Raw genomic sequence first — 55857 nt, forward strand, 5'->3', positions numbered from 1 at the left:
CTTCGTGCACTCAAACAGTGTGTACGAAGCGCGTCGCTTTTTTACTGCCCTTTTTATTTCCCAGGGAAGAGGGTTTTTGTTGCGAACTATACACATGTCCTTTAATTTATGGGTAAGCGGCCAGTAGACCGCTAATCCCTTCCCCTCTAAATTTCAGGAGAATTCAATCATGTCTCTCAAACGAACCGTCGCCAAAGTGGTGATCTCTGGTGTGCTTTTGTGCAATCTCCTTGTGCCCGCGGCCTCGGCTTCATCTGTCAAGGTAGAGGGTGATTCCTGTACTTTTAGCCTTACTCCTGAAGACCAGGAGACCGTCGGTATCGACACCAAGGTTATTGACCCGTGACGAAGCGAAGGAAGAACTTGCGTACGTCAATGGCGAGGTGAGAGCAAGGAAAGCTAAGACAGAGATTGAGTACAAAAAGTACAAAGAACAGCACGGGAAGTCCGATCCAGGCTACGCAAAAGCTGTAGCCGAGTTCGAGGACGATATCGAATGGATGGACAACTACATCGCCATTTGGCACCCGGTCTTAAGAGCGTGCATTGACGGGCGCAACCTCAGCGAGTCATCTTCTAAGGCCGAAGCAATGCTCAGCACTAGTGACGGCTCACTTTCGCCGGGTGGTATTGGCGTCGTCGTAGGCGTCCTCATTGCGGTCCTTGGCGGGATTGCTGTAGCACTGCCGATGTTGAAGCCGATGCTTCCGGCAAATATCGCGGCGATGGTTCCGTAAGCTATGGGGCTAACGCTCTCCGTTCACTTCATGATTGGTCGGCAACCACGGCTCCGTGCGGAATTCCCGTTGAGCACCCGAAAGGGGATCGGTAAAGGCGAGAAGGACCGACGTAAGCAGCATCGGGCGGGCAAAGTCCTCGGTGCCGAAGGGTTGGACGACGGGATAGATCGGGTCGCCAAGAATGGGCGCGCCCGCAGCGAGCATCTGGATACGCAGCTGATGGGTCTTGCCGGTGATTGGCTCCAGCAGATAGGACGCGAGCGGACTTTGCACGTCATAGATGTCAGAAAGCGTCTCGTTTACAGGCTTGTCAAGGGGAGTCACGCTTCTTAGATGCGTTACAGCGTTCGGGTCCCCAGGAATGAGCGTGGCCGCAACCTCCCCACTCACTTTTCTGATCCGGTGCGACCACGTCCGAAGCTCCACGTCACGCAGCTCTGCAACCGCCGTGTACTGCTTTCGCACCTCCCGGCGAGCGAAGAGCTCCTGGTAAGGGCCCCGCAGCTCCCGCCTCTTCGTAAACAGCAACAGCCCAGAAGTCATGAGATCCAACCTGTGCGCGGGGGTGAGCTCTTCGTTGCCTGTGGCTCGGCGTAGCCGGACGGTGGCCGTCTCCGTAATGTGGGCGGCTCGGGGCATCGTCGCCAAGAACGGCGGCTTGTTGATGACGAGGATGTCCTGGTCCTCAAAGACCGTGGTGAGCTCGTATGGCACAACGCGTTCAGGGGCGGGTCGGCGGTAGAAGAAGATATCGGTGCCGGGGGCGAGGATGGTGTCGGGGGTGAGTGGGGTGGCGTCGCGAAGCACTACTTGCCCTTCGGCGAAGCGCTGCGCGACCGCATCGGGGGTATCTTCGGGGTGGCGGTGCCTTTGTGCGGCAACCACTTCGCAGAGGAACTCCAAGGCCGTGACCGGGGCAAGCGTGTCCGGGACGCGCACGCGGGAAGCACCGAGTCCGCCGCGCGGGGGCAGCGGAGGGGCAGCTTTACTCTTCTTGCGGGCCATAGTGTGTAGTAGCGTATCCCGCATGGATATTGGTGCAATGCTTGACCCGCTCGTGCAGTTCTTCTCTCAAGGTATCGGGAAGATGATCGCTGATGCGATGACTGTCCTCTACGAGCTTCTCTACCCTGCGAATGCGGAGCCTGCCGCACCGGTCGAGATTCCGAAGTAAAGAGCGGCAGGCACGGGGTACACTAGAGGATATAACCAGTAAGAAGCTACTGAAAGGCTGGAGACTATGAGCCGCGAAGAACGAGAAAACTTGGAAGACCGCGAGGACATCGTTGTTGTCGCGGTGGATGGCAGCCCGGCGTCGCAAACCGCTGTGCGATGGGCAGCGAACACCGCGATGAAGCGCGGCATCCCGCTGCGCCTGGCCTCGAGCTACACCATGCCGCAGTTCCTCTACGCCGAGGGCATGGTTCCGCCGCAGGAGCTTTTTGATGACCTGCAGCGTGAAACCCTGCAGAAGATCGACGAGGCGCGCGAGATCGCGCTCGAGGTCGCGCCGGACATCAAGATCGGCCACGCGGTTGCTGAAGGCTCGCCGATCGACATGCTGCTCGAGATGTCCCGCAACTCCACGATGGTCGTCATGGGCTCCCGCGGCCTGGGTGGCCTGTCCGGCATGGTGCTGGGTTCTGTTTCCGGCGCGGTTGTTTCCCACGCGTCCTGCCCGGTCGTGGTGATCCGCGAAGACAGCAACGTCACGGAAGAGACCAAGTATGGGCCGGTCGTGGTCGGCGTAGACGGTTCCGAGGTCTCCCAGCGCGCCACCGAGTACGCCTTCGAGGAGGCGAACGCGCGAGGCGCAGAGCTCGTGGCCGTGCACACCTGGATCGATACCCAGGTGCAGGCGCCGGGTGCTGGCTTCTCCGTCTCTGACGACCACTGGGCAGCAGTGCAGAAGGAAAAGGAAGCGCTGCTGGAGGAGACCCTCGGCGAGCTTCGCGAGAAGTACCCGGATGTGCAGGTCCGCACCGTCATTACTCGCGACCGCCCGGTGCGCGCACTCACCGAGGCGGCCGAGGGCGCTCAGCTGCTGGTCACCGGTTCGCACGGCCGCGGCGGCTTCAAGGGCATGCTGCTTGGCTCCACCTCTCGCGCGCTCCTGCAGTCCGCACCGTGCCCGATGATGGTGGTGCGCCCGGAGGAGTAATGTCGCGGCCTCGCATCACCCGCCTATGCAATGGACGTAGAAGGCGTGCATAATGGGGCCCGTAACTTAAACGTTGTTGAAAGAAGGGACGGAACGCACTATGGCACCTTCGATGGGCTTTATTGCATGGATTATTATCGGCGGCCTCGCAGGCTGGATCGGCTCCAAGATTCAGGGCCGAGACGCCCAGATGGGGCTCGGCCTGAATATCGTCGTCGGCGTGATCGGCGGCTTCCTCGGCGGCTGGCTCCTCAGCCTCTTCGGCGTGGACGTTGCCGGTGGCGGTCTGATCTTCAGCTTCCTTACCTGCCTGCTCGGCGCGGTGGTGCTGCTGTGGATCCTTAACCTGGTCACGAATAAGCGCGGCTAACCACCAGCCGGCAAATGATGAACGCCCCTTCGGGGGCGTTTTTTCATGCGTTAGGTCAACATGTGTCCGAGAATGTATTTCACCAGTACGGCTGGTGCGTACGTACCGGTTTGTCTATATTGAGACGAGACAAGCGAGCAGTAACCAAGGAGTGAGCACCAAGTGAGCAGTGGGACGGCGAAGAAGAAGACGACTGCGCGGCGTCGCAACCGGCCGAGCCCCCGGCAGCGCCTTCTCGACGCAGCCACCAAGCTGTTTACCGAGGAAGGGATCCGCGTCATCGGCATCGACCGCATCCTTCGCGAGGCGGACGTGGCCAAGGCCTCCCTGTACAGCCTCCTTGGCTCCAAAGACAACCTGGTCATCGCCTACCTCGAGCGCATGGACGAGGAATACCGTCAGCGCTGGGAGGAGCGCGCCGTGAAGGCAGCAACCACGGACGAAAAAGTGCTTGCTTTCTTCGACCTGGCCATCGAAGCGGAACCGCAGCGCGAGTTTCGCGGCTCACCATTCCTCAACGCTGCCACCGAGTACCCGCGGCCAGACACGGAATCCGAGCACCGCATCGTAGAAACGTGCCGAAACCACCGCAAGTGGATGCACGGCACGATCACGGAGCTGCTTACCGCCAAGAACGGCTACGACTCTGCAAAGCAGGCCGACGAGCTGCTCATCTTCCTCGACGGCGGGATGACCGGTGCGCGCTTCATGCGCGACGTCTCCCCGCTGCAGACGGCTCGCGACCTCGCGGAATCCGAGCTCGGTGCGCCGCCGGCCGACTACTCCATCTAGGCGTCCTTCTCGGCCTTGCGCTGACGCGCCAGCTGCCTCGTCGCGGCATCGCGCGCCTTCTTGAGCTCCTTGCGTTCCTGCTTTTCGCGTATTTTCTCGTCTTTGCGCTCCTGCTTCTCCGCGCGCAGCTGTGCGAAGGCCTCACCTGCCTGACTCGGGTGGCGCAGCGCGCGGTGGCGCAGCGCACGACGTGAACGCTTACGCGCTGTTCTTTTCTCCTTCTCCCCGGCGACGCGCGCCTTCGCCTCGCGCCAGTGCTGTCGGTGTATCTCCTCGGACGGCATCGTGCGTACCGTCCACGCCCACAGCGCTGCGGTTTGCGTCATGGTCCACAGGTTGTTGCTCACCCAGTACAGCAAAATTGCCACCGGCACGATGCCGGCCAGCCCGGCGGTTGACAGACTCACCGCGATAAGCGGGATCATCCACCACAAAAAGCGGTAGCTTTTCCGCGTCATCGCGGTCTCCCAGTCCAGTGTGGAGCGGTTGCGCAACTGCGAAATAGCCAGGTTGGTGCACGTAAAGATGACCGCAGCGACGACCATTGGCAACGCCACGGCGCGCACCTGTGCTTCCGTCGTGCCAAGGGCCGCGAGGTGTTCGGGGCTCATGGCGACGTAGGCGGGCAAGGGGGCGTCGAAAAGCGTGGCGGCGCGGAAGGTCTCGAGATCGTGGTTGCTCAGGATGCCGATGCGGTGACTGTCGCCATCTGTGGGCACCGCCATCCAGCGGAGCAGGCGATACAAGCCGATGAAGACGGGGAACTGCACGAGCGCGGGGACGCAGCCGGCCGCGAGGCTGTAGTTGTGGTCCTCCTGGACCTGCTTGCGTTCGCGCTTCTCCGCCGCAATGGCTTCTGGCGTGGTGGCGCTGCCGTATTCCTGCTCAATGCGTGCCAGGTGTGGCCGCATGAGATAGGAAGTGCGGCCGACTCGGTACTGCGCCATGGCGAAGGGCAGGACGAGCGCGCGAACCGTGACGACGAGCAGGATCACCGAGACGACCCAGGCGGCCGAGGCATCCATGCGCAAAAGGTGCACGAGGATCCAGTGCCACAGCTTGATGACCGCGGCGACCGGGTAGACCAATACTTCCAGCATGCGCGCGGCATCTCCTTTCCGGTTTATGCGTTACAGGTGGCGGGCACGACTGGGTTAATGTTAGGCCATGTCCCAACCGCCACATCGGATACGCGCCTCGCAAGTCATCGGGGAGCTCCTGCTCACCGCCGGTGCCCTGTTGCTACTCTTCGCGTTCTACGAGTCCTTCTGGACCAATATCTCCGCCGGTAAGATGCAGAACGAAGCGCAGCACACGCTCAGCGAGCAGTGGGGTAAGGGCTGGGTCAACCCCCGAGAGGTGAAGGCCCCGCAGCTTGGCGACGCCTTCGCGCGCATGTATATCCCCGCCTTCGGTCCCGACTACGAATTCGCCATCATCGAGGGCGTGGAAGAAAAGGAGCTGCTTACTGGGCCCGGGCGCTATCCGGATACGCAGATGCCGGGCGAGAACGGCAATTTTGCCGTGGCCGGGCACCGCGTGGGCAAGGGCGCGCCCTTTAACGACCTCGGCGGGCTTCACGCGTGCGACGCGATCGTGGTGGAGACGCAGACCCAGTGGGTGACGTACCGGGTGCTGCCGATGTCGCAGCAGCCGGACGAGCGACGCGCCGAGACCGCCGGCTGCCTGCCCGCGGAGATGAACGAGCGCGTGGCCACCGGCGATTACGCGGCGGTGCAGGGCCGCCACATCACGCTGCCGGGCGATATTAACGTGGTCAACCCGATGCCGGAGACCCCCTCCATGGAAGTTGTTGATGGGATGGAGGGCATCATCACGCTGACCACGTGCCACCCGCAGTTTTCCAACGCGGAGCGCATGATCGTGCACGCGATGCGCACCGAGGTGCTGCCCAAGCACCCGGAGGAAGACACGCTCCCGGCCGCGATGCAGGAGGTGAAGTAAGTATGTACGCAGCGCTGTGGCGCAAACTGCCGGGCAACACGTGGGTGAAAACGCTGATTGCTCTCGTGCTCGCCGTGGCGGTGTTTTTCCTGCTCATGGAGGTCGTGTTTCCGTGGGTGTCGGAGATGATGCCGTATAACGATGTAGCCGTTTAATCTGTCCAGCGCGGCACCGGCGGGAGCCAGGCCTGCAGTTTGCGGATCATCTCTTCCGGCTCATCGGCCACGATGAGGTGGTCGCGGTCGGTCTGGCGGACGAATCTCTTGGCCACCATGTGGTCGACCATGTCTACCAGGGGCTGCCAAAACTCGCGGCCAAGCAGGCCGATCGGCTTCGTGTGCAGGCCGAGTTGTTGGTTGGTCCATTCCTCAAAGAATTCGTCTAACGTGCCGGTGCCCCCTGGCAGGGCCACGAATGCATCGCCGAGCTGGCTCATCATGGCTTTGCGCTCCGACATGGAGCCCACCAACTCGAGACGGTCGAGCCCTTCGTACTTCAGCTCGTAGTTGGCCAAATGCGTCGTAAGCACGCCGATCGATGCCTGCGCGCCTTTGGCTACTTCGCCCATGAGCCCAAGCTTGCTGCCGCCGTACACCAGCGTCATGTGGTGCGCGCCCAGCGCCTGGCCGAAGCGCCGCGCGAGCTGAAGGTGCGCCGGGTCGGTGCCCGGGTTGGCTCCTGCGAAGACGGTGACGGCCTGAATCCGGCGCTGGGTGAGTGCGGGGAAGATCCGGGTGGCCAGGAGTGGCGCGAGTGCGTGCCCGGCGGGTTCGCGCGGATCGATCCAGGCAGTCTCGGCGATTTCGGCGGCCGCCTCCGGTGCGCTGAAAGGCGTGGGGTGGACGTAGACGGTGGAGGTGACTGTGTGGCCGGGCTCGTTCGAGGCCTCCGCGCTGAACCTGCCGAGGTAGCTGAGGTTGCCTCGGTCGACCTCGAGCCCGACCTCTTCGCGGGTCTCGCGCAGCGCGGCGTCGACTGTGGTCTCACCGGCCTCGAGCTTGCCGCCGGGCAGCTGGAAGCGGGGGCTGGAATGCTTGCGGACGCACAGGACGCGACCTGCGTCATCGCGAAACACGATGGCGGCGACGGTGATCTCTGTATCTGTGGGCGGGGTCGTGCGGGGGTTCGGGTTGCGCTCAGTCACAGTCCCAGCGTAGCGATGACCTGTTCCGCCACGCGTTGCGCCTTGACCGACTCGTCCTGGTTGCTAAACACCGTCACCGCGTGCGTACCGCGCGCAACTGAGTACGCTGCGCCGATACGATCCGGCACCTCGCCGCCGCCGTGGCGGCCGCCGTTCCACCCCGGGGGCTGATCGGCCGGAGCGGTAAATTCCACCGGGGTGGCCCAGTCCACCACGGCCATCGACTCCTGGGCTGAGGCCATGTGGCGCACGATTACCGTCAGCTGCGGTTCCTCCGGGTAGGACCAGAACTGGCAGGCGGGCGTGTCGAAGCGGGAATCCACACCGACGCCGGTCACCCGCTGCCCGTTCGTCTGAGCGACCCACTCGGTGTCCAGGTAGGGGCACTCGTTCCAATCGGTGCGCTGTGTCTCCGGCAGCGCCTCCACCGGCAGCCCCTGGTCGGGCGCGGGGGCGGGCGGCTGGCTCGGCTCGGGCGGGGTGGCCTGCTCGGAGCAGGCGGCGAGCGCGAGGCCCGCGGCAACGAAAGCGGTGGGTAATCTCAGACGCATGAGCCTAAGACTAGCGAGCCTGGCCCGCACGTCCGCAGACGTGCCGGACAACAAAGCTTTGGACACCGGAATCACGGTGCTAGCGGTGTGCCTCGTGCTGGTGTCCCTGGGGGCGACTGCCCGCATGCCGCTGAACCTCGCGCTGCTGCAGATCGTGCTTGTAGCCACATTTTCCTTCGTCCTGTTCTACGGCATGGTGGAGATGCACCGTTGGGGCCGGCTCGTGCGCGCGGTCTGGTGCACTGCACTCATCGCCCTGTGGGTGGCAGACATCGTGTTCTCTCCGGTGGCCGTGTACTGGGTATTCATCCTCTTTTTCGTGGTGCTGCGCGCCTTCAACAACTGGCGGGGTTTGGTGCTCGTGGCGGTGGGGCTCGCCATCTCGATCGTGATTCAGATTCCCACCGGCCTCACGCTCGGCGGTGTGCTCGGTCCCGTGCTCTCGGCGGCGGTGGTCGTGGCGATCAACTACGCGTTTACCACCATCGGTCGGGTGAGTAAGGAGCGGGAGCAGCTTATCGACGAGCTGTTGTCCACCCAGGACAAACTGGTCGCCACCGAGCGCGCCGCCGGCGTGGCACAGGAGCGCGAGCGGCTCGCCCACGAAATCCACGACACGGTCGCGCAGAACCTTTCGTCCATCCAGATGTTGTTGCACGCCGCGGAGCGGGATCTCGTGGACGCGGGCATCCCTAGGGAGCAACTTGCGGCCCCGCTGAAGCGGATGGAGACTGCGCGCCGGGCCGCGTCGAATAACTTGGCGGAGACGCGGGCGATGATTGCGGCGTTGACACCGGCGCCGTTGACGGAGACGTCGTTAAGCGAGGCGCTCGGGCGCATCGCGAAAGACCTCGAGACGGCGAGCGACATGGACATCGAGGTGGAGACCGATGGCGAGGTCATACAGCTGCCGATGCGCACGGAGGCGGGGCTTCTGCGCATCGCACAGGGCGCGATGTCGAACGCGGTGAAGCACTCGAGCGGGACGAAAATGCGGGTGACGCTCACGTATGAGCCGGACGAGATACGGCTGGACGTGGTGGATAACGGCCGGGGCTTCGACCCGCAGGCGCAGGCGTCAAAACCGGCGGGGCTGGGGCACGTGGGGCTCGACGCGATGCGTTCGCGCGCCGCCGAGCTGGGCGGGCAGCTGGTGGTGGAGTCCGCCCCCGGCGGGCCGACGGCGCTGTCGGTGGCCATACCAGGTAATGTCAATCGAAAGAATGATGCCGAGGCCTCGGCGGGTGCCGAGGGGAGTGGAAAGGTGAACCATGATTCGGGTGCTGCTGGCCGATGACCACGAGATTGTGCGGCTGGGGCTGCGCTCCGTGCTGGAAGCCGCCAGCGATATCCGCGTCGTGGGCGAGGTGGCCACGGCGGAGGCGGCGATCGCGACGGCGCAGGCCGGCGGCATCGATGTGATCCTCATGGACTTGCGTTTCGGCGCGGGGGCAGAGGGGACGCGCGTGACTACTGGCGCGCAGGCCACCGCGCGGATCCGGAGCTCCATGGAGAACCCGCCGCACGTGTTGGTGGTGACGAACTACGACACGGACGCCGACATCCTCGGCGCGATCGAGGCGGGCGCGGTGGGCTACCTGCTCAAAGACGCGCCTCCGGAGGAACTGCTCGCCGCGGTGCGCTCCGCGTTTAAGGGCGATGCGACGCTCTCGCCGATCGTGCGCGAGAAGCTGGCCACGCGCGAGAAGGCACCGCGTTCCTCGCTGACCCCGCGCGAGCTGCAGGTGCTGCAGCTGGTGGCCGAGGGCTGCTCAAATAGAGAGATTGGCCAGCAGCTCATGCTGTCCGAGGCGACGGTGAAGTCGCACCTGGTGCATATTTACGACAAGCTGGGTGTGCGCTCGCGCACCTCCGCCGTGGCCTCGGCGCGCGAACAGGGCGTGCTCTAGTTCGCCTTCTTCGTGATCTCGGCGCCGAGCTCGGCCAGCTCGTCCTCTACGGAAGCGTAGGCCAGGCGGCGCTGCTCCGGGTTGAGGTGCTCCGCGTCGCGCACGTTGCGCGCTAGCGTGTTGAGGCGAACCTTCGCATCGCCCTTAAAGCCCGAGGGCAGGGACTCGGAGTGCTCGAGGGAGGTGCGCAGCGCGTCGATACGCGCCTTGAGCTCTGCCCCGCGCCCGGAGTGGCGGGCGAGATCCTGCGGATCAACGCCAATGCCTGCGGCGCGGGAGTTGAAGCGGTTCTGCTGGTAGGAGGTGTAGGCCTTGTAGGCCAGCGGCAGCAGGATGGGCAAGAGGATGCGGGAGGCGCCGACCCACTGCTTCGCCTTCTTCTGGGTCAGCCCCGTCTGCTCGATGCGCTTCAGGTGGGCCTTGGCCATCTGCTCCTCGTGCTTGCGCTTGCGCTTCAGCCCCTTCTTCTCTTCCTTCAGCAGGCGCTGTTCCGCCTTGTCTAAGAGCTTCGCGGTTTTCTGGTCCGCCTTTGCCTGCTCCTTGGCCAGCTTGCGGGCGCGGGCCTCAGCGGCCTTAATCTCTGCCTTGGTGCGGGCGCGGGCTTTACGGATCGCTTCAAAAAGACCCATGGGGTGGTACTCCTTTTTGGTGTTGTTTTTCGCTGCCGCCGATCTTACCTGCCAGCCAGGTATTGTGGTCAGTATTGTGAATGAGCCGTTTCAGGTCCGTCCCGCAGATATCGTGGGCTGCAGGTACCGGTTGCGCCAGCGTTTGGCCCACCCGGAGGTCGGCCCCACCCCGGCTGGGCAATCGCGACAGGCGCAGCTCGCGGCGGCTCGGGCACGCGTGTTTGCGGCCCTGCCGGTGAAGCGGGCGGTGGGCGACGGGAGGGGGAAAGCCTTCGTCCGCGTCGACCTCAAGCCCGCAGATACCCCAGAAGAGCTGAAAATTCGCGACCGTGAGACGCGGGCCGCCCTGCGCCGCGGCGCGCACCTCATTACGCGGCCAGTGCTGTGCGGCGAGATCGAAGGCACCCGTGTGGTGTGCGAGCTCGACGTGCTGGTGCGCACCGATGCGGGCTACCTGCCGGTGCTCGTGTCGAACCACCGCGTAGCGCGCAAGGACCCTACGTCTACCACACTGATGGTGCCCACCGGCCGGCTCGGCCTCGGGGCGCCACTCGAGGTACACGCGAAACCGCGCCACCACACCATCGACGGCTATGCGCTCGCCATGGCGCAGCTTTTGCTCGGCGAATTGGCCTCTGGCCGCGGTGCCGTGATCGGGCAAGACCGCGAGCGTGCCTACCTCGGCGAGCTCGCGCGCTTCATCCCGCCCCTGCTGCGCGCACTGGACGCTCCGATCCCGTCCGCGCCGCGCCGGCTGAAGCAGTGCGCGACCTGCCGCTTCTGGCCGCTGTGCGGCCCGCAGCTCGAGGAAATGGACGATGTCTCGCTCGTGTTTTCCGGCGGGCGCGGCGACCAGTGGCGTGAGCGCGGTATCCACACGGTGCAACAGCTTATCGACGCGCACGTGGGCGACGCCTCGCACATCGCGCGCGCCTGGCGCGAGGGCGTGCCGGTGCTGAAACGCCGCGGTCCGGTGCACGTGCCACGCGCGGATGTGGAAATCGACGTCGACATGGAGGCCTATCTGGACCAGGGTGCGTACCTGTGGGGCGCTTTCGACGGGGAGACCTACCGCCCCTTCGTCACCTGGGACGAGGTTGGCGGCGACGCCGAGGAGCGCAACTTCACCGAGTTCTGGCGCTGGCTGATGGCGCGGCGCGCCGTCGCGCACGCCGAGGGCAAGACGTTCGCGGCTTACTGCTACGCCGCGGGCGGGGAGAACCACTGGTTGAAGTCCTCGGCAAAGCGCTTTGCCTCCGTGGAGTTGGCCGAGGTCCAAGCGTTCATCGCCTCTGCCGAGTGGGTTGACGTGTTCGCGCACGTCCGTCAGTACCTGGTTGGCACCGACGGGTTGGGGTTGAAGGTGCTTGGGCCCGTCGTCGGGTTTACCTGGGAGGACGACGACGTGGACGGGGAGGCGTCGGTAGCGCTGCGCAGGCAGGCGCGGCAGGGCGGCGAAGCGGGGGCCGCCGCACGCGCGACGCTTTTGCGCTACAACGAGGACGACTGCCGGGCGACACGCGCGGTACGCGAGTTCCTCGACGCAGGCGCGCCGGGCCTGCCCCTGCTATAGGCGCTTCTCCGCCACGGCGAGCGCGCCGGCGATGGCGATGAGCACGGCAAGCATCGCCGCAAGCACCCCGACGAAGCCAGCCCAGGACAGCGCCTCGAAGGCCCACCCGGTGGTGGCACCCAGCAGGGAAGAGCCCATGTAGTAGCAGAAGACGTACAGGCTCGAGGCCTCCGCGCGATCCTTGTCCGCGATCAGCCCGACCCAGCCGGAGGCGGTGGAGTGCAGGGCGAAGAAGCTGGCGGTAAAGATAAGAAGGCCAAAGAGGGTGACATACAGGTTGCCGCTGGCGCCGACGAGCGCGCCGGTGAGCATGAGTACTGCGGCCGCGAGTACGACGCGCCCGCGGCCGAAGCGGGCCACAAAGGAGCCGGCCCGGGCGCTGGACCAGGTGCCGGACAGGTACATCACGTAGGTCAGGCCGGCGAGCGAGGGAGCTAAGCCGAAGTCGTTGATGGCGCGGAAGCCGAAGAAGTTGTACATGGAAACAAACACGCCCATGGCGATAAAGGCGGTGGCCACTAGCCCGACGAGGCGGGGGTTGCCCAAATGCTGGGCCACCGCGCGGAACTCCGCGCCCGGGCGGATTGAGGCTTTCGGGTGGAAGTTGCGCTGTTCCGGTAGCAGCAGCGCGGTCGCGATGGCGAGCATCAGGCTGACTGCTGCGCTGGTGGCCAGCGCCCAGCGCCAGCCGGTGAATTCCAGCATGAAGGCGGGGATGAGGCGGCCGGTGAGCCCGCCGACGGAGGTGCCAGCGATGTAGAGCCCCATCGCGCCAGCGAGGTCGCGCTCGTCAAGCTCCTCGGAGAGCCACGCCATCGCCACCGCCGGGGTGCCGGCGAGCAGCGCGCCCTGGATCGCGCGGAGTGCAACGAGCTGGCCAATGGTTTGCGCCAGTGGAAGGGTCAGCCCGAGCCCGGTTGCGGCCAACGCGGAGATAATCAGAACGCGTCCGCGCCCGAACTTCTCCGACAAGATGGAGGCCGGGACGACGCAGATCGCCAGCGCGCCGGTCGCGGCGGAAACGGTTAGTGCTGCCGTCGACGGCTCGATGTCCATCTCACGGGTGAGGGTGGGCAGCAGGGCCTGGGTGGCGTAGAGGGCGGAGAAAATTGCGAGTCCGACGAGCAGCATGCCTATCGACGCCCGCCGATACTCTAGTGACCCTTTCCTCATAACGTCCTATGGTTCTCCATTTCGGTCGAGCGCGCAACGAGTTCGAAGATTTTCCACACATACCCTTGCGCATTAAGGTGAGCCTAACCTAAAGTTGTATGCGGGTTCCTTGTTGGACTCGTCGTGAATCTAGTGAACTACACCGCCCGCCGCATGCACCTCCTGATGCGGCGGGCGGTGTGCTTTCGGGTCTTGAAGGGGCAGAAAAACGCCCGCGCCAGCAGTGCGGGTGCACACAGTGGCGCGGGCGTTTCACCCAGGTGTGATTAGACCTTACTTGGACGCAGCGGCGTAGCGCTCGTTGACGTCGTCCCAGTTCACAACGTTCCACCAAGCCTTGACGTAGTCAGCCTTGACGTTCTTGTACTGCAGGTAGAAAGCGTGCTCCCACATGTCCAGCATGAGGACCGGGGTGAAGTCAACGGAGATGTTGCCCTGCTGGTCGGTCAGCTGCTGGATGATCAGGCGGCCCGCGATGTGGTCGTAGCCGAGCACTGCCCAGCCGGAGCCCTGCAGACCGGTAGCGACGCCCGCGAACTGCTTCTGGAATGCTTCGAAGGAACCGAAGTCGCGGTCGATGGCCTCAGCGATCTCGCCGGTCGGGTTGCCGCCAGCGTTCGGTGCCATGTTCTTCCAGAAGATGGAGTGGTTGGTGTGGCCACCCAGGTTGAACGCCAGGTTCTTGGACAGTGCGCGCAGCTTGTCCGGGTTAGCCTCGCCGTTACGCTCCGCCTCGAGCGCCTCGAGTGCGGCATTCGCGCCAGCAACGTAGGTTGCGTGGTGCTTGTCGTGGTGCAGCGTCATAATCTCTTCGGAGATGTGCGGCTCCAGTGCATCGTATGCGTACGGGAGATCCGGAAGCTCGTAAACAGCCATTGTGCTAAATCCTTTCGTCAGCTTGTGATGACGAAGCCCATAGTAGCCAAAACTTGATTTCCTGCAATGAAATTATCCAACGGAATATCCTCGTTCGGCGTGTAGGTTGTGGGAACTATGGGATTTCTCTTTGCGCCGACACCGCGGCTCCTCCCGGCAGACCAGACTCTGCCCGGGCGCAGCGAGCCAATCAACGCTAACCCGCAGCCGCATGCCGTGCTGGGCACCCCTATCACCGGCCCGTGGAAGCCGAGCCAGCGCCGCCTGCGCATAGGCATCGGGTGCTTCTGGGGCGCAGAAAAGATGTTCTGGAAGTTAGACGGCGTGGAGTCGACGTCGGTGGGCTACGGCGGCGGCGTGACTCCGAACCCCACCTACGGCGAGGTGTGCACTGGCAGCACCAACCACGCGGAAGTCGTCGAGGTGGTCTACGACCCGGAGAAGATCAGCCTGAAGGACTTGGTGCGCACCGCGCTTGAGGCGCACGACCCGACGCAGGGCTACCGCCAGGGTAATGACACGGGCACGCAGTACCGCTCCGCCTTCTACCCGGACACGGAGGCAGAGGCTGCGCAGATTACATCCTGGTGCGAGGCCTACGGCGCGCAGTTGCGCGAAGCGGGATACGGGCAGATGACCACAGAGGTCCGCGCCGGCGTGGACTACTACCTGGCCGAGGACGAGCACCAGCAATATCTGCACAAGGTGCCGAACGGCTACTGCCCGCACCACTCCACAGGGGTGGCGTGCGGCATCTAGGCGGAATCTAGGCGCGCAGCTTGGTGGAGTCCGCGTGGATCCACCGGTTCACGCGTAAAAGCTCAGCCTGTGTGAGCCCGCCATCGAGCACCTTGTTCCACGCAGCGACGGTTTCCTCGTGGTAGTTGTGCCCGTGCGGGGCGTCGTACTCGTTCGAGCTGACCTGGTCGATACCCACCTGCCAGAAGGTGACGAAAGGCCACCACCGCAGCGTGTGCAGTACGTCCAGATGTTGCGCGGCGGGGGCAGGCACCCCGCGCGAGCCGGGCTCTTTCAGCCAATCTGGTGCCCGCCACAACAGCGGGGCATCCCACCACACCACCGGGTCGGAAGCGTGCTGCGCGAACACGGCGCGCGGGAACTCCCACTCGGCGTCGTAGGGTTTGCCCGCGAAGTTGTGCTCGAGGTGGTCCGGGTGCGCGATGAAACGGAAGTGGCGGCCGCCGTCGACAACTGGCAGGCGCTGCGGGCTGCCCGGCTCGCGTCGCCGCGTCAGCATGGTGTGGGTGCTGCAGAACCCCGGGGCCCCGGTAAACACACCACCCGAGGTGCGCGCGAGGAAATCCCCCGGGTCCTGGAAGGCGTCGGCGACACCGTAGGCGCCGAGGGACTCGCCGCCGACGTAGAGCTTTGGAGGGTTGGGTGTGTCCAGCGCGGCAATGCGTTTCCGGATCGCGTTGATGAGCAGGCGAGAGGACTGCACCGCCGACTCGCGGTCCGCCAGGTAGGAGTAGAGCGAGGGGACGTAGGAGTACTGCATGGCTACGACAGCGCAATTCCCGCGGGCGACGAACTCGAAGCCAGAGGTGTGAAAGTCATTGATCCAGCCCGTGCCGGCAGAAGACATCACGGCAATGTGTGCGCGCTCCCAGGCGTTCGTGCGGTCCATTTCGTGCAGCGCCGCTTCGGCCATCTCCTCGTAACTGCGGTTGCGCTCACCGTCGCGTAGCCCGATGAAGATACGGATCGGCTCGGTCACCGCCTCGCGGGGCACGTCCAACACACGCGCGATGTCTCGGGCCCGCGGGCCGCCCGCGACCACCGCGCGGCCCTGCCGTCCCATGGTGTCCCACGCTTCCACAGAAGACGGCGAGCCTGAGCGGTGCGGCTCGCGCGGCTGGGGCGCGCCGCTGAAGAACTCGCGGTTGAGCTCCTCGGCCTGTTTGTACACGGTGGACATCAGGTTGCGCACCACGAGACGGTCCGCAAAGACGTAGGCGCCGCCGGCGACCGCGAGAATCGCCAAAGGCCAGGACGTCACCGGGGGCAGCTTGCGGCCGAACACCGCGTTGACGTGGTCGACGGAGGTCTGCAAGATCTCGCCGACAAGCAGCATCGCCCCGTAGCCGAGCGTGCCGACTGACAGGCCGATGAGCGTTTCCCCGCGCTTCACCGGGTGTGGCGTGCTGACCAGCGTTTTCTGCCGTGCGTGGGCGCCGGCGGACGTGGCGTAGGCGGCCAGGGTGATCGCGCTCATGGCGATGCGCGCCGGGTTCGCCTGTTTGCCGCGCGGGCCGCTGGCTCCCCAGGCGCGGGCGATGGTGCCTGCGCTAGCGCCAAGCATGTGGCCTACCGCCTGGCAGATCGCCACGTTGGCGGCCGTGGTCCACCACCTGCGCGGCAACAGTGAGGGGGAGACCGCGCCCCAGGTGGCGATCTCGGCGCCGACGACGCCCGAGCGGAATGTGTTTGGCAGCCGGCGCAGCCCTCGCAGCCGCACGACGGGGGAGAGGTCGGCGAGCACTTCCACCGCGGCGAGCGGGGCGGCGAGCAAGCCGTGGTGATCGAAACTGTAGCGATTCCGGGCGCGTTGTATTGCGCGACGGGCGGCGTCGAGTGGCGGGGTGCGGGGGGCGTCGAAAAGCTTTGCAACGCGCATATAGCGCATTATGACAAAGTTTTTCAACTCGCGCGGGGCGTCAACCCGTTGTAGGTTTGGGCACTGTGAGGCAGACACACATCGTTGCGCACCGCGGATTCTCCGGCATGTACCCCGAACTGACCAGGCGAGCGTTTGAAGAAGCGCTGAAACTTCCCATTCATGGCATTGAGTGCGATGTGCGGCTCAGCCGTGACGGCAGGCTCGTGGTCTTCCACGACACAAATGTTTCGCGCACCACCAACGGGCGCGGGCGCGTCGACTGCCTCGACTTTGCGCAGCTGCGCGAGCTGAACTGCGGCACCGAGGAGGACCCGCAGCAGATCATGCTGCTCGAGGAGCTGCTCGAGCTCATGCAGGACTACCCGGACAAGCACCTCTACATCGAGACGAAGCACCCCACGATTTACGGGCCCGAGGTCGACGAGCAGACGCTGCGCGCGCTGACCTACGCCAAGCTGCTTGACGACGAGCGCGTGCACATCATCTCCTTTTCCCACAAGGCCATGCGCTATTTCACTCGCATGGCGCCGCAGCTGGAGACCTACTATCTCTTCCGCCTGCGCGAGAAGAGGTGGAACCCGGGCAACGCGATGCTCTCGCGCCCCTACGGGGTGGGCCCGGCGATCCAACACCTGCAGGCGAAAAAGCAGCTGGTGGGCTTGCGTGGCTTGAAGACGTACACCTGGACGGTGAACACGCCGCGGCAGATGATGTGGTGCGCCGAAAACGGTGTCGACGTGCTGGCCACCGACCTGCCGAATTTGGCGCTCGACACCTTTGCACGCGCGAAATCTGCAGATACTCAAACTCCAGTGGCGGTGGGCTAGCCCGTGACCGGCATTATCGCCCACCGCGGGAACAACGGTTGCGTCCCGGAGAACACCCTCTCCTCGTGGGCCTAGTGCTGCGGTAGATTTGTGCGCATGGCAAAGAAGAAGCGTAAGAAGCAAGAAGACCTGCCCGAGGGCATGACCCGCCGCCAGGCGAAGATGGCCGCGCGCGCCAAGGAGCGCGAGGCACTGCAGAAGGACCCGCGCCCCTTTGGCGGTTTGGCTGCTGAGGCGGACTTGGTCGCGATGCAGGAGTTCGTGCCGTCGGCAAGCGCGAAGCTCGACGTCGATGGCACCGAGGTCACCCTGGTGACCGTGCTGCCGGGCGCGGGTGCGGCGCTCGTGCGGGACGAGGCACAAGGGGGCGAGCGCCTCGTGGCGCTGCAGGCCGCCGCGCACTCGCAGAACCCGGGGCGCGACCTCGCGTACGCGCTGAAGTGGGTTGTTGATGCTAAGCCGGGCGAGTCGCTGCAGTCGACCGCCGCTGATGGAAGCCAGCCGGAGCTTGGCTCGCTTATCGACGCCGCGTGGACCCCACAGGTAACCACCTACCCCGACTTCAACTGGTGGTTCGCCGAGGGCGAAGATGTGCCCGCGCAGCTGCGCCAGGCGATGACCCAGGCCAACGACGCGGTGTGGCCTTCCGCGCAGGTCGAGGCAGAGGTCCCGGGTGCCGTGTGGTGGGTCAACCCGGGCGGCGGTAAGGCGCACATCCGCTGGATCCGCACCGAGGATAATGAGGCACAGATGCTTGCCGCCTTGGCGCGCATCGCCGCAAAGGGCGAGTTGGTACTGGGCGAGGGCACGAAGTTTGCCGGTGCCTTCCGCACCCACGGCGTGGTCGTGCCGGTGTGGGACTTGGATCCTGAGGTTGCGCCGGAGTCCTACGCCGCGGCGCTGGAGTCGCTGAATACGAAGATCGAGGCGGAGTACGCCAACGATGCGCAGCTCAACGCCGCGGAGCGGAAGCAGCTGGACAACATCAAGTCCCGGCAGGTGACCATCTAGCCGTCGGGGGAAATTCAACGGCAATTCTCTCAGTTACTACCTGCCTGTCCCTACCTCAGCGACGCGAAGAGCTCCTCTGCTGCCGCGTCGTCCCAGAGCACCACGTTGCCCACCTCGGTGTCCTGGAAGCCGCCGAGCGGGATCGTCTCGGCGTTTAGTCCGTTGCGCATTGCGAGCGGGATGCGCGCGAGGTGCCAGATGTGGTCGCCCTCGCCCACCACGAACATGGTCGGCGCGGTCCACATGAGCGGTACCAGGCGGAAGGGGTTGACCAGTACGGCCGGTGAGGTGACCCGGTCCAGCAGCGCGCCGAGGAACTCGCGCTGCCGCATCACGCGGTCAAGATCGCCCTGTGCGGTAGCGCGGGTGCGTACGTATCCGAGGCTGGTTGCCCCGTCCATCTCTTGGCACCCCGGTTGCACGTTGAGGTTGGCCAGCGGGTCGTCGATAGCTTCCTGCACGCAGACCTCCACGCCACCGACGGCGTCGACCACGTTCGCGAGCCCGCCCATGCCGATCTCGGCGTAGCGGTCCACGCGCAGCCCGGTGTTTTCCTCCACGGTTTGGGCCAGCAGCGGGGCGCCGCCGAAGGCGAAGGCGGCGTTGATCTTGTCGTAGCCGTAGCCGGGGATCGGCACATAGGAGTCGCGCGGAATAGACACGAGTGTCGCCTCGCCGCTGAGCGGGATGTGCAGCAGCATGATCGTGTCGGTGCGGGTCGTGCCAAGATCGCCGCCGGTGCCGAGCCGTTCGACGTCCTTTTCGCTTAAGCCCGTGCGCGAGTCGGAGCCGACCAACAGCCAGTTCGTACCCGCGGTGTTCGCGATACGTTCCTCGGGGAGCGCTTGGGTGCGGGTGAGTCGGGCGTCGGTAAGCAGGGTGCCCGCGACGAGCATCACGAGCAGGATCGCCAGGATGGTGGCGCAGCCAGGGGCCTTTGCTTTGCGACGCCGCGGGGCCGGCCCCTTCCGCCGCCGCCGGGACACCTGCACCGGCACCGGCTCGGGCGCGGGGGCTGGTGCCGGGCGGGAGTACGTTGGCGTGCGGCGCGGCTGGTACTCGGGGAACTGCTGGCGCGGCCGCTGTGTTGCTCGGGGGCGTTCGACGCGCGTGAACTCGGGGACCTGGTGTGAGCGTTGGACGGGGCGGCGGCGGATCGGCCTGCCGTAGCGGTCGACCAGGGGCTTTCCGTCCTTGCCCAGCACGTATTCCCCCACGCGATCGCGGGGGTCGTTGGAGTGGGGCGTCGAAGACATGCACTTAGTGTAACGGTTGTGGCGTATGTGGCATACCGGTTCGTAGCGTCGGGCCCTGGGAGTTCGCCGTCAATGCCGCTACTGAATACCCAGCCGGGTGAGGTCGACAAGCGGGTAGCCAACGAACGCGACCGCGTCGATGAAAAAGTGGCCGAGCACGAGTGGCCACACCGGGGCGACCCAGTCCGCGGCCGCAGACTTGTTGCCCTTGTTCCGCCACAGGAAGTAGCCGGCGAAGACAATGCCCATCACGATGTTGCCCGCACCCGCGGATACCCCCTGGTAGAGGTGGTAGGAGCCGCGCAGCACCGCCGATGCCGCAACCACCTGCCACGGTGTCCACCCCAGCTGCCCAAGCCTGGTCACTAGGTAGGCCACCACCACGACCTCCTCGCCGAAACCGTTGGCAAAGGCCCAGACGAGCGAGGTCGGGATCTGCACCGCGTCGGTGGTGGGCACCACCACCTTGGACAGTCCCAGGTTGACCGCCGCCACGTAGAAGGCCAGACCGGGCAGCCCGATCGCAGCAGCCAGCCCCGCCCCGTGGGCGACATCCCTCCACCTGGGCCAGCACCACCTGCTGCCCAGCAGGAACCAGGCGAGTGCGCCCCACGCCACAAGCGTGCCCGCGGAGGTCAGTTGCAGCGCCAGGTCCAGCCAGCCGACGGAGGACGCGGGCTGTACAAGGGTGGTGGACTGTTCGTTGAGCGGAGCGGTGAGGTAGGCGTCGATAAGCTTGAGCCCCGAGCGGAGCCCACTCATGCCGAAGGTAACGGCGAGCACGAGAATGATTTCGATGATGAGTCGGCGGCGCATGCGATAACTTTAAGCCCATGACCCGAATCGCGTACCTGGGACCGGCCGGCACCTTCACCGAACAGGCGGTACACGCCTTCGCGCTGCCGGAAGCCGAGCTTGTGGCCGTGGACTCGCCCGCCGAGGCGCTTGCCACGGTGGCTGATGGCAGCGCCGAGCGCGCCGTGATGGCCATCGAGAACTCCGTCGACGGGGCGGTGACCACCACCTCCGATGCGCTCTTGGCCACCCCGGACGTGCAGATCTTCGCCGAGACCGAGCTCGAGATCGCCTTCGCCATCATGACGCGCCCAGGTGCCTCGCTTGCCGACGCCCACCGCTTTGCCACCCACCCCGTCGCCTTTCAGCAGGTGAAACGGTGGATGAGCGAACACGCCCCGCAGGCGAAATTCCAGGCGGCGAGCTCGAACGCGGCCGCCGCGGCGCTCGTGGCCGAAGGCGGCGCCGACGTCGCCGCCGCCCCGGAGCGCGCCGCGGAGCTCTTCGGGCTCGAAGTCCACGCGCGCAACGTGGCGGACCTGGAGGCTGCGCGCACCCGCTTCGTACTCGCCGGTCCAGTTGACGCCCCGCCGCAGCGCACGGGCAACGACCGGACCTCGATCGTGTTCCAGACCGTGAACGAGCCCGGCAGCCTGGTCGGTATTTTGCAGGAGTTCGCCTACCGCGGCGTGGACCTGTCGCGTATTGAGTCGCGCCCAACGCGCGAGGAACCGAACACATACAACTTCTTCGTCGACATCGTCGGGCATATCGACGACGCACCCGTGGCCGAGGCACTGCGCGGGGTGTACCTGCGGGCCTCAAAGATCCGCTTCCTCGGCTCCTGGCCGCGCGTCGTTGGCGAGCCCACCCCGGTGCGCGACGCGCGCATCGCGGCGGCCGCCGACTGGGTCGAGGCGGCACAACGCGGGCGCACCAAGACCTCGCGCTAGCCCCAGCCGAGCTCGTGCAGCTCGTGTTCTTCCATGCCGAAGTAGTGGCCGACCTCGTGGAGCACCGTCACCTTGACCTCGTGGCGCAGTTCCTCCTCAGTGGCGCACATCGCCTCGAGCGGTTCCTTATAGATAAAGACCGCGTCAGGGAGGAACCCGGTGTGGTTGGAGTGCTGTTCCGGCAACGGCACACCCTCGAAGAGGCCGAGCAGGCCGGGCTGCTCTTCGTTGTAGTCGCGGGCGAGGATGACCATGTTGGTCATGTGCTGGGCAAAGGAGTCTGGGATGGTGTCGAGCGCGTCGTTAATCATCGCCTCGAACTCCTCGTCGCTGACCTTCACCATTACTGCGCGACTTCCTCGGGCGCTGGGGGCGCTGCCTCTGGTGCAGGCGGGGCCTGCTGCTCGCGCAACGGGCGGCGCTTTGGGCGGTCCGGCGGCGGGGTGCCGTCGATGCGCAGCACCTCCTTGCCGCCCGTAGCGGTGCCGGTCAGTTCGGCAAACCCGCCCTGCGGCGAGGAGAAGACGAGCGCGCAGTTCACGCTGTGCGAGCCGCCCTCCCACGCGGCCGGCTGCTGGGTGGTCCAGAACGGCTGCAGCGAGATCTGGTACAGGTTTTCCTCGCTGCCGAGGTAGTCGTGGGCGGCCTTCGTGCACACGTCGCCCAAGTGCTTGTCCTGTTGCTCTACCGACGGGGTGGCGTCCGGGAAGACCGGGGCTAGGTCGACCTTGCTGGTGATTTCCATCTGGTGCGCGGCGGCGCAGTCCACCACCGAGAGGCTGTTCGCTCCGTCAATGGCGACGCACTCGCCCGGCTCAAAGGTGCGGGCCTGGTCCTGCTCGGCCACACGGCCCGTGGTGAGGATCGGCTCGCCGGCGCGGTCGGTCTCCTGCAGCCCGCACAGCATCGTGCGGTCCCCAGCCTCCCAGGCGCTCGCCGGCGGCAGGATCGGGGCGATGGAGTAGCGACCGTTCGGGTCGTAGCGGCCCTCGAGGTAACGGACTGTGGAGGCGCCGCAGAGTTCCTCGCGCAGCTGCGCCTGGCGCGTGGGGTTCGGCATCGGCGCGTCTTGCCCGAATTCGGACGTGGGGTAGACGGCCAGATCCTGGCGCGAGGCCACCTCGAAGCGGTGCTCGCCTGCACAATCAGTCTGCTCGAAGCCGCTGATTGCCCCGCCCTCGCCGACCGTCCAGGTCAGGCAAGCGCCCTGGTCAGCCGTGGTAAACGGCGCAGGCGCTTCACCGCTGTGCTGCGCTTGCTGGTTGTGCTCGGTGCCGCTGCCTCCGCCGGCGTCGGGGCCCGTGGTCATGGCGTACGAGCCCATGCCCACCGTCCCGGCGAGCAGGGCGACGAAGAACGCGCGCACGGCGCTGGAAGTGGAAGCCATGCCCCTATACTATTCCCGTCACGCGGACTCGCGTCCAACGCGCGTGGTCAGCCAGTAGCGGTCCGAACGGTACAGGGAGGCGCAGTACTCCACCGCGTGGGCCCCGCTGCGCGCGAACCTCGCGATGTGGAGCAGCGCGGTGCCAGGCGCGACGTCGAGAAGCGGGGCGTTGGCCTCGGTGGCGCTGGCGGCGGTGACGGTCTGCTCGGCCTCGGTGATGGGCAAGCCGTAGCGGGTTTCCAGCAGCGAATACACCGACTGCTCCACGTTGTGCGCCAACAGATCCGGCACGAGCTGCGCGTTGTACCAGGCGTGGTCGACCGCGTAGGGCTCACCGTCGCCCAGTCGCAGGCGGCGCAGCTGGATGTGCGGGGTTTCTGGCGGCGTGCCGAAAAACGCGGCGACCTGCGGCGGGGGTGGTGCGGTGGCGGCCCGCAAGATTTCCGACGCCGCGTGCACCCGCTGCTGCGCCATCTCCTCCGAGAAGCTGGCCAGGTGCAGCCGGCTGACCAGGGGAGAGGGGGCGACGAATGTGCCCTTGCCGCGCACCCGGCGCAGCTTGCCGGCGGCGACGAGATCCCCGATGGCGCGGCGCACCGTGATGCGCGAGACCCCGTATTCCTCCTCCAGGGTGCGCTCCCCGGGTAACAGATCGCCGGGGGCGAGTTCCTCGGCGCAGCGGCGCTCCAAAAGCGCCCGCAGCTGGGCGTGCTTTGGGATTGGGCCGTCGGTGATCATACTTCCACCCTACTCCGGTGGTTATGACCAGTCCACCGCTTTTGTACGGAGTCGACAGAGGCGGCCGCGGGCGTAAGCGACAAGGTAGAGTAAGCATTTGTGATTGATCTGAAGTTTCTGCGCGAAAACCCTGACGTTGTCCGCCAGTCCCAAACCGCCCGCGGCGAGGACCCGGCCTTAGTAGATCAGCTCATCGCTGCCGATGAGCAGCGCCGCAGCGCCATCCAGGCCGCCGACGAATTGCGCGGCGAGCAGAAGGCCTTTGGCAAAAAGATCGGCCAGGCCTCCCCGGAGGAACGCCCCGCCCTGCTGGAGGGCTCCAACGAGCTGAAGGCGCGCGTGAAGGCGGCGGAAGCCGCGCAGGCGGAGGCCGAAGCGAAGGTCAACGAGCTGCAGTACAAGATCCCCAACCCGATCCAGGGCGCGCCCGCCGGCGGCGAGGAGGACTTCGTCGTCCTTGAGCACGTTGGGGAGGTGCCGGAGTTCGACTTTGAGGTCAAGGATCACCTCGACCTGGGTGAGGGGCTCGGCATTATTGATATGAAGCGCGGCACCAAGATCGGCGGCGCCCGCTTCTACTACCTGGCCGGCGACGGCGCCTGGATGCAGCTGGGCATGCTCATGCTGGCCGCGCAGAAGGCGCGCGAGGCGGGGTTCAAGGTGATGATCCCGCCGGTGCTGGTGCGTCCGGAGATCATGCAGGGTACCGGCTTTCTCGACGAGCACGATGAGGAGATCTACTACCTCGAGCGCGACGACATGTACCTGGTCGGTACCTCTGAGGTGGCGCTTGCCGGGCTGCACCAGGACGAGATTATTGACCTGGATAACGGCCCGCTGCTGTACGCCGGCTGGTCCTCCTGCTTCCGCCGCGAGGCGGGCTCCTACGGCAAGGACACCAGGGGTATTCTGCGCGTCCACCAGTTCGACAAGCTCGAGATGTTTGCCTACTGCAAGCCGGAAGACGCCGAGGAAATGCACCAGAAGCTGCTCAGCCTGGAGCGCGAGATGCTCGCCGCAGTAGAGGTGCCCTACCGCATCATCGACGTCGCCGCGGGCGACCTTGGCTCTTCGGCAGCCCGCAAGTTTGACACCGAGGCGTGGGTGCCCTCGCAAAACACCTACCGTGAGCTGACCTCTACCTCGAACTGCACCACCTTCCAGGCGCGCCGCTTGAACATCCGCTACCGCGACGAAAACGGCAAGACCCAGACTGCCGCCACACTCAACGGCACCCTGGCCACCACCCGCTGGCTGGTGGCCATCCTGGAGAACAACCAGCAAGCCGACGGTTCCGTCCGCGTGCCGGCTGCGCTACAGCCGTGGGTGGGCAAGGAAGTGCTTGAGGCGTAGATGAGCATGACCTCCCGCGCCATGAAGAAGCTGCACGGCCTGCTGGTACCGGCGGCCTTCACGCAGCCTGCCGCGCACCCGGAGGAGTCAAAGGAACGGCTTTACCCCTTCACAGTGCGCCTGTTTAAGCGGCTGTTGCAGCTACAGCGCATCAGCGTGCGCATCGAGGGCGCAGAGCACATCCCCGCCCGCGGCGGGGCGGTCATCGCCGGTAACCACACCGGTTACTACGACTTTATGCTCACCGGCACCGGTCCGTTGGTACACGGCGAGCGCCTCGTGCGCTTTATGGCCAAGCAAAGCGTGTTTGAAAAACCCGTGCTCGGGCGCATCCTGCGCGCGATGAAGCACGTGCCGGTGGATCGGGAAAACGGGGCGTCGTCAGTCGATGCGGCGGTGCGCAACGTTCGCGACGGGTACCTCGTTGGCATCTTCCCGGAAGGCACCATCTCGCGCTCCTTCGAATTGGCAGACTTCAAAACCGGCGCGGCGCGCATTGCGGCGCAGGCAGATGCGCCGCTGATCCCCTGCGTGATCTGGGGTTCGCACCGGATCTGGACGAAGGACCTGCCGAAACAGCTGCGCGGCGTGCCGGTGATCGTGCGTTACGGCGCCCCGGTCGAGGTTTCCGGCGATGCGGAGGAAGACACCCGCCGTCTGAAGCAGGCGATGCAGGCCATGCTCGAGCAGTCCCGCGCCGAGTACGAAGAGGAATTCGGCCCCTTTGCCCCCGGTGACAAGTGGGTGCCGGCATCTCTGGGCGGCGGTGCCCCCACGCTGGAAGAGGCGGCCGAGCTCTATGAACGTGAACGCGCGCAGCGCAAGGCGAAGAAGGCTGCAAAGCAAGCGAAGAAAGGCACCTAACCCATGCACGCTCCCCAGCTCATCATCAGCGACATCGACGGCACCTTTATCACCCCGGCTGGCCGGGTGACTCCGAGGCTGCGCGACGTGGTGGTCCGCGCGGTGCGCTCGGGAGCAAAGTTCGCCCTGGCCACGGGCCGGCCGCACCGCTGGCTGCTCCCGGTCTTGGACCAACTGCCGATCGCACCCGCCTGCGTTTGCGCCAACGGCGCGGTAGTCTACGACCCGGTCGAGGACACGGTGCTGCGCTCCTTCGAACTGGCGCCGGATACCATGGCGCGCGTCGTCGAAGCGATCGACGAGACGCTGCGTCCCTTGCAGATCCAGCACGGTTACGGAGTGGAGCGCGTGGGCCAGAGCGCGCTCGACCCGGAGGAGGAGTGCTTCCTCACCACGCCCGAGTACAACCGGGACGCTTGGGACACCGCCTTTGGCGTCGGCACTGTTGCCGAGATCACCGCGCAGCCCGCGGCGAAGCTTTTGGTCCGCGCGCCTCAGCTGCAGTCCGCGGAAATGTTCGACCTGCTCGCCCAGGTGATCGAACCGGAGGACGCGCACCTGACTTACTCCATGGACGAGGGGCTCATTGAGCTCTCGCACCCCGGCATCAATAAGGCCAGCGGCGCGTCGGTGCTGGCAGCCGAGTACGGCATCGACCCCTCGCAGGTCGTGGCGTTCGGGGACATGCCTAACGACCTGGAGATGCTCGCCTGGGCCGGGATGGGCGTGGCGATGGCGAACGCTGCGCCCGCCCTGTTGGACGCCGCAGACGATGTCACCGCCTCCAACGAGGAGGATGGGGTGGCGCAGGTGCTGGAGCACTGGTTCTAAATACAATTGGCGGCATGTCTCTCATTGCGGCCATTGACCAGGGCACAACCTCCACCCGCGTGGTGATCACCGACACCGACGGTGGCGTCGTCGCCCAAGCACAGTTCGAGCACACCCAGCACCTGCCGCGCGAGGGCTGGGTAGAGCACGATGCGCTGGAGATTTGGCGCAACACCCGCCGCGCGCTGAGCGAGGCGCTTGCCGACGCCGACATCGCGGAAGCAGACATCGCCGCCCTCGGCCTGACCAACCAACGCGAAACGGCCGTGATCTGGGAAAAGGCGACGGGTGCCCCGATCCATCGCGCGATCGTGTGGCAGGACACGCGCACCAACCCGGCCCCGGGGACCGGCTCCGCCCAGGACGCCTACCTGGATCGCACGGGCCTGTTGCACAACTCTTATCCTGCGGGCCCGAAGTGGGCATGGATTTTGGACCACGTGGACGGCGCCCGCGAGCGCGCCGAGGCCGGGGAGCTGCTCGCCGGGACGATCGACACCTGGCTGATCTGGAATCTCACCGGCGGCGCCCACGAGCCGGACAACGCCGTGCACGTCACAGACGTGACCAACGCGTCGCGCACCCTGCTGATGGATCTGCGTACCCTCGAGTGGGACCCGAATCTCTGCCGCGAGTTTGGGGTGCCGGAGCAGATCCTGCCGGAGATTCGTCCCTCGGTGAGCCGCTTTGGCACCGTGCGCCGCCGCGGGCCGCTCGCGGGCGTGCCAATCACGGGCGTGCTGGGCGACCAGCAGGCGGCCCTGTTCGGGCAGGGGTGCCTGGCGGAGAACCAGGCGAAGATGACCTACGGCACCGGCCTATTCATGCTGCTCAACACCGGCGAGCAGCCGCGAATTAGCAACCGCGGTCTGCTGACCACGGTGGCCTACCAGATCGAGGGCGAAGCCCCCGTTTACGCGCAGGAGGGCTCGGTGGCCGTCGGCGGTTCGCTGATCCAGTGGCTGCGCGACCAGCTCGGGATGCTGCGCACCGCGGCCGAGTCGGAGACCCTCGCGGCCCAGGTGGACACCTCGGGCGGGGTAGTCATCGTCCCGGCCTTTTCCGGCCTGTTCGCCCCGCGCTGGCGCCCGGACGCCCGCGGCGTGATTACCGGCCTGACCCGCTTTGTGGATCGCCGCCACATCGCCCGCGCCGCGCTCGAGGCCACCTGCCTGCAGGCGCGCGAGGTCGTGTGCGCAATGGGTGGCGAGCCGAGCGCGCTGCGCGTCGACGGCGGGATGACCACCAACGATCTGCTCATGCAGATGCAGGCCGACATCCTTGGCATCGACGTGCAGCGCCCGGCGAACACGGAAACCACCGTGATGGGGGCCGCCTCAGCGGCAGCCATTGGGTGCGGGCTTATCGACGCCCCGTTGTCGCTCGGCGAGACCACCACCTGGAAAAACACGTGGGCCGGCCCCGAAAGGGACCGGCTTGTGGCGCGGTGGGAGGACGCGGTGCGTCGCTCCTACGATCTGGCCTAATCGCTGCTTAGTTGGTCGTGATGTGCACCGCGTTGTGCACCGGATTGTAGGTAATGGTGCCGCCCTGGAAGGTGACGACAGCGGTGCCGTCACCAAGCGTGCGCTCGCGTGACGTCGGCATACCGAGCGGGCCAGCGTCCATGCCCTGCTGCAGCCAGGCGTCGGCAATCTTGCCCGCGAGGGTGAAGATCTGGCCCTGGCGATCCTGAATGCCGATGCCGCTCTTGTAAAAGGCGTAGGTGCGGCCGCCGACCTGTGGGCCGCCAACTCCGGCGACGAGCGCGCCGAGCGTCGGCTCGAACTGGTACCACACGTTGGCTAGGTCCTGCTTGCCAATCGTTTGCAGCGCCGGGCCGATATACGGGGTGATCTGCTGAACCGTCAGGCCAGGTATGAGCTCCATGCCGGCGACCGACTTTGCGCCGCCGGGCAGCATGCCGCGGGAGTTGGCGTACAGGATAACCAGGCCGAGCAGGGTGCCGGCCGCGGCAGCGATCGCCACGGCGTCGCCGGAAGCGAGACCGGACAGCGAGATGCCGCTGGTCTTGGTGCCTTCGGCGGGGCGGACCACGGTTGTGGTGGTGCCGTCCTCGTTGACTACCGTGTCAGTTTCCGTGTCGCTGCCGCTCGAGCCTAGGGCGGAGGAGAGGTCGCCGACGGTGGTGTCGGTGGCTTCCACATCTTGGTTGTCCGTATCGGTGCCGGTGGTGCCGCCCAAAAGGGAGTCGACGATTCCGCCAGGCCCGCGGGAACCACCGAGGCTTTGGTACTTGGTGTTGGCTACGCGGCGGATGTCGCCCATCCGGTTGTAGAGGTTCTGGCCCGGGCAGGCGTTGTAGTGGAAGTCGCGGTGCGCGTTGATGTTGGGGAACATCGCGCCCTGGCCTGCCGAGTAGCGGGAGCCGCGGAAGTTGAAGTCGGCGTAGTGGTAGTTCGAGCCCATCGGGTCAAAGCCAGCCACGGCCGCCTTCCAGCCGATGATCTCGCCCATCGCGTTCACACTAGCGGTGGTGGGGGTGGCGGTTTCATAGTTGCCCAGCATGGACACGCCCCACGTGTTCTGGTTGAACCCGCCGACGTGGGCACCCTCCACGGCGCGGTCCAGGCCGCCTGCGCGGCCCTCGTAGATGTTGCCGTACTTATCCACCAGCGCGTTGTAGCCGATGTCGCCCCAACCCAGGTTCCGCGCGTGGTACGTCCAGATGCCGCGCACGATGCCGGGGGCCTGCGCCTCGGTGTAGTTGTTGGAGCCGGCGGTGTGGTGGACCGTCGCCGCAGTCACGGGCTCGGTGTAGGTGGGGTTCGACGATGCGCCTGCGCCCCACTGCGCGCGGGAGACCACCTTGGGCATGCCTCGGGTGTAGGAGTCCGCAGCCGGGGCGATGCCGCCGGAGTTACCGGTGCCGCCGTCGAGGAAGACGGCCTCGATGTCCTTTGCGGTGGTCGGCGCGTTGGAGTCGGTGCGCCCGCCGTCGAGCAGGTCCACGTTGCCCGTGGAAACCTGGATGCGCTTGGTGGGCTCGACGAAGATCGGCTCGGTGCCGAAGGTGTCGCTACCAGTGTTGTCGGCGTGGTCCATCTCGTACCACTCGGACCAGGAGCCGTCTGCCTTTTGTGCGCGCACGTAGGCGACCACGTCGCGGTCGCCCTTCCAGGTCAGGCCGAACATGGTGAACTCGCGGTCGCGCGAGAATTCCTTGACCACGCGGCGGACTTCCTTCTCGCCGCCCTGGGTCTTGACGGCGGCGTCGTTCACCGTGGTGTCGTTGCCCGATGCGAACGAGGCGGTATCGGTGTACACCTCTTTGTCCGGGCCGCCGACGGATTGCACTCGCAGGATGTGGTCGCCGCTGAACGCGGCCGTGGCGACCATTGCCACGGTCAGAAGTGCGGCCAGGATTGCGGTACGCCAGGGCGCGGTCCGGGTGGACGCCCTGTTCAAGCGTTTACGTTGGTACACGGGAGGACTCCTGGATATTGCTGGGGCAAATGTGAAGAAAGTTATCTGTTGTGCAGTGTAGAGGAAGTTCAAGTCTAAAGTAAGTCTTGAGACTTTCGGCGTGTCGTGGGGCGGGCTCAGGCCGCGTATATGTGGAAAGATTGAGGCCATGACTTATGACCTCATCGTTGTCGGATCCGGATTCTTTGGGTTGACCGTGGCCGAGCAGGCCGCGAGTGAGCTGGGCAAACGCGTGCTGATCGTCGAGAAGCGCGAGCATCTCGGCGGCAACGCCTACTCGGAAAAGGACCCCGACACCGGCATTGAGGTGCACAAGTACGGCGCGCACCTCTTCCACACCTCTAATAAGCGGGTGTGGGAGTACGTGAACCGGTTTACCGAGTTCACCGACTACCAGCACCGCGTCTTCGCCATGCACGACGGCACCGCCTACCAGTTCCCGATGGGGCTCGGCCTGATCAACCAGTTCTTCGGCCGCTACTACTCGCCGGACGAGGCCCGCAAGCTCATTGAGGAGCAGCGCGAAGGCAAGGACCCTGAGGCCGCCACCAACCTGGAGGAGCGCGGCATCGCGCTGATCGGCAAGCCGCTCTACGAGGCCTTTGTGAAGCACTACACCGCCAAGCAGTGGCAGACCGACCCCACCGAGCTGCCGCCGGAGATCATCTCGCGCCTGCCTGTTCGCTACACCTTCAACAACCGCTACTTCAACGACACCTACGAAGGCTTGCCGGTCGACGGCTACGCTGCCTGGTTGGAGAAGATGGCGGAGCATGAGCTTATCGACGTCCGCCTGTCCACCGACTACTTCGACGTCCGCGACGAGCTGCGCGCCGAATCCCCGGACGCCCCCGTGGTCTACACCGGCCCGGTCGACCAGTACTTCAACTACGCCGAGGGGCACCTCGGCTGGCGCACCCTCGACTTCGAGCGCGAAGTGCTGGAGACCGGCGACTTCCAGGGCACCCCGGTGATGAATTACAACGACGCGGACGTGCCGTACACCCGCATCCACGAGTTCCGCCACTTCCACCCGGAACGGCAGGATAGCTATCCTGCCGATAAGACCGTGATCGTGAAGGAGTACTCCCGCTTCGCCGAGGACGGCGACGAGGTCTACTACCCAATCAACACGCCCGAGGACCGCGAGAAGCTAAAGAAGTACCGCGAGCTCGCCGCTGAAGAATCCCGCGAGAACAAGGTCCTTTTCGGCGGCCGCCTGGGCACCTACCAGTACCTGGACATGCACATGGCTATCGGCGCGGCCCTTTCCCTGTTTGATAACCACCTGCGCCCCCACTTTGAGGACGGGGAGGCGCTGAACCAGGCGCGCGGGCACTAAGGGTCCGGCACCCCGCAGTATTCCTTTAGGTAAGGCAATCCTATATAGTCTGCAGGGTGAGTTTTAGGCCTTTTCTTGCAACCGTCCTCCGTAGTGAACGCGTCGCGCCGAATTTCCAACGAGTGACGTTCACCGGGGTCGATGCAATGGGGCCTGCCGTACCCATCAGGGATTTGCGCATCAAGCTGCTGATCCCGTCTGCCAGCGGAATGCTCAACCTCCCAGAGGAAGGATGGTGGGACGCGTGGCGTGCGATGCCGGAGCACGCGCGCGGGCACCTCCGTACCTACTCGATTCGAGAGCTCCGACGATGCGCCGACGGCCCTGATGAAATAGATGTGGACTTTGTTCTGCACAGTGACAACCCCGGCCCCGCCTCGGCATGGGCGGAGGACGCGCAACCTGGCCAGCAGCTCCTGATAATTGGGCCGACCCGCGACGATGATTCCGGTGTTGGCATCGAATTCAATCCGGGGTCTGCAGCAATGGCATGCCTCTATGGTGACGAAACCGCGCTTCCAGCAATAGCCCGCATCTTGGAGGATTGGCCCGGGGGCCTCGCCGGGTCTGCTGACATTGAGGTACCGGCCGGCAACCACTTGCCCATCGACGCCCCTGCGCAGGTCGACGTCCGCTGGCACTTCCGCGAACACCACGACGTCGACCACGGGGATTTACTGCGTGCACAACTGCAAGACGATGTCGCATCCCGCTGTGCCTCAGTATCTTCGGGAGCTGGAAAACTAGAGCCAGTTGATGAGGCCCTCCTCGACATGGTCTGGGAGACACCCACGTACTCCAGCGGTGGTGAATCTATCGCCCCCGCTTCGGATGCTGCAGGGCATACCTATTACTGGATCGCGGGGAAGAACACGGCAGTGACGGCGATGCGGCGGCTCCTGGTGAAGGAGGCGGGTGTGCCTCGCCACCACGTGTCGTTTATGGGGTACTGGCGATAACGGGGTTGCAGTGTGAATAAACGTGTAGGGCTTGTCGCTTTCCTTGCGGCTTCCACCGTGTGCGCAGCATTAGTGTCGCTTCTGTTCGGGGCGCGCGAAATGGGGTTCGCGGCAACGGTGAGCGCGGTTCGCGACGGAATCACGCTGGCGTTCTCGGGAGGCACCGAACAACTCGAGGCGGCCAGCGACGAGGCGAAGATCATCGCACAACTTCGAGTTCCGCGCACCCTGCTCGGCCTGTTGGTAGGGGCAGCGCTAGGTACAGCGGGGGCGCTGCTGCAGGGCCACACCCGCAACCCGCTCGCAGACACAAACCTGCTGGGCGTAGGGCCCGGTGCGGCGCTCGCAGTGGCGGCAGCCATTTCCTTTCACGGCTCCATGACGGTATTGGGCACTGTTGGGGTGGGCTTCCTCGGCGCAATACTCGCGGTGGCTCTCGTGTTCGTACTCAGCATGAGGAGCCTGGGATCGAGCCCGATCATGGTCGTGCTCGGTGGTTCTGCGCTGGGCGCGGTCTGTAGTGCGTTTACCAGTGGCATCGTGCTGACGAATACGCAAAGCCTCAACGAGATGCGGTTTTGGACGGCGGGCGCTATCGCTGGGCGCGACATGCAGGTGGTCGCGGTGCTTGCCCCGGTCATTCTCCTCGGACTAGTGGGGGCCTTCGCCACGGCAAACAGGGTGAACCTCCTGAACTTGGGAGACGACGTGGCAAGCGCACTTGGTGTGAGAGTCCCCCTCTCGCGAGCCGTGGGCATCGTCTTGGTCGCATTGCTGACTGGCGCCGCGGTGGCTGGGGCGGGCCCAATCGGGTTCGTTGGCCTGGTTGTTCCGCACCTTGTGCGCGCCTTCACCGGGCCCGATTACCGCTGGGTGCTGCCCTGCTCCGCGCTGGCTGGGGCCTCGCTACTCTTGCTTGCCGACGTCATTGGCCGCGTCATCGCACGGCCCGGCGAATTGCAGGTGGGTATCACGCTCGCCTTTGTTGGTGCCCCGTTCGCCCTGTACCTCTTGCGTAAAGGGGCGAAACTGTGATGCGGGTTTTCGTGACGAATGGTGTCCTTGCGGTGTTGGCTCTCGCCGCGGCCCTTGGGGGTGTCATGGTCGGAGACTTCGAGCTTACGGTCCGGGATATTGTTTCTGCGCTCATGGGCCAAACCACGGAATTGGCTCGTACGGTGATTATTGAGTGGCGTCTGCCGCGGGTAGTGACAGCTTTGGGAGTAGGAGCTGCGCTGGGATTTGCGGGGGCGATCTTCCAGACCATCACGAGGAATCCATTGGCGAGCCCAGACATTCTGGGCGTCACCTCGGGTGCCTCCGCTTTCGCGTTGACTGCGTTACTTGCTGGTGGAAGCTCCGGAATGCTGCTGCATCTTCTGGGGGTCCCGCTCAGTGCGTTCCTCGGTGGATTGGCAGTGTCTGCGGCAATCTGGTGGCTGAGTCGTGGTGCGGGGCTTGGCTCTTTCCAGCTTGTCTTTGCCGGGATCATCATCAATGCACTCGCGATGGCTTACACCTCGTTCCTACTCGTTCGCGCCGATTATCGTGACGTGGGCAAGGCGCAGGCGTGGGTCACTGGCTCGGTGGGTTCTGCTAGCTGGCGCGATGCCCTCGCCGTACTTCTTGCGTTGGCAGTCGTCGTTCCACTCTTGCGCTGGGTAGCCTTCAATCTGCAGGCGCTCTCGCTCGGTGAAGATACGGCTGCTGGCCTCGGGGTGGAGCCCCGGCATATGCAACTCATCCTCATGCTCATGGCTGTAGTGCTGGCATCGGTGGCCGTCGCGGCGTCTGGCCCGATAGCTTTCGTGGCGTTTGTTGCGCCACAGATCGGACGCAAGATCACACAAGCAGCAACGCCGCCTTTAGGAACAGCGATGCTCGCTGGCGCGGCGATTGTGACTGGCGCTGACTTAGCAGTGCGCACCCTGGTGCCCGGGAAATTGCCGGTGGGCATAGCTACAACTGCGATTGGTGGCGCAGTGCTGCTCTACACACTGCTACGCGCAACACGAAAGGTGTCCGTATGATGCTTCAGGTTCGAAATCTCAAGGTGAGTTATGGGGCTTCCGTCATCGTTGACGGCATTGATCTCGACGTGCCCCAAGGCGGCGTCACCACAATCATCGGACCCAACGGTTGCGGTAAGTCAACGCTGTTGCGAGCTACCGCTGGGCTTATTGCGCGCGATGGCGGCACGGTAACGCTGAACGGCGTGGACACGTCGAAAATGAAGCGGCGAGAGATTGCGCGTCAGCTTGCAGTACTGCCACAGACACCTGTCGCCCCCGAGGGGCTGACGGTCCGTGACTTGGTCAGCCGCGGACGCCACCCGCATCAGTCCTGGCTACGACAGGCCTCTGCGGAGGATGCGCGTGCGGTTGATGCAGTGATGGAACTGACCAATATTGCAGAGTTTGCAGATCGTCAGCTCGAGCGGCTTTCTGGCGGACAGCGCCAGCGTGCCTGGATCGCGATGGTCTTGGCCCAGGACACTCCGCTCGTGTTTTTGGACGAGCCGACGACGTACCTCGACTTGTCCCACTCCGTCGAGGTCTTGTCGCTTGTACGTCGACTCGCTGATCAGGAGGGGCGAACTGTGCTTATGGTGTTGCATGATTTGAACCTCGCCGCACGCTACTCGGATCAGCTCATCGTGATGCGGCGTGGCGAGGTTCGTGCGGTCGGTGCGCCTGCCGAGGTGGTCACGGAGACTTTGCTGAACAGCGTTTTTGATCTGCCGGCAGTCGTGGCGTCGGACCCAGTGAGCGGTGGCCCACTGGTCGTTCCCCGGTAGACGCTGCGTCCCCGCGAGGCTTAGAGTTGCTCTTCGATTTGCTCGACTGCGTACGGGATAGAGAGGGGGTTTGGCATGCTCATTGCGTTGGCTGTATCGGTGTCGAGCCAGTAGAGTCCGCCACGCTTGTTGACATCAAGGTCCATGAAATTCTCGTCGTTCTTTAGCGCATCGATTGCGCCGTAGTAGTCCAGCACGAAGAGGTAGTCCACGTCGTTGAAGTCGGCGTAGTTCTCAGGCGACCAGTCGAGGAAGAAGCTGGAACCATCGCCGTTGAACTTTTCTGGGATCTTGAAGCCAAGCTTTTCAATGAAGGAGCCGCGGCCGTCGCCCGAGGTGTACACGCCGAACTTCCCGTCGTAGGGCATGCCGATTACGGCTGTTTTGCCCTGCAGCTCGGGGTGCGCTTCGCGGAAATCTTCAAAGGCCTGCTCGGCGTCGTCGATAAGTTTTTGGCCCTCTTCCTCTTTGCCTAAGGCCTTGGAGATCTCCTTGACCTGTGCGTCCCAAGGCACCTGCCAATCCTGGTACTCATCCGAGTGGAAGGTCGTCGGTGCGATCTGTTCGAGCAGTGCCTTCTTGTCGGCCTCGAGGCCGCTGTTGACTGCGATAATCTTTGTCGGGTTCAGCGAAGCCACTTTTTCGGCAGTGTCGGTGCTGAATTCGGTGGTGGTATCACGGATCGGGTTTGGCTCCACCGTGAGCTTGTCCTTGGCCCACGGTCCAAGTCCGGAGGGATCGCCCGAACCCTCTTGTTCCCAGGTGGCATAACCGACCGGTTGGTCGCCCAGGGCAAGAAGCGTATCGACGTCGCCGAGACCCATTGCGACGATGCGCTCGTCTGACCCGTTGGCGCCGGAAGCTTCGGGAGCGGCCGTCGGATCGCCCGTGCCGCTCGAGCAGCTGGCAAGCATGAACGCTGCGGTGGCAGTGGCTGCGATTGCCTTGAAGGGACGAGAGGTAAAGAGAGCCAAGGTTGCACCTTCCGTAGATGGTTAAAGAATTTCGAGTTAGGCTTACCTAACCTAACGAAAGTATTCTAAGGCATGCCTTGCCTCATGGGCAATGTCTGTCTACGCGTTTGGAACGGGGGCAACACACATCGAGTCGCTGTGTGCGAGCAGCGCGTACAGCGTCGTGAAAGCGGCCATCCACAGGGAAAGCCGTACAACGTGTCTCGTTTTCTAGATCAGGCAGCGATATGACTGCTAGCGCTGGCTGTACGGGTTATCGTCGGGGCTGCCGAACTCGCGCTGGTAGTGCGCGTCCCAGTCGAATCCCGCTTCTTCGCGGTTTTCCAGATGCAGGGGATCGGCAGGTGCCTCGTCGCTCTCCGACTGGGCCGAGCGAATCAACAGCACCACCCCGACGAGCACGGCACCGATCGCAGTGAACACGCCGATCGAGCCGGAGAGGAACACGACGGCAAGCCCGGCGACGACAATCGCCAGGATGCCAAGCAGAAGATCCATCTTGGAATTGTTCATGGCACCGAGTATCCCGGCGCTTCGCGCATCCGGCAAGGACGCCGGCGACCCTTTAGGCCTTCTCAATCACCGCAGCCAGGCCCTGGCCACCGCCGATGCACATGGTCACCAGGGCACGCTTGGCGTCGGTGCGCTGCATCTCGTGGGAGGCGGTCACCAACATGCGGGCGCCGGTGGCGCCCACGGGGTGGCCGAGCGAGATGCCGGAGCCGACCGGGTTGACGCGCGGGTCGTCCTCGGAGATGCCCCAGGCGTCCAGCACTGCCAGGGCCTGGGCGGCGAAGGCCTCGTTGAGCTCGATCAGGTCGATGTCGTCGAAGGAGATGCCGAGGCGGGCAAAGAGCTTCTCGGTCGCGGCGACCGGGCCAATGCCCATCGTCTCCGGGGCTACGCCGGCCACGGCCCAGCCGCGCAGGACGGCAGACGGAGTCAGGCCCAGCTCCTCGGCCTTCTCGCGGGTGGTCACGATCATGGCGGCGGCACCGTCGTTCTGGCCGGAGGCATTACCTGCGGTCACGGTGGCGTTTTCAAGCTTCTTGCCCATCACGGGGCGCAGCTTGGCCAGGGACTCGGTGGAGGTGTTCGGGCGGATGTGCTCGTCCTTGTCCACCACGATCGGGTCGCCCTTGCGCTGCGGGACGGACACAGGCACGATCTCGCCGTCGAACTTGCCTGACTCCTGGGCCGCGGCGGCGCGCTTGTGGGAGTTGACGGCGAGTGTGTCCTGGCGGTCGCGGGCGATGGAGTACTCCTCGCGCAGGTTCTCGGCGGTCTCGATCATGCCGCCCGGGATCGGGTGGTGCTTGCCGCCGGCCTGCTCGCGGCCCTCCTGCAGGCGGTCCTTGAACTCCAGGTTGCCACCCTTGGCACCCCAACGGATCTTGCCGTCCACCGTGTACTCGGTATTGGACATGGACTCGGCACCGCCGGCGATGATCAGGTCGGCCGCGCCGGAGGCGATGTGGGCGGCGGCGGTGGCCACTGCCTGCAGGCCGGAGCCGCAGCGGCGGTCGAGCTGCATGCCGGGCACGTCAACGCCCAGCTCCGCGTCGAGGGCGACCACGCGCCCCAGGGCTGGCGCGGCACCGTTGGGGGAGGCCTGGCCGAGGATGATGTCGTCGATAAGCGAGCCTTCGATGCCTGCCTCCTTGATCACCTCGGTGACCACAGTTGCGGCGAGTTCCTGGACAGGGACGCCGACGAAGGCGCCGCCGTAGCGGCCGACGGCGGTGCGCTTCGGGTTGCAGATGACGATTTCTGGCTGGTTCATTGGGATTCCTTCCGTTTTGGGGGCTAGATGTGGGTATGGGTGGCCACGAGATCGCGGGTGATTGCCTCGGCGGTGCTGAGTAGCTGCGGCAAGAGCTCGTCCACGAGCTCCTCGTAGGGGTGCGCCGCTACGTGGGTGGAGACGTTGACCGCGGCGACCGTACTGCCCGTTGCGTCGCGCACGGGTGCGGCGATCGAGCGAAGTCCCACCTCGAGCTCCTGATCCACCACACACCAGCCGGCGTCTCGGATGTTGCGCAGTGCGCTCCGCAACGTTTCCGGGTCGGTGATGGTTGACGGCGTGATCGGGTCGATGGGGTCGGCGAGGAGCTCGTCTAGCTGTGCGTCGTCAAGCCCGGCGAGCAGTACGCGGCCCATGGAGGTGGCGTGCGCCGGGAAGCGGGTGCCGATGGTGATGTTCACGCTCATGATGCGGCTGGCCGCTGAGCGCGCGACGTAGACCACGTCGGTGCCGTCGAGCACGGACAAGGAGCAAGACTCGTTGAGCGTGCGCGAGAGCGCCTCCAGGTGCGGCTGCGCGATGGCTGGCAAGCCCAGGCTGGAGAGGTAGGCGTAGCCCAGCTCCAGCATTTTCGGGGTGAGCCAGAACTCGGTGCCGTCGGTCGCGGCGTAGCCCTCGGCGATGAGCGTGTGCAAGAAGCGGCGCGTGGTGGCGCGCGCGAGCCCGGTTGCGTCGGCAACCTGGGCGAGGGTGCGACGGGGGTGCTCGGCGTCGAAGGCGCGGATCACCGCAAGGCCACGGACCAACGACTGCACGGTTTGTACTTGCAACGAGTCTCCTTTTCGCAGTTCAGAGGCGGTTTTTTATGCCATGTTGTGGAGCACATTGGGGCTGTGATGTGCGCCGTGTCCCACTGTACTCCAAAAATGTTCGCTTTGAGAACCCTTGTGCAGTCATCGAACGCTCGCTAGGGTGGAGTCATGCTGAACAAAGTTGTGACATCCATCGACGAGGCGGTAGCCGACATCGGTGACGGCGCCTCAATCGCCGTCGGCGGCTTCGGTCTCGTCGGCATCCCTGCCCGTCTCATCGACGCGCTGCGCAAGCAGGGCGCAGGTGAGTTGACCATCATCTCCAACAACCTCGGGACCGACGGTTTCGGCCTTGGTCTGCTGCTTCAAGATGGCAAGATCGCCCGCTCGATCGGCTCCTACCTGGGGACGAATAAGGAGTACGCGCGCCAGTACCTCGAGGGCGAGCTCACTGTCGAGTTCACCCCGCAGGGCACTCTCGCCGAGCGTATGCGCGCCGGCGGCGCTGGCGTTCCGGCCTTCTACACCAAGGCCGGCGTGGGTACCCCGCTGGCCAGCGGCGAGATTCCGGTGCGCTACAACCCGGACGGCACGATCGCTGAATACTCCAAGCCGAAAGAAATTCGCGAGTTTAACGGCGAGCAGTACGTGCTGGAAGAGGCGTTGACCCCGGACTTTGCCTTCGTGCACGCGCACAAGGCGGACCGTTACGGCAACCTCGTCTTTAACAAGACAGCGCGCAACTTCAACCCCGACGTCGCCGCCTGCGGCAAGACCACCATCGTGCAGGCAGAAGAAGTTGTGGACACTATTGACCCGGCAGAGGTGGACCTGCCCGGCATCTATGTTGACCGCGTTGTGGAGGTCGGCCCGCAAGAAACAGGCATTGAGTTTAGGACGGTGAGCAAGTAAATGAGCTGGAACCGCGAAGAAATGGCGGCTCGCGCAGCGAAGGAACTGCGCGATGGTCAGTACGTCAACCTGGGTATCGGCATGCCCACCCTTATCCCGGGATTTCTGCCCGAGGGGATCGAAGTTGTCCTGCACTCCGAAAATGGCATTCTCGGCGTCGGTGCCTACCCGCACGAGGACGAGGTGGACCCAGAGCTGATTAACGCCGGCAAGGAGACCATTACGGTGGCTAACGGTGGCTCCTTCTTCTCATCTTCCGATTCTTTCGGCATGATACGTTCCCGCGCGATCGACGTTGCAGTCCTCGGCGCGATGGAGGTCTCCCAGCACGGTGACCTGGCGAACTGGATGATCCCGGGCAAGATGGTCAAGGGCATGGGCGGCGCGATGGACTTGGTCCACGGTGCCAAGGAAATCATCCTGCTCATGGAGCACACCACCAAAAAGGGCGCATCCAAGGTGCTCGAAGAGTGCCGCCTGCCGCTGACCGGTGCGAAGTGCGTCGACCTGATCATTACCAACCTTGCGGTATTCAAGGTTGATCCGATGCAGGGGCTCACCCTGATCGAGGTCGCGCCGGGCGAGACCGTCGAGTCGGTCCGTGAGGTGACTGAGGCTCCTTTCGAAGTTGCCGTGTAACTACGACCTTAAGGGCCCGCAATTTTCGACGCCCCGCCAACCGCGTTTCTCGTGGTCGGCGGGGCGTTCTGTTGTTTTCTCCGATAGTAGGCTTGGCACAATGCTTGACAATGACCAACTAATTCCCTATGGTTAACACAAAGTTAACAACAGGCGAATTGAAAGGAGAAGTGCAATGAAGTTCTGGAAGATCTTCCTGACCCACGAGACCAACACTGTTCTCCGTGCGATCGCAGCGGCCAGCCGTAGCGCCCACTAGCGCCAGCTAGTACGCCACGGCGTCCGTCACGTTCGGGTGGTCGGCCAGGGGGGTGACCTTAATCTTCATGTAGGGGTACATGGGGAACCCGGAGAGCACGGCGTGCAACTCATCGTTGTCGCGGACGTCGTAAATGGAGTAATTGGAGTACTCGCCAACTACCCGCCAGATACCTTTCATGGTGCCCTGGCGCTGGAGGTTGCCCGAGTACTCCTTTTCTTGTGCCTGGAAGCCGGCGACCCGCTCCCCGGCCGACGGCGTAGTGCGCGTACCCGAGGGCCCGGGGCTCGGCCTCGAGCCGGACTGGGACAAGGTCGAGCACTTCACACGCCAGTAGCTAGGCAGAGAGGAAGGTGCGCAGCGCGCGGGTGACCTCTTCGGGCACCTCCACGGTGGGCACGTGGCCGCCGGAGCTGAGCGTGATGGACTCCGCCTCGCCGCCAACCTGCTCCGCAATGGCGTGCACGACCTCGGGTGGTGTGGAGGGGTCCACCGCGCCGGAAATGGTGAGCACCGGCACGGTGATGTTGCGCAGCTCATCGGTGTAGTCCCACTTGCCCAGCGCGTCGGCACCGGCGGCGTAACCTTCGCCGCGGGTGGACAGGATCATCCTGGTCAGCGCGTCGGTAAGCGCGGGGTGCGTGGCGCGATACTCGGGGGTGAGCCACAGCTCGATTGCGCTGCGCGCGCGGGTTTTCATGCCTTCGGCGCGCGTCTCCTCCGCGCGCGGTGCCCACTTATCCGGACCGCCGAAGTAGGAGGCGGTGCACATGAATACAGCCTTGGTCACGCGCCCGCTGGTGGCCGTGAGGTATTGCGCGATCGCTCCGCCGAGGGAAAGCCCGACGATGTCGAACTCATCGACCCCGAGCGCGTCGAGGGTGTCGAGCACGTTGTTGGCCAGGTCGTTGATCGTGGTCTCGCCCGGCAGCGCTTGCGGGTCGGGGGACTGGCCGTGGCCGGGGTGGTCGATGGCGATGACGCGGAAGTCCTTGGAGAGCGAATCCAGCTGTGGCAGCCACATATCGGTGGTCGAGGCAATCGAGCCGAGGAACACCACGGGCTGGGCGTCGCGGGGGCCAAAGTCTACGGAGTGCAAAATCGTCATGCGGACAGTCTAGTGGCCTGCGCTACGCCTTGGGTTTTTCCGGAGGGAAGGACAGCTGCTCACCCGCGGCAGCTGTGGCATGAGGCACCTCGTTTTTACTCGTTACTATTCTTACTACTGTTACTATTCCGGCGCTGCGCAACCGGTCCTGCATCCCCACCCGAAATCCCCGCCGCCGCGCGAGCCGCACGAGGCAATTGGGCCTCAAGCCATTACGCTGGGGTGGAACTGTCTGAACAATGCATCCAGTACACCGACATTGGAAGTGAGACCTCTTGGATACGCAGATTGCCGTGGAGACACTGGCGCGCGTGCTCATGCCGCGCAAGGGGGAGCCGCACGACGTGCGCTCGCTCTACCTGATCGAAGCGGAGCAGAATAAGCAGCGCCTGCGGTGGGCTGACCGGACGAGCCTGACGGTGCCGGAGGGCCAGGAGGTCAGCTTCGAGACGTACTTCAACGCTTTCCCGGCCTCCTATTGGCGCCGCTGGTCCCAGCTGGACCGCGTGGTGCTCGCCATGGATGTCCAGGGTGCGGCCACCATCTCGCTGTATCGCTCCAAGCACGACGGTGTGCGCATCAGCGTAAAGAACGTCGAGGTCGCCGACGAGCACGTCGAGATCCCGCTGGAGTTGAAGAACTTCGAGGACGGCGGCTGGCTCTGGTTCGACGTGACCGCGGAGACCGAGACCACCATCACGAACGCAGCGTGGTGCGCCGATCGCGCGCCGGAGGCACAAAAGCTTCACGACGGCACGTCGCTGCCACCCCAGCCCAAGCAGGTCGCCGTGGGCATCCCCACCTTCAACCGCCCGCGCGATGCCGTCAACGCCCTGCATGCGCTGGCCGAGGACCCGGAGGTCGAGGCGCACATCAGCCACGTGCTCATGCCGGACCAGGGCAACCAGCACCCGGCCGACGAGCCGGACTTTGCCGAGGCGAAGGCGGCGCTGGGCGAGAAGCTGCGCATCTTCTCCCAGGGCAACCTGGGTGGCTCGGGTGGCTACAGCCGCATCATGTACGAGGGGCTGAATAATACGGACGCCCCGTACATCCTCTACATGGACGACGACATCGCGATCGAGCCGGATTCCATCCTGCGCGCGGTGCAGGCGGCCCGTTTCGCGCGTACCCCGATCCTGGTCGGCGGCCAGATGCTCAACCTGCAGGACCGGGCGCAGCTGCGCACCACGGGTGAGGCCGTGGACCGCGCCACCTTCATGTGGGGCGCGGCCGAGCACGCGGTCTACGATCACGACTTTTCCAAGTACCCGCTCGGCTACGTCGGCACCGAGCAGGAGGAACTCGACCCGAAGCAGACCACCTCGCGCGCGCTGCACCGCCGCGTGGATGTGGACTACAACGGCTGGTGGATGAACCTCTTCCCCCGCGCCGTGGCCGAGCAGCTCGGCCTGCCGCTGCCCCTGTTTATCAAGTGGGACGACACCGAGTACGCGCTGCGCGCCAAGGAGGCCGGCTACCCCACGGTCACGTGGCCGGGCGTGGCGATCTGGCACATGGCCTGGGCGGATAAGGACGACGCGATTGACTGGCAGGCGTACTTCCACCTGCGCAACCGCCTCATCGTCGCCGCGATGTACGGACCGGACGCCGCTGACGGCATTTTGCGCAACATGCTGAAGTCCACCTACAAGCACATCATGTGCATGGAGTACTCCACCATGGCCATCCAGGTCGAGGCGATGAAAGACTTCCTGCAAGGCCCGGACCAGCTCTTCGATGTCTTGGAGTCCTCCCTGCCGCGCATCCAGAAGATTCGCCAACAGTACCCGGACGCCAAGGTCGTCGCCTCCGCCTCCGAGCTGCCCGCGCCCACCGGCGCGCCGGGCGTGCCGACCAAGAACATCGGCGGCCGCCTGGCCAAGGTGAAGAAGCTGCCGTGGGCGTTCAAGGCGCTGCGCCACCAGCTGCGCGCCGAGGACCGCGCGCACTGGGACGCCCCGCAGCTCAACCTCACCGCCGAGGAGGCCCGCTGGTACACGCTGGCGCGCGTCGATTCGGCCACCGTCTCTACCGCTGGTGGGACCGGTGTGGCCTTCCGCAAGCGCGACAAGGCCGTAAGCGACGCTCTGCTCAAGGAGACCAAGGAGCTGCAGGCGAAGATTAAGCAGCGTTGGCCTGAGCTGCAGAAGGAGTACCGCGCGGCGCTACCGCGGCTGACCAGCCACGAGGAGTGGGGGAAGATCTTCGATGCCCAATAGTCCTTTTCCAGCACTCGATACCCGCGAGGCAAACGCGCTTATCGCCCTGCAGGATCGCGCCTTTTCCCCGGCCACCGTCACCGCGGCCCGCACGCTGAGCTACTTCGGCGAGCACGACTTGGGCTGGTGCGGTGTGGCTGCGGTGGGCGCGGCGTCGACAAGCAAGAATCGGCGCAAGTGGCTGGCGCTTGGCGTTGGCACGTTCTGTGCGCACGCGGCGAGCGTGGTGCTCAAGCGCATTGTGCGCCGGCCGCGCCCGCACGACGCGCGGGTCAAGATCGGGGTGAGAACGCCCTCGCAGCTGTCCTTTCCTTCTTCGCACGCCACCAACACGGCAGCGGCGGCGGTGCACCTGGCGGATATTACGGGGAAGAAGTGGCCGTGGTTGCTCGTGCCGGTGATGATGTGTTCGCGTAACGTGCTCGGGGTGCATTACCCTACGGACACGCTGGCGGGTGCCGCGCTTGGTGCGGCTGTGGCCAGGGTGGTAGTTGAGGCGGAAAGGAAGACTCGATGAGCGAGAGCCAACAGGGCACAAACGGTACAGAGAAGGTGTACGACGAGCCGCTGTTTAAGCCGGAGCCGCACACCTCCGGGGTGGACATCAGCACGAAGCGTCAGCCCCCGAAGAACCTGCCGGATGCGATGATCAAGGGCTTGCGCCCGAAGCAGTGGGTCAAGAATGTGCTGGTGCTCGCCGCGCCGCTCGCCGCCGGCACCTTTACGGGCCGCACGCTTATCGACGTCGCGCTCGCCTTCATCGTCTTCTGCCTCGGCGCGTCTTCCATCTACCTGGTCAACGACGCGCTGGATGTGGAATCGGACCGGGAGCACCCCACGAAGCGCTTCCGCCCGATCGCCTCGGGCATGCTGCCGATCAAGCTGGCCTTCGGCATGGCGGCCGCGTTGATCGCGCTTGCCATCGGGCTGTCGTTCTTGGCCACTGACGGCCCGGCGCTCGCTTTGGTCATCGGCATCTACATTGCCTTGCAGCTGGGCTACTGCTTCGGCTGGAAGCACATCCCGGTGATTGATATTGCGCTGGTGTCCTCTGGCTTCATGCTGCGGACCATGGCCGGCGGTGTGGCCGCCAATATTGAGTTGTCGCAGTGGTTCCTGCTGGTCGCCGCCTTCGGTTCGCTGTTTATGGCCTCGGGCAAGCGCTACGCCGAGATGCTGCTGGCGAAGGAAACGGGCGCGAAGATCCGCAAGGCCCTGGAGGGGTACACTGCGACCTACCTGCGGTTCGTGTGGACGCTGTCGGCCACGGCCGTGGTGATGAGCTACGCGCTGTGGGGCTTCCAGCTGTCGAACGCCACCGAGGGGCCGGCGGCCATCTGGTACCAGATCTCCATGGTCCCCTTCGTCATCGCCATCCTGCGCTACGCCGCAGAGGTCGACGGCGGTCATGGCGGGGCTCCGGACGAGATTGCACTGGAGGACCGGGTGCTGCAGCTGCTCGCGCTCGCCTGGATCCTGTGCATCGTCATGGCTGTTTACATCATTCCGGCACTGGCTTAGTAGTATCTCTGGAATGAACAAACAGGCCCGCCTTTCCCTGCTCGTCGCAGCGGCAATCGCGGGCATCTTTGCGTTCTGGGGCGGATTCACCCGGCGCTGGATGTCCGACGACGGGCTCATCGTGCTGCGTACGGTGCGAAACATCTTGGCCGGCAACGGCCCGGTCTTTAACGTCGGTGAGCGCGTCGAGGCCAATACCTCGACCCTGTGGCAGTACCTCATCACCGCCTTCGGCTGGCTCACTGGGGCGCGGCTGGAAGACGTTGCGATGTGGCTGGCGCTCGCCTGCACCGTGCTCGCCGCGGCTGCCGCGACCTACGGGTCAGGCAAGTTCTGGCAGGTGGCGCGCGCTGTGCCCGTCGTGCCCTTCGGCATCATCGTCTACTTCGCGCTCCCGCCGGCGCGTGACTTTGCCACCTCCGGCTTGGAGTGGGGCTTAAGCCTGAGCTGGATCGCGGTGTGGTGGGTGCTGCTGGTGCACTGGGCGACGCCGGGAAGCAAGCGGGCCAAGCCGGTCGTTGGGTACTGGCTCGCTTTCTGGTGCGGCCTGTCCTGGCTCGTGCGCCCCGAGCTGGCGCTCTACGGCGGGGTCACCGGTATCTTCCTTTTGGCGTACAGCCCGAAGAAGGTCGGCGGGATTCTCGCGGCGGCGCTGCCCGTGCCCGCCGCCTACCAGCTCTTCCGTATGGGCTACTACGGGCTGCTCACCCCGCACACGGCGGTGGCCAAGTCGGCCTCGGACTCGGAGTGGGGCCGCGGGTGGAACTACTTCGTGGATTTTGTCGGCTACTACTGGCTGTGGCTGCCGGTGCTCGCCGTGGCTGCGGTGGCTGCCTGGCTGCTGCGCGAGACGCGGGGGCGCAGGCTCGCGATCGTCCTGTTGACCACGGGCTGCGCGCTCGCCCACATCCTGTACGTGCTGCGCGTGGGCGGAGACTTCATGCACGGCCGGATGTGGCTGATGCCGCTGTTCGCACTCTTGCTGCCGGCGATGGCGATCCCGTTTACGCGCGTGACCGCCGCAGTGGCGACTGCGATCGTGGTGTGGGCGACGGTGACCGTCGTGCGCGCGCACCCCATTGACTGGTGGGCCTACGACCGCGGCGAAAAGGAGCTCAACATTGTCGACGAGCGCGAGTTCTGGTCCTACGCCACCGGCAACAGCCCGGCCGACCCGCCGCTGTATGCCACGGATTTCCTCGGGTCGAAGCTGATGCAGAACTGGCCGGAGGCCGTCGAATCGGGCGCGGAGCACAACGCGGGCCAGCTCAACATCGCCTTGGTAGACAAGGACCCGGAGCGCTTTAACTGGTATTGGCGCCCGCGGATGGATGCGGACGAGCTCGCGGGCAGCGATCTTGCTGACCTGCCGATGACCGCGTACCTGACCAACCTCGGGATGACCAGTATGAACGCGCCGCTTGACATGCGCGTGCTGGATACCGTCGGCTTGGCCACCCCGCTGGCGGGGCGCATGCCGCGGGACCCGGAGGGCCGCATCGGGCACGATAAGTACCTCCACCTGGAGTGGCAGGTGGCGGATTCGGCCACCCAGATCGACTCGATGCCCAAGGGTGTGGACCGTGAGGAGGCGCGGCAGGCGCGCGCCGCGCTGCGGTCTGAGGAAATCTCGGCGCTTCTGGCCAGCTCGCGCGAACCGATGAGCCGCCAGCGTTTCTGGGAGAATGTGAAATATTCGCTGGGAGACGGGCGGACGCTGGAACTGGATGCTGATCCATCGGTCTACCTTGCTGACGACACGCTGGAAGCAATTGAAAAGGGTGAGGACCCAGGGCTTTCAGGTGTGCAGATCGCCTGGCCCCGTAATTAAATGGCCCTTCCTTTCCTCGCTTGGTAACGTTGCTGTAACCAAAAGCTGAGAATCAACATCGACGTTGGGAGAGTCATGTCCGCATCCAAAACGAAGCGGAGCCTGCTTGCGCTGCTCATGGCGCTGCTCACGGCGATCACTACGGTGGTCGCGGCACCGCAGGCGCAGGCCGGAAACCGTGACTGGTTGCGCCCGGATTCCACCGGCCACTGCGAGTGGGACCGTGTGAAGTACTGGGTGCAGCGTTGCACCGTCTGGTCGCCCGCAATGGGCCGCCACATTACCGTGCAGATCCAGCCCGCCCAGCGCGGCGGCAACGCGGGCCTGTACCTGCTTGACGGTCTGCGTGCCACTGAGCGCACGAACGCGTGGGTCAACGACGTGAACGCGGCCCGCCTGTTCAAGGACAACAACATCACGCTCGTCATGCCGGTGGGCGGCCAGTCCTCCTTCTACACGGACTGGAATGCGCCGGCGACCTACGACTTCAACCACCCGGTGACCTACAAGTGGGACACATTCCTGTCGAAGGAACTGCCGGGCTACCTGCAGCGCCACTTCGGGGTTTCGCCCACGAATAACTCCATCGTCGGGCTTTCCATGGGCGGCACCGCCGCGATCAACCTGGCCGCGCTGCACCCGAAGCAGTTCCGTCAGACCCTGTCGTTCTCCGGCTACCTCACCACCACGATCCCGGGTGGTCAGACGGCACTGCGCATCGCGCTTCTCGACGGCGGGCTGTACAACCTCAACGCAATGTGGGGCTCCGTCTTTAATCCGCGCCGTTATGAGAACGACCCCTTCCTGAACATGGGCAACCTGCGCGGGCGCGACGTCTACGTCTCCGCCGGCAGTGGTACGCCTGGCCCTGCGGATGCGAAGTACAAACCGGAGCACCGCGCGTCGGGTATCGCGCTCGAGCAGGTGGCCGGCTTCACTACTCGTCTGTGGAGCGCGAAGGCGAATGCGACCGGTGTCAGGCACACCGCCGTATTCACGCCGACCGGCCTGCACAACTGGGATCAGTTCGGCTCCCAGCTGGTGGCGACCAAGCCGCGCATCCTGAACGTGATGAACGCCTGGTAGCTAGAGGCGCGTGAATTTCGGCCCCGTTCCCGCAACCTTGCGGGGGTGGGGCCTTTGCGTTGCAGCAGTGAAAACAATTGTCGTGGAAGTTCCCGGCGTGTCACCGTGTAAAGTCTCAAGTGAAACTTAACCTTTGGGTTACTACAGCGTCACACGCTGGCTTATGCCGGGGGAGGGGAACCCCCGGACTGGCCGATGATGTGGCGCAACGCCCCCGTGACCGATTTTTAAGATGAGGCAGGACACCTTCATGCGCGAACACCGTTCCCCCAAGATGTGGCAGCGTGCCGCCCGCGTGGCCGCAGTGCCAACCGCGATGCTCATGGTCGCATCGGCGCTCCCCGCCGTCGCACCGCAGGCCCAAGCACAGCTGAGCAGCAGTAGCAGCGGCAGCAGCACGTTCGGCGATTCCCGCGGCCTGTCGGATGCAATCCGCCCGAAGGATCCGCCGAAGCGGACCCCGATCGAGGTCGATGAGCATCCCGATATCCCGGGCCTGCCAGAGGGTGTGAGCGTGGACCGCATTGAGTGGCTGACCAGCCGCCGCGTTGCCGTCTTTATCAAGTCTGCCGCCATGCCCGACGAGCTGGTGCAGGTGCAGATCCTCCTGGCCCGGGACTGGCACCAGAACCCGGACGCGAAGTTCCCGGAGGTGTGGGCGCTCGACGGCCTGCGTGCCCGCGACGACGAGAACGGCTGGACCATTGAGACCAACATTGAGCAGTTCTACGCAGACAAGAATGTCAACGTCATCCTGCCTGTGGGCGGCGAGTCCTCCTTCTACTCCGACTGGCAGCGCCCGAATAACGGCAAGCACTACATGTGGGAGTCGTTCCTGACCAAGGAGCTTGTGCCGATTCTGCACAACCGCTTCCGTTCCAACGGCAAGCGCGCGCTGACCGGTATCTCCATGGGCGGTACCGCCGCGGTGAACCTGGCGGAGCGCAACCCGCACCTGTTCAACTTCGTCGGCTCGTTCTCCGGCTACCTGGATACCACCACGACTGGCATGCCGACCGCGATTAAGGCGGCGCAGCTGGACGCGGGCGGCTACGACGCTGAGGCGATGTGGGGCCCGCTGGGCTCGCAGGACTGGATTGACCACGACCCGAAGCTGGGCATCGAGAATCTGGAGGGCATGGCGGTGTACGTGTCCTCCGGCTCGGGCCGTGACGACTTTGGCCAGCCGGAGTCGGTGGCCAAGGGGGCGGCGAACCCGGCCGGTGTGGGCTTGGAGGTGCTGTCGCGACTGTCCACCCAGACGTTTGTGGACTACGCCAGCCGCACCAACGTCAAGCCGATTGTGAAGTTCCGTCCCTCGGGCGTGCACTCCTGGGAGTACTGGCAGTTTGAGATGACGCAGGCGTGGCCGTACATCGCCAACTCGCTCAAGGTGGCCGAAGCCGATCGCGGCGCGGATTGCACCCCGGTTGGCGCGATCGCGGAAGCTACCAAGTCTGGCATCATCGGCAGCTGCGTGAACAATGAGTACGACACGGGCAAGAATACTAAGGGCAAGGCCCAGGACTTCCGCGGCGGCACCGCGTTCTGGTCGCCGGAGACCGGTGCGCACGCGCTCTTCGGCGCGATCCTGGCCAAGTACTCCGGCCTGGGCGGTGCGCAGGGCTGGCTCGGCTTCCCCACCACCGGCGAGATCAAGACACCGGATGGCAAGGGGCGCTTCGTGCACTTCGAGCACGGCTCCATCTACTGGACCGCCCAGACGGGCGCCTACGCCATCCCGGGCGACATGTTTAAGGCCTGGGGCGAAAACGGCTACGAGACCGGTGACCTGAAGTACCCGGTCGCGGAGGCCACCAAGGTAGGCAAGGGCTACGTCCAGCAGTTCCAGGGCGGCTACCTCACCCGCAACCCGGACGGCTCGCACCACATCGTGCACGGGGAGATCGGCAAGAAGTATGGGGAGCTGGGCACCGCCACCTCGGCGCTGGGCTACCCGACCGGCGGCGAGGTCGCCATCAAGGGCGGTGCCTTCCAGCCGTTCGAGAAGGGCAACATCTACTGGTCGCCCGCTACCGGCGCGCACGTGATCTACTACGGCGATATCTTCGACGAGTGGGGTAAGCGCGGCTACGAGCAGGGCGAGCTGGGCTGGCCGGTCAGTGATATGAAGGACATCCGCGCGGGCGGTCTCACCATTGACTTCCAGCACGGCACGCTGGAGCAGGTCAATGGCGTGGTGGTGAAGCGATGAGGCGCCTTACAGGGCTCATCTGCTTGACGACGCTCGCGTGCACGCTCACCGCCTGCTCCGGCTCCACCACCGTCGAGGGCGAGGACGTCACGCCGGTAGAGTCGACGACCTCGGCAGCTTCGGCTGCGGGGTCGGAGGCGGCCACGGAGTCGTCGGCAAGCGAAAGCACGCGCAGCTCCTCGGCACCGGCGAATGAGGGGCCGCGCGACCAACCGGCCCAGGAGGTCACGGCCGCGCCCGAGCAGTCTTCCGGCTTTAGCCCGGAGGAGGAAGCGTACTTGCAGCAGCTCAGCGAGAACGGGCTGAACATTGAGGGTGTTGAGGATCAACTCACAGCGACGGGGCGTACCGTGTGCTCGGACGATACTGTCACGCGCGACGCGGTTGCCGGGCAGCTCGTGGAGCAGCGGCGTACCGATATGGACCCCGCCGCCCTGGGCACGCTGATTGCGGATACCGCGCGCGCGAACCTCTGTTAAGAAAGGGTTTCCATGCGCAAAGGGCGCAACGCGTTTATTGTTGCTGCCGTGCTCGTCGTCCTCGCGGTGATCGGGCTGGGCATCTACCAGTGGCAGACTGCTGATGATACTGATTCCTCGCTCTCCCCGGTCCCGGGCCAGAGCGAGGGGGCAGAGACGAGCGCGCAGGCACCGGAGGAACCGGACTGGTGCCCGGCCGTGGAGTTCGTCTCGGTACCGGGGACGTGGGAGTCCTCCGCGGATGATGATCCGTTCAACCCGCAGGCCAACCCGAAGAGCTTCATGCTCTCGATCACGCAGCCGCTGCAGCAGGCCTACGACATCAACCACGTGCGCGTCTTTACCGTGCCGTACACCGCCCAGTTTAGGAATATCCAGACCGAGCGCGGGCGCCGCGAGATGACCTACGATGCTTCGCGCGCCGAGGGGACGGCCAAGCTCAACGGGGAGCTCGCGCACGTGGCAAAGACGTGCCCGAGCACGAAGTTCATCATCGCCGGCTTTAGCCAGGGGGCGGTGATCGTAGGCGATGTGGCTAACGAGATCGGTACCGGCGTGAATGCCGTGCCGCCGGAACGTCTGCTGGGCGCGGTGATGATCGCGGACGGACGCCGCGAAAACGGTGTGGGCGTGAACCCGGGTGCCCCGGTCCAGGGTGTGGGCGCCGAAATTGCCCTGCAGCCTTTGCAATTTGTGGTGGACGGGGCGACCCCGGGTGCGACGATGACGGGAGCTCGCCCGGGCGGTTTCGGTGAGGTGGCGGACCGCGCCTTTGAGATTTGCGCACCTGCCGACGCGGTGTGCGACGCGCCTTCGCGCGTGGGTAACGCCTTGGAGCGGGCGCAGGAACTCGTAATGGCGAACGGGAACCATGCGATGTATGCGACAAATCCGGATGTGATTCCGGGGACGACCACGCCACAGTGGACGCTGGAGTGGGCGCGCACTACTATAGATTCTTTGTAGGAACTAACTAGTTTAGAAGGAACCGACATATGGACCTCCAAGCACTCATCGCACGCTTCCTTGACCAGGACGGAAACATCGCCTTACCGCCCAACTTCACCATCCCCGCCATGACGGAGATGCTGTACGGTGCCGCCCTCCAAGCGGGCCAGGCGGACAGTGTCAATATCCGTTTCTGGGATTACTCCGAGTCGGCTGAGGGCGAGACGGTGGAGTACACCCGCCGCGAGGTCAACACCCGGATTAAGGCGATCGCGGCCCGGCTGATGCAAGTGGGCAAACCCGGTGATCGCGTGGCCATCCTCGCCGGTAACTCGCCGGAGTACATCCTGGGATTCATGGCCGGCATGTACGCGGGCCAGGTACCCATCCCGCTGTATGACCCGAACGAACCTGGCCACGAGGACCACCTGCGCGCCGTGCTCTACGACTCGGGCGCGACGACGGTGCTGACCAACAAGAAGGGCGCGCCCGCCGTGCGCGCTTACTTCGCCGACGTGCCGTCGGCGGAGCGCCCCCGCGTCATCGCGGTGGACGCGCTGCCAGACACACTCGCCGAAAGCTGGGCGCCGATCGAGGCGGACCCCGGCACCGATACCTCGAAGAACACAGCGTTTTTGCAGTACACCTCCGGCTCCACCCGCACGCCGGCGGGCGTGGAGCTGACCAACGAGTCCATCGTGTCCAACGTCATCCAGATCTACGCTGGCGTGGGCGTGCACCAGCCGATGCGTCTGGTGTCCTGGCTGCCGCTGCACCACGACATGGGCATCGTGGTGACCACGCTGTTGATCATCCTGGGCAACGAAATGGAGATCTTCACCCCGCAAGCCTTCGTGCAGCAGCCGAAGCGCTGGGTTGAGCGCCTGTCGCGCCGCGAGGGCGACCCGGAGGATATGCACGTCTACACCGTGGTCCCCAATTTCGCGCTCGACATGGCCGCGCGCTACGCCGCGCCGGGCCCGGACATGCCGGACTATGATTTCTCCCAGCTCGAGTGCATTATTATCGGCTCCGAGCCGGTGACCAAGCCGGGCGTGGACGCCTTCTTTGACGCCTTCGGCGACCGCGGCCTGCGTCGCGAGGTGCTGCGCCCCTCCTACGGCCTGGCCGAGGCCACCCTGATTGTCACGACACCGCAGGCCGGCAAGAGCGCCGAAATTCCGCGCTTTGCCACCTTCGACCGCGATGCGCTCGCCGCGGGCACGGCAACCAAGGTGGCAGACGGCGAGGGCGTGCAGTTCGCGGCCAACGGACAGCCGGTCAACTGGATGCACTTCGCCATCGTCGACCCGGAGACCAAGGACGAAGTGGCTGAGAATACCGTCGGCGAGATCTGGGTCCACGGCCCGAACGTGGCGGGCGGCTACCTCGAGCGCAAGGAGGAAACCGCCGACACCTTTGCCAACACCATCGGCACCACGCTGCAGGAGGGGCTGCCGGAGGAGGGCTGGCTCAACACCGGCGACCTGGGCGTGCTTGTCGACGGCGAGCTGTTCATCACCGGTCGCGTCAAAGATCTCGTGGTCATCGCCGGGCGTAACCACTACCCGCAGGACATCGAGGCCACCGTCATGGAGGCCTCCGAGCAGGTGCGCAAGGATTCCGTCGCCGCCTTCTCCGTTCCGGGCGAGGACGTGGAGCGCCTCGTCATCCTGGTCGAGCGCGGGGACACCGCGGACGAGGCCGACGATGCCGCTGCGGTGGACGCGATCCGCGCCGCCGTCTCCAGCCACCACGGCATTTCCCCGGATGTGGTGGAGTTCTACGCGCCGAACGAGATCGCCCGTTCGTCCTCCGGCAAAATCGCCCGCCGCGTAAACGCGAAACGCTACCAGGAGCGTGCTAACGAAAGCGCGCAATAGGGCGATAGTCTTGGATGTTATGAAGATGTCTGAGACTGAATTGATCCGCTGGCTCAGCCAGTGGGTGGCCGAGACCACCGACGCTGCCAGCGCCGAGGAAGTCGATCCGACCCGGTCGCTGGAGTCCTACGGGTTGTCGTCTCGAGACGCCGTGGTGCTCTCCGGCGAGCTCGAGCGCACGCTCGGCCGCCGCGTCGATCCCACGATCGCCTACCAGCATCCGACGATCCAGGCGCTGGCCAAGGCGCTCACGCAGGCCCCGGTTTCCGGGGGCGCAAAGGTGGGGTCGACGGGGCGTCGAGAAGCATTGGCCCCGGCCGAGCGCGACATCGCGATCGTGGGCTCGGCTGGCCGCTTCCCGGGCGCAAAGGATCAGGCGGCATTCTGGCAACTGCTTCTCGACGGGCACGTGGCCACCGGGCCCCTGCCCGAGGGCAGGTGGAGTGAGTACTCCGGCGACCCCTACCTGCGCACAAAGATGGCGGAGGAAGCGACCGACGGCGGCTACCTCGATGACATTGCCTCCTTCGATAACGAGTTCTTTGGGCTCTCCCCGCTTGAGGCCACCAACATGGATCCGCAGCAGCGCATCATGCTCGAGGTGGCGTGGGAGGCGCTGGAGGACGCGCACATCCCGGCGGACTCCCTGCGCGGCACGCCCGTCGGTGTGTTCGTGGGATCCTCGGCCAACGACTACGGCATGCTCATGGGCGCGGACCCGGCGCAGGCACACCCGTACGCGCTGACGGGCTCAGCGAGCTCGATTATCCCGAACCGCATTTCTTATGCCTTTGACTTCCGCGGGCCTTCGATGAACGTGGATACCGCCTGCTCGTCTTCGCTGGTGTCGGTGCACCACGCGGTGCGCGCGCTGCGCGACGGGGAGGCGGACCTGGCCCTGGCCGGCGGCGTGAACATCCTGGCCAACCCCTTTGCTTCGCTGATGTTCTCCGAGTTGGGCGTGATTAGCCCGACCGGCCGCATCCACGCGTTCTCGGATGATGCGGACGGCATCGTCCGTTCCGAGGCCGCAGGCTTCGTCGTGCTCAAGCGCGTCGCCGACGCGATGGCTGATGGTGACGAGATCCTGGCCGTGATCAAGGGCTCGGCGACGAACTCCGACGGGCACTCCAACGGCCTGACCGCCCCGAACCCGGAAGCGCAGGTGGACGTACTGCGCCGCGCGTACGCGGATGCCGGCATCGACCCGCAGGACGTGGACCTGGTGGAGGCGCACGGCACCGGCACCATCCTGGGCGACCCGATCGAGGCGACCGCGCTCGGCGAGGTGCTCGGCCGCGGCCGCGACGCCTCCGCGCCGCTGCTGCTGGGGTCGGCGAAGTCCAGCATCGGCCACTCCGAATCCGCCGCCGGCGTGGTGGCGATGATCAAGGTGCTCGAGGCACTCAAGCACGACGTCATCCCCGCGAGCGCGAACTTCACGTCGCCCAACCACTTCGTGGACTTCGACGCGGAGCGCCTCGAGGTCGTCGCTGACCCGCGCGAATGGCCGCGCTACTCGGGCCGCCGCATCGCCGGGCTGTCCGGCTTCGGTTTCGGCGGCACGAACGCGCACGTGGTCGTGACCGATTTTGACGCGGCTGACTATGAAGAGGCAACGCCCGCGGAGGACGCGTTTATCGCCGGCGCGGCCGAGCAGGTTGCCCTGCCGGTCTCCGGACTTTTGCCCTCGCGCCGCAAGGAAGCGGCAGCGCAGCTCGCCGAGTACCTGGAGGCAAACCCAGGTAAGGAGCTCGCGCCGATTGCGCGCTCGCTGGCCAAGCGCAACCACGGTCGCTCCGCCGCAGTCGTGCAGGCCACGACCAACGAGGAGGCGATCAAGCGCCTGCGCCTGGTTGCCGACGGCAAGGTCGGCCCGGGGGTGGCCGTGGCGGACGCACCCGCCGCGACCGGCCCGGTGTTTGTGTACTCCGGTTTCGGTTCGCAGCACCGCAAGATGGCCAAGCGCCTGCTGGATGTTTCCCCGCTGTTCGCCGCCCGGATGCGCGAGCTGGACGAGTACGTCCGCTACGAGGCCGGCTGGTCCATGCTGGACATCATCACCGACGACGGCGAGACCTACGACACCGAGACCGGCCAGGTCACCATCACCGCGATCCAGATCGCGCAGACGGACCT

The 55857-nt window shown here is 65.2% G+C and carries 55 protein-coding genes and 1 pseudogene (1 of these 56 only partly in view); 36 read left to right on the forward strand and 20 right to left on the reverse strand.

Annotated elements, in window-relative coordinates; all coding sequences use genetic code 11:
• Positions 1-335: 335 nt before the first annotated feature.
• The gene (locus tag M3G14_RS09280; protein WP_259926248.1) at positions 336-737 is read left to right on the forward strand and encodes a hypothetical protein; all 402 of its coding nucleotides are present in this window, start codon (positions 336-338) and stop codon (positions 735-737) included.
• Positions 738-746: 9 nt separating this feature from the next.
• Here M3G14_RS09280 and M3G14_RS09285 read toward each other — a convergent pair whose 3' ends face one another.
• The gene (locus M3G14_RS09285; protein ID WP_259926249.1) at positions 747-1745 is read right to left on the reverse strand and encodes a pseudouridine synthase; all 999 of its coding nucleotides are present in this window, start codon (positions 1743-1745) and stop codon (positions 747-749) included.
• Positions 1746-1767: 22 nt separating this feature from the next.
• On the opposite strand from M3G14_RS09285, the gene M3G14_RS09290 reads away from it, so the two are divergent.
• The 4 genes from M3G14_RS09290 to M3G14_RS09305 all read left to right on the forward strand — a co-directional run bounded on the left by M3G14_RS09290 (position 1768) and on the right by M3G14_RS09305 (position 4063).
• Positions 1768-1914 carry a hypothetical protein gene (locus M3G14_RS09290; protein ID WP_259926250.1) on the forward strand — a complete coding sequence of 49 codons (147 nt, stop codon included), beginning with the start codon at positions 1768-1770 and terminating at the stop codon, positions 1912-1914.
• A gap of 66 nt (positions 1915-1980) precedes the next feature.
• On the forward strand, positions 1981-2901 hold the full coding sequence (locus M3G14_RS09295; RefSeq protein WP_259926251.1) for a universal stress protein: 921 nt from the start codon (positions 1981-1983) through the stop codon (positions 2899-2901).
• Positions 2902-3001: 100 nt separating this feature from the next.
• A complete protein-coding gene (locus M3G14_RS09300) occupies positions 3002-3271 on the forward strand; it encodes a GlsB/YeaQ/YmgE family stress response membrane protein (RefSeq protein WP_259926252.1) in 270 nt (89 codons plus the stop codon).
• Positions 3272-3433: 162 nt separating this feature from the next.
• Positions 3434-4063, forward strand: a complete 630-nt coding sequence (locus M3G14_RS09305; protein WP_259926253.1) for a TetR/AcrR family transcriptional regulator — start codon at positions 3434-3436, stop codon at positions 4061-4063.
• Here M3G14_RS09305 and yidC read toward each other — a convergent pair.
• On the reverse strand, positions 4060-5163 hold the full coding sequence (gene yidC / locus M3G14_RS09310; protein ID WP_259926254.1) for a membrane protein insertase YidC: 1104 nt from the start codon (positions 5161-5163) through the stop codon (positions 4060-4062). The two genes, M3G14_RS09305 and yidC, sit on opposite strands and share 4 nt — an antisense overlap.
• A gap of 67 nt (positions 5164-5230) precedes the next feature.
• On the opposite strand from yidC, the gene M3G14_RS09315 reads away from it, so the two are divergent.
• The gene (locus tag M3G14_RS09315; RefSeq protein WP_259926255.1) at positions 5231-6028 is read left to right on the forward strand and encodes a class E sortase; all 798 of its coding nucleotides are present in this window, start codon (positions 5231-5233) and stop codon (positions 6026-6028) included.
• A 2-nt stretch (positions 6029-6030) separates the two neighbouring features.
• Positions 6031-6183, forward strand: a complete 153-nt coding sequence (locus tag M3G14_RS09320) for a hypothetical protein (RefSeq protein WP_259926256.1) — start codon at positions 6031-6033, stop codon at positions 6181-6183.
• Here M3G14_RS09320 and M3G14_RS09325 read toward each other — a convergent pair.
• Both M3G14_RS09325 and M3G14_RS09330 read right to left on the reverse strand, forming a co-directional pair.
• Positions 6180-7172, reverse strand: coding sequence for a TIGR00730 family Rossman fold protein (locus M3G14_RS09325; RefSeq protein WP_259926257.1), 993 nt, complete (start codon positions 7170-7172; stop codon positions 6180-6182). The two genes, M3G14_RS09320 and M3G14_RS09325, sit on opposite strands and share 4 nt — an antisense overlap.
• On the reverse strand, positions 7169-7723 hold the full coding sequence (locus M3G14_RS09330; RefSeq protein WP_259926258.1) for a DUF2020 domain-containing protein: 555 nt from the start codon (positions 7721-7723) through the stop codon (positions 7169-7171). Before M3G14_RS09330 ends, M3G14_RS09325 begins: the two co-directional genes overlap by 4 nt.
• Between M3G14_RS09330 and M3G14_RS09335 the strand changes: the two genes are divergently transcribed.
• The gene (locus M3G14_RS09335) at positions 7722-9020 is read left to right on the forward strand and encodes a sensor histidine kinase (protein ID WP_259926259.1); all 1299 of its coding nucleotides are present in this window, start codon (positions 7722-7724) and stop codon (positions 9018-9020) included. The genes M3G14_RS09330 and M3G14_RS09335 overlap by 2 nt on opposite strands.
• Positions 8995-9633: a response regulator transcription factor gene (locus M3G14_RS09340; protein ID WP_259926260.1), complete on the forward strand. Its 639-nt coding sequence runs from the start codon at positions 8995-8997 to the stop codon at positions 9631-9633. Before M3G14_RS09335 ends, M3G14_RS09340 begins: the two co-directional genes overlap by 26 nt.
• Here M3G14_RS09340 and M3G14_RS09345 read toward each other — a convergent pair.
• Entirely contained in the window at positions 9630-10262 is a 633-nt protein-coding gene (locus M3G14_RS09345; protein WP_259926261.1) for a DUF6474 family protein, read from the reverse strand. The genes M3G14_RS09340 and M3G14_RS09345 overlap by 4 nt on opposite strands.
• A 76-nt stretch (positions 10263-10338) precedes the next feature.
• Here M3G14_RS09345 and M3G14_RS09350 point away from each other — a divergent pair, with 76 nt between their 5' ends.
• Positions 10339-11835 carry a TM0106 family RecB-like putative nuclease gene (locus tag M3G14_RS09350; protein ID WP_396122235.1) on the forward strand — a complete coding sequence of 499 codons (1497 nt, stop codon included), beginning with the start codon at positions 10339-10341 and terminating at the stop codon, positions 11833-11835.
• On the opposite strand, the gene M3G14_RS09355 is transcribed toward M3G14_RS09350, so the two are convergent.
• The gene (locus M3G14_RS09355) at positions 11830-13008 is read right to left on the reverse strand and encodes an MFS transporter (protein ID WP_259926263.1); all 1179 of its coding nucleotides are present in this window, start codon (positions 13006-13008) and stop codon (positions 11830-11832) included. The genes M3G14_RS09350 and M3G14_RS09355 overlap by 6 nt on opposite strands.
• A gap of 273 nt (positions 13009-13281) precedes the next feature.
• Positions 13282-13884: a superoxide dismutase gene (locus M3G14_RS09360; protein ID WP_070789591.1), complete on the reverse strand. Its 603-nt coding sequence runs from the start codon at positions 13882-13884 to the stop codon at positions 13282-13284.
• A 117-nt stretch (positions 13885-14001) separates the two neighbouring features.
• Here M3G14_RS09360 and msrA point away from each other — a divergent pair, with 117 nt between their 5' ends.
• Positions 14002-14643 (forward strand): peptide-methionine (S)-S-oxide reductase MsrA, encoded by a 642-nt coding sequence (gene msrA, locus M3G14_RS09365; RefSeq protein WP_259926265.1) that lies wholly within the window; start codon positions 14002-14004, stop codon positions 14641-14643.
• Between the two features lie 7 nt (positions 14644-14650).
• Here the strand turns inward: msrA and M3G14_RS09370 are convergent, their stop codons facing one another.
• On the reverse strand, positions 14651-16522 hold the full coding sequence (locus tag M3G14_RS09370) for an alpha/beta-hydrolase family protein (RefSeq protein WP_259926266.1): 1872 nt from the start codon (positions 16520-16522) through the stop codon (positions 14651-14653).
• Between the two features lie 65 nt (positions 16523-16587).
• Here M3G14_RS09370 and M3G14_RS09375 point away from each other — a divergent pair, with 65 nt between their 5' ends.
• Both M3G14_RS09375 and M3G14_RS09380 read left to right on the forward strand, forming a co-directional pair.
• A complete protein-coding gene (locus tag M3G14_RS09375) occupies positions 16588-17352 on the forward strand; it encodes a glycerophosphodiester phosphodiesterase family protein (protein ID WP_259926267.1) in 765 nt (254 codons plus the stop codon).
• Positions 17353-17448: 96 nt separating this feature from the next.
• A complete protein-coding gene (locus M3G14_RS09380; protein ID WP_259926268.1) occupies positions 17449-18363 on the forward strand; it encodes a DUF5926 family protein in 915 nt (304 codons plus the stop codon).
• Between the two features lie 50 nt (positions 18364-18413).
• Here the strand turns inward: M3G14_RS09380 and M3G14_RS09385 are convergent, their stop codons facing one another.
• Both M3G14_RS09385 and M3G14_RS09390 read right to left on the reverse strand, forming a co-directional pair.
• Positions 18414-19619 carry an LCP family protein gene (locus tag M3G14_RS09385; RefSeq protein WP_259926269.1) on the reverse strand — a complete coding sequence of 402 codons (1206 nt, stop codon included), beginning with the start codon at positions 19617-19619 and terminating at the stop codon, positions 18414-18416.
• Between the two features lie 78 nt (positions 19620-19697).
• Positions 19698-20435 (reverse strand): CPBP family intramembrane glutamic endopeptidase, encoded by a 738-nt coding sequence (locus tag M3G14_RS09390; protein ID WP_259926270.1) that lies wholly within the window; start codon positions 20433-20435, stop codon positions 19698-19700.
• A 17-nt stretch (positions 20436-20452) separates the two neighbouring features.
• On the opposite strand from M3G14_RS09390, the gene pheA reads away from it, so the two are divergent.
• Complete coding sequence (gene pheA / locus M3G14_RS09395; protein WP_259926271.1) at positions 20453-21367, forward strand: prephenate dehydratase; 915 nt, start codon at positions 20453-20455, stop codon at positions 21365-21367.
• Here the strand turns inward: pheA and M3G14_RS09400 are convergent.
• Genes M3G14_RS09400 through M3G14_RS09410 form a run of 3 tightly spaced genes read right to left on the reverse strand, consistent with a single transcriptional unit; the run spans position 21364 to position 23492 of the window.
• The gene (locus M3G14_RS09400) at positions 21364-21711 is read right to left on the reverse strand and encodes a metallopeptidase family protein (protein WP_259926272.1); all 348 of its coding nucleotides are present in this window, start codon (positions 21709-21711) and stop codon (positions 21364-21366) included. The genes pheA and M3G14_RS09400 overlap by 4 nt on opposite strands.
• Entirely contained in the window at positions 21711-22754 is a 1044-nt protein-coding gene (locus M3G14_RS09405) for a septum formation family protein (RefSeq protein ID WP_259926273.1), read from the reverse strand. Before M3G14_RS09405 ends, M3G14_RS09400 begins: the two co-directional genes overlap by 1 nt.
• Before the next feature lie 18 nt (positions 22755-22772).
• Positions 22773-23492 (reverse strand): GntR family transcriptional regulator, encoded by a 720-nt coding sequence (locus M3G14_RS09410; protein ID WP_259926274.1) that lies wholly within the window; start codon positions 23490-23492, stop codon positions 22773-22775.
• Positions 23493-23591: 99 nt separating this feature from the next.
• On the opposite strand from M3G14_RS09410, the gene serS reads away from it, so the two are divergent.
• The 4 genes from serS to glpK are packed head-to-tail and all read left to right on the forward strand — an operon-like array spanning position 23592 to position 28027.
• Positions 23592-24845 (forward strand): serine--tRNA ligase, encoded by a 1254-nt coding sequence (serS, locus tag M3G14_RS09415; protein WP_259926276.1) that lies wholly within the window; start codon positions 23592-23594, stop codon positions 24843-24845.
• Positions 24846-24851: 6 nt separating this feature from the next.
• Positions 24852-25709 carry a 1-acyl-sn-glycerol-3-phosphate acyltransferase gene (locus tag M3G14_RS09420; protein ID WP_259926277.1) on the forward strand — a complete coding sequence of 286 codons (858 nt, stop codon included), beginning with the start codon at positions 24852-24854 and terminating at the stop codon, positions 25707-25709.
• A gap of 3 nt (positions 25710-25712) precedes the next feature.
• On the forward strand, positions 25713-26540 hold the full coding sequence (locus M3G14_RS09425) for an HAD family hydrolase (RefSeq protein WP_259926278.1): 828 nt from the start codon (positions 25713-25715) through the stop codon (positions 26538-26540).
• Between the two features lie 14 nt (positions 26541-26554).
• A complete protein-coding gene (gene glpK / locus M3G14_RS09430) occupies positions 26555-28027 on the forward strand; it encodes a glycerol kinase GlpK (protein ID WP_259926279.1) in 1473 nt (490 codons plus the stop codon).
• A gap of 7 nt (positions 28028-28034) precedes the next feature.
• Here glpK and M3G14_RS09435 read toward each other — a convergent pair whose 3' ends face one another.
• Entirely contained in the window at positions 28035-29987 is a 1953-nt protein-coding gene (locus tag M3G14_RS09435) for an N-acetylmuramoyl-L-alanine amidase (RefSeq protein ID WP_259926280.1), read from the reverse strand.
• A gap of 148 nt (positions 29988-30135) precedes the next feature.
• Here M3G14_RS09435 and glf point away from each other — a divergent pair, with 148 nt between their 5' ends.
• The 5 genes from glf to M3G14_RS09460 are packed head-to-tail and all read left to right on the forward strand — an operon-like array spanning position 30136 to position 35085.
• Entirely contained in the window at positions 30136-31329 is a 1194-nt protein-coding gene (gene glf, locus M3G14_RS09440) for a UDP-galactopyranose mutase (protein ID WP_259926281.1), read from the forward strand.
• 56 nt (positions 31330-31385) lie between these two features.
• Positions 31386-32288 carry a siderophore-interacting protein gene (locus M3G14_RS09445; protein WP_259926282.1) on the forward strand — a complete coding sequence of 301 codons (903 nt, stop codon included), beginning with the start codon at positions 31386-31388 and terminating at the stop codon, positions 32286-32288.
• 12 nt (positions 32289-32300) lie between these two features.
• Positions 32301-33323, forward strand: a complete 1023-nt coding sequence (locus M3G14_RS09450; protein ID WP_259926283.1) for an iron ABC transporter permease — start codon at positions 32301-32303, stop codon at positions 33321-33323.
• A complete protein-coding gene (locus M3G14_RS09455; protein WP_259926284.1) occupies positions 33323-34318 on the forward strand; it encodes an iron ABC transporter permease in 996 nt (331 codons plus the stop codon). The genes M3G14_RS09450 and M3G14_RS09455 overlap by 1 nt, the downstream gene beginning before the upstream one ends.
• Positions 34315-35085, forward strand: a complete 771-nt coding sequence (locus M3G14_RS09460; RefSeq protein WP_259926285.1) for an ABC transporter ATP-binding protein — start codon at positions 34315-34317, stop codon at positions 35083-35085. The genes M3G14_RS09455 and M3G14_RS09460 overlap by 4 nt, the downstream gene beginning before the upstream one ends.
• A gap of 20 nt (positions 35086-35105) precedes the next feature.
• Here M3G14_RS09460 and M3G14_RS09465 read toward each other — a convergent pair whose 3' ends face one another.
• From M3G14_RS09465 to M3G14_RS09480, 4 genes are all read right to left on the reverse strand, one after another.
• Positions 35106-36059 carry an iron-siderophore ABC transporter substrate-binding protein gene (locus tag M3G14_RS09465; RefSeq protein ID WP_259926286.1) on the reverse strand — a complete coding sequence of 318 codons (954 nt, stop codon included), beginning with the start codon at positions 36057-36059 and terminating at the stop codon, positions 35106-35108.
• Positions 36060-36293: 234 nt separating this feature from the next.
• The gene (locus tag M3G14_RS09470; RefSeq protein ID WP_259926287.1) at positions 36294-36572 is read right to left on the reverse strand and encodes a hypothetical protein; all 279 of its coding nucleotides are present in this window, start codon (positions 36570-36572) and stop codon (positions 36294-36296) included.
• A 52-nt stretch (positions 36573-36624) separates the two neighbouring features.
• Complete coding sequence (locus tag M3G14_RS09475) at positions 36625-37842, reverse strand: acetyl-CoA C-acetyltransferase (protein ID WP_259926288.1); 1218 nt, start codon at positions 37840-37842, stop codon at positions 36625-36627.
• A 23-nt stretch (positions 37843-37865) separates the two neighbouring features.
• Positions 37866-38633, reverse strand: a complete 768-nt coding sequence (locus tag M3G14_RS09480; RefSeq protein WP_259926289.1) for an IclR family transcriptional regulator C-terminal domain-containing protein — start codon at positions 38631-38633, stop codon at positions 37866-37868.
• Between the two features lie 150 nt (positions 38634-38783).
• Here M3G14_RS09480 and M3G14_RS09485 point away from each other — a divergent pair, with 150 nt between their 5' ends.
• Both M3G14_RS09485 and M3G14_RS09490 read left to right on the forward strand, forming a co-directional pair.
• Positions 38784-39527: a CoA transferase subunit A gene (locus M3G14_RS09485; protein ID WP_259926290.1), complete on the forward strand. Its 744-nt coding sequence runs from the start codon at positions 38784-38786 to the stop codon at positions 39525-39527.
• On the forward strand, positions 39528-40166 hold the full coding sequence (locus M3G14_RS09490; protein ID WP_259926291.1) for a 3-oxoacid CoA-transferase subunit B: 639 nt from the start codon (positions 39528-39530) through the stop codon (positions 40164-40166).
• 265 nt (positions 40167-40431) lie between these two features.
• On the opposite strand, the pseudogene M3G14_RS09495 reads toward M3G14_RS09490, so the two are convergent.
• Positions 40432-40665 (reverse strand): annotated as a pseudogene (locus M3G14_RS09495) (muconolactone Delta-isomerase family protein); the annotation flags it as partial.
• On the opposite strand from M3G14_RS09495, the gene M3G14_RS09500 reads away from it, so the two are divergent.
• Positions 40604-40762 (forward strand): hypothetical protein, encoded by a 159-nt coding sequence (locus M3G14_RS09500; protein ID WP_259926333.1) that lies wholly within the window; start codon positions 40604-40606, stop codon positions 40760-40762. The pseudogene M3G14_RS09495 and the gene M3G14_RS09500 sit on opposite strands and share 62 nt — an antisense overlap.
• Here M3G14_RS09500 and M3G14_RS09505 read toward each other — a convergent pair whose 3' ends face one another.
• Positions 40763-41533, reverse strand: a complete 771-nt coding sequence (locus tag M3G14_RS09505; RefSeq protein WP_259926292.1) for an alpha/beta fold hydrolase — start codon at positions 41531-41533, stop codon at positions 40763-40765.
• A 275-nt stretch (positions 41534-41808) separates the two neighbouring features.
• Here M3G14_RS09505 and M3G14_RS09510 point away from each other — a divergent pair, with 275 nt between their 5' ends.
• From M3G14_RS09510 to pks13, 10 genes are all read left to right on the forward strand, one after another.
• Positions 41809-43755: a glycosyltransferase gene (locus M3G14_RS09510; protein WP_259926293.1), complete on the forward strand. Its 1947-nt coding sequence runs from the start codon at positions 41809-41811 to the stop codon at positions 43753-43755.
• Entirely contained in the window at positions 43745-44272 is a 528-nt protein-coding gene (locus tag M3G14_RS09515; protein WP_259926295.1) for a phosphatase PAP2 family protein, read from the forward strand. Before M3G14_RS09510 ends, M3G14_RS09515 begins: the two co-directional genes overlap by 11 nt.
• A complete protein-coding gene (locus M3G14_RS09520; protein ID WP_259926296.1) occupies positions 44269-45276 on the forward strand; it encodes a decaprenyl-phosphate phosphoribosyltransferase in 1008 nt (335 codons plus the stop codon). Before M3G14_RS09515 ends, M3G14_RS09520 begins: the two co-directional genes overlap by 4 nt.
• A gap of 13 nt (positions 45277-45289) precedes the next feature.
• The gene (locus M3G14_RS09525; protein ID WP_259926297.1) at positions 45290-47107 is read left to right on the forward strand and encodes a hypothetical protein; all 1818 of its coding nucleotides are present in this window, start codon (positions 45290-45292) and stop codon (positions 47105-47107) included.
• Between the two features lie 75 nt (positions 47108-47182).
• A complete protein-coding gene (locus M3G14_RS09530; protein WP_259926298.1) occupies positions 47183-48193 on the forward strand; it encodes an alpha/beta hydrolase family protein in 1011 nt (336 codons plus the stop codon).
• Positions 48194-48443: 250 nt separating this feature from the next.
• A complete protein-coding gene (locus M3G14_RS09535; RefSeq protein ID WP_259926299.1) occupies positions 48444-50408 on the forward strand; it encodes an alpha/beta hydrolase-fold protein in 1965 nt (654 codons plus the stop codon).
• Positions 50405-50887, forward strand: a complete 483-nt coding sequence (locus tag M3G14_RS09540) for a DUF732 domain-containing protein (RefSeq protein ID WP_259926300.1) — start codon at positions 50405-50407, stop codon at positions 50885-50887. Before M3G14_RS09535 ends, M3G14_RS09540 begins: the two co-directional genes overlap by 4 nt.
• Before the next feature lie 12 nt (positions 50888-50899).
• Positions 50900-51853 (forward strand): PE-PPE domain-containing protein, encoded by a 954-nt coding sequence (locus tag M3G14_RS09545; RefSeq protein ID WP_259926301.1) that lies wholly within the window; start codon positions 50900-50902, stop codon positions 51851-51853.
• Between the two features lie 29 nt (positions 51854-51882).
• On the forward strand, positions 51883-53718 hold the full coding sequence (locus tag M3G14_RS09550; protein ID WP_259926302.1) for a FadD32-like long-chain-fatty-acid--AMP ligase: 1836 nt from the start codon (positions 51883-51885) through the stop codon (positions 53716-53718).
• A 25-nt stretch (positions 53719-53743) separates the two neighbouring features.
• Positions 53744-55857: the start of a polyketide synthase Pks13 gene (pks13, locus tag M3G14_RS09555; RefSeq protein ID WP_259926303.1), read on the forward strand. 2623 nt of this gene lie beyond the right edge of the window; the window shows 2114 of its 4737 coding nt (coding positions 1-2114); the start codon lies at positions 53744-53746; its stop codon lies beyond the right edge, outside the window.

Origin of the sequence: Corynebacterium sp. p3-SID1056, assembly GCF_025152525.1 — a bacterium.
Taxonomy (GTDB): Bacteria; Actinomycetota; Actinomycetes; order Mycobacteriales; family Mycobacteriaceae; genus Corynebacterium.

Bases quoted from the DNA above. Each gene is read 5' to 3' on its own strand.
- M3G14_RS09285 (WP_259926249.1), bottom strand. From the start codon at position 1,745: ATGGCCCGCAAGAAGAGTAAAGCTGCCCCTCCGCTGCCCCCGCGCGGC.
- M3G14_RS09290 (WP_259926250.1), top strand. From the start codon at position 1,768: ATGGATATTGGTGCAATGCTTGACCCGCTCGTGCAGTTCTTCTCTCAA.
- M3G14_RS09295 (WP_259926251.1), top strand. From the start codon at position 1,981: ATGAGCCGCGAAGAACGAGAAAACTTGGAAGACCGCGAGGACATCGTT.
- M3G14_RS09300 (WP_259926252.1), top strand. From the start codon at position 3,002: ATGGCACCTTCGATGGGCTTTATTGCATGGATTATTATCGGCGGCCTC.
- yidC (WP_259926254.1), bottom strand. From the start codon at position 5,163: ATGCTGGAAGTATTGGTCTACCCGGTCGCCGCGGTCATCAAGCTGTGG.
- M3G14_RS09315 (WP_259926255.1), top strand. From the start codon at position 5,231: ATGTCCCAACCGCCACATCGGATACGCGCCTCGCAAGTCATCGGGGAG.
- M3G14_RS09320 (WP_259926256.1), top strand. From the start codon at position 6,031: ATGTACGCAGCGCTGTGGCGCAAACTGCCGGGCAACACGTGGGTGAAA.
- M3G14_RS09335 (WP_259926259.1), top strand. From the start codon at position 7,722: ATGAGCCTAAGACTAGCGAGCCTGGCCCGCACGTCCGCAGACGTGCCG.
- M3G14_RS09330 (WP_259926258.1), bottom strand. From the start codon at position 7,723: ATGCGTCTGAGATTACCCACCGCTTTCGTTGCCGCGGGCCTCGCGCTC.
- M3G14_RS09340 (WP_259926260.1), top strand. From the start codon at position 8,995: ATGATTCGGGTGCTGCTGGCCGATGACCACGAGATTGTGCGGCTGGGG.
- M3G14_RS09345 (WP_259926261.1), bottom strand. From the start codon at position 10,262: ATGGGTCTTTTTGAAGCGATCCGTAAAGCCCGCGCCCGCACCAAGGCA.
- M3G14_RS09355 (WP_259926263.1), bottom strand. From the start codon at position 13,008: ATGAGGAAAGGGTCACTAGAGTATCGGCGGGCGTCGATAGGCATGCTG.
- M3G14_RS09360 (WP_070789591.1), bottom strand. From the start codon at position 13,884: ATGGCTGTTTACGAGCTTCCGGATCTCCCGTACGCATACGATGCACTG.
- msrA (WP_259926265.1), top strand. From the start codon at position 14,002: ATGGGATTTCTCTTTGCGCCGACACCGCGGCTCCTCCCGGCAGACCAG.
- M3G14_RS09370 (WP_259926266.1), bottom strand. From the start codon at position 16,522: ATGCGCGTTGCAAAGCTTTTCGACGCCCCCCGCACCCCGCCACTCGAC.
- M3G14_RS09380 (WP_259926268.1), top strand. From the start codon at position 17,449: ATGGCAAAGAAGAAGCGTAAGAAGCAAGAAGACCTGCCCGAGGGCATG.
- M3G14_RS09385 (WP_259926269.1), bottom strand. From the start codon at position 19,619: ATGTCTTCGACGCCCCACTCCAACGACCCCCGCGATCGCGTGGGGGAA.
- M3G14_RS09390 (WP_259926270.1), bottom strand. From the start codon at position 20,435: ATGCGCCGCCGACTCATCATCGAAATCATTCTCGTGCTCGCCGTTACC.
- pheA (WP_259926271.1), top strand. From the start codon at position 20,453: ATGACCCGAATCGCGTACCTGGGACCGGCCGGCACCTTCACCGAACAG.
- M3G14_RS09400 (WP_259926272.1), bottom strand. From the start codon at position 21,711: ATGGTGAAGGTCAGCGACGAGGAGTTCGAGGCGATGATTAACGACGCG.
- M3G14_RS09405 (WP_259926273.1), bottom strand. From the start codon at position 22,754: ATGGCTTCCACTTCCAGCGCCGTGCGCGCGTTCTTCGTCGCCCTGCTC.
- M3G14_RS09410 (WP_259926274.1), bottom strand. From the start codon at position 23,492: ATGATCACCGACGGCCCAATCCCAAAGCACGCCCAGCTGCGGGCGCTT.
- M3G14_RS09420 (WP_259926277.1), top strand. From the start codon at position 24,852: ATGACCTCCCGCGCCATGAAGAAGCTGCACGGCCTGCTGGTACCGGCG.
- M3G14_RS09425 (WP_259926278.1), top strand. From the start codon at position 25,713: ATGCACGCTCCCCAGCTCATCATCAGCGACATCGACGGCACCTTTATC.
- glpK (WP_259926279.1), top strand. From the start codon at position 26,555: ATGTCTCTCATTGCGGCCATTGACCAGGGCACAACCTCCACCCGCGTG.
- glf (WP_259926281.1), top strand. From the start codon at position 30,136: ATGACTTATGACCTCATCGTTGTCGGATCCGGATTCTTTGGGTTGACC.
- M3G14_RS09455 (WP_259926284.1), top strand. From the start codon at position 33,323: ATGCGGGTTTTCGTGACGAATGGTGTCCTTGCGGTGTTGGCTCTCGCC.
- M3G14_RS09460 (WP_259926285.1), top strand. From the start codon at position 34,315: ATGATGCTTCAGGTTCGAAATCTCAAGGTGAGTTATGGGGCTTCCGTC.
- M3G14_RS09470 (WP_259926287.1), bottom strand. From the start codon at position 36,572: ATGAACAATTCCAAGATGGATCTTCTGCTTGGCATCCTGGCGATTGTC.
- M3G14_RS09475 (WP_259926288.1), bottom strand. From the start codon at position 37,842: ATGAACCAGCCAGAAATCGTCATCTGCAACCCGAAGCGCACCGCCGTC.
- M3G14_RS09485 (WP_259926290.1), top strand. From the start codon at position 38,784: ATGCTGAACAAAGTTGTGACATCCATCGACGAGGCGGTAGCCGACATC.
- M3G14_RS09490 (WP_259926291.1), top strand. From the start codon at position 39,528: ATGAGCTGGAACCGCGAAGAAATGGCGGCTCGCGCAGCGAAGGAACTG.
- M3G14_RS09500 (WP_259926333.1), top strand. From the start codon at position 40,604: ATGGTGCCCTGGCGCTGGAGGTTGCCCGAGTACTCCTTTTCTTGTGCC.
- M3G14_RS09505 (WP_259926292.1), bottom strand. From the start codon at position 41,533: ATGACGATTTTGCACTCCGTAGACTTTGGCCCCCGCGACGCCCAGCCC.
- M3G14_RS09515 (WP_259926295.1), top strand. From the start codon at position 43,745: ATGCCCAATAGTCCTTTTCCAGCACTCGATACCCGCGAGGCAAACGCG.
- M3G14_RS09520 (WP_259926296.1), top strand. From the start codon at position 44,269: ATGAGCGAGAGCCAACAGGGCACAAACGGTACAGAGAAGGTGTACGAC.
- M3G14_RS09525 (WP_259926297.1), top strand. From the start codon at position 45,290: ATGAACAAACAGGCCCGCCTTTCCCTGCTCGTCGCAGCGGCAATCGCG.
- M3G14_RS09530 (WP_259926298.1), top strand. From the start codon at position 47,183: ATGTCCGCATCCAAAACGAAGCGGAGCCTGCTTGCGCTGCTCATGGCG.
- M3G14_RS09535 (WP_259926299.1), top strand. From the start codon at position 48,444: ATGCGCGAACACCGTTCCCCCAAGATGTGGCAGCGTGCCGCCCGCGTG.
- M3G14_RS09540 (WP_259926300.1), top strand. From the start codon at position 50,405: ATGAGGCGCCTTACAGGGCTCATCTGCTTGACGACGCTCGCGTGCACG.
- M3G14_RS09545 (WP_259926301.1), top strand. From the start codon at position 50,900: ATGCGCAAAGGGCGCAACGCGTTTATTGTTGCTGCCGTGCTCGTCGTC.
- M3G14_RS09550 (WP_259926302.1), top strand. From the start codon at position 51,883: ATGGACCTCCAAGCACTCATCGCACGCTTCCTTGACCAGGACGGAAAC.